This window comes from Streptomyces sp. NPDC049541 (assembly GCF_044465725.1).
GTDB lineage: Bacteria > Actinomycetota > Actinomycetes > Streptomycetales > Streptomycetaceae > Streptomyces.
The window spans coordinates 1-42,138 of record NZ_JBITLY010000023.1; the positions used below are offsets into that span (position 1 = coordinate 1).

Below are 42,138 nucleotides of genomic sequence, written 5' to 3' on the forward strand. Positions count from 1 at the left end.
CGCCCGGCAGCCGTTCACCGGGCGGGACGGTGCCGTCGCGCAACTCGCCGAGCAGCTTTGTCGCGACGCGCCAGTACAGCGGGTCCCCTCGGCGAGGGGGGGGGGGGGGGGGGGGGGGGGGGGGGGGGGGGGGGGGGCGGGCGCGCCCCCCCCCCCCCCCCCCCCCCCCCCCCCCCCCCCCGCCCGTACCGGCCTGTGCCGGAGCTGGCTCGTCGTATGTGCGAGGTATCAGCGCTCTTCTTCGGAGGCGGATGCCGGAACGGACGTCAGCCGCTCCGTCTCGTCCTGTATCTCAGCGGCGATCTTCTTGAGTTCCGGCTCGAACTTGCGGCCGTGGTGGGCGCAGAAGAGCAGTTCTCCGCCGCTGAGCAGGACAACGCGCACGTAGGCCTGCGCGCCACAGCGGTCGCAGCGATCGGCGGCCGTCAGTGGGCTCGCGGGGGTCAGAACAGTAGTCACGTCGCCTCTTCTCTAGCTCGACGAGCTGTCGTACCAGGGTCAACATCCAACCAGCCCTAAAACGTTCCCGCCCCGGGCTTTTCCTCGAAAAAATCTTTCGAGGCCGGCTGTCTGCTGCCGGTTGGCGGCGAATGTGCCGTATTGCGTGTCTGTGTGTCGTACGGGTTCGCGCAGTCTGTCAATGTCAGGTCCTCCCGGCTGGCTTGCCGGTTGTTCATGAGGACGTGCCCGGAGCCTAAATGGTTCATGCCTCGAAGGGAACGTGATATGTACTTCACTCCATCGAGGGATCGAACATGTATGCGACTCTGGACTAGTCTTAACTCCAGACGAGGGTGGCGTTACAACGGCTCTACCAGGCCTCGGTACCCTCTTGACGGCGACCGAAGCCGGGTCCTTACCCACCAGGACCCCACCTGAAATTCAGCGAGGAGCGAACCGCGTGACCGCCGAGACGTCCGTGCCGTCCACAGCGCTGCTGGCAGGAGCAGACCGGGACGGTTCCAACTACACCGCGCGGCACCTGCTCGTCCTTGAGGGGCTCGAGGCCGTGCGCAAGCGCCCGGGCATGTACATCGGGTCCACCGACAGCCGCGGTCTGATGCACTGCCTGTGGGAGATCATCGACAACTCCGTCGACGAGGCCCTCGGGGGCTACTGCGACCACATCGAGGTGATCCTCCACGACGACGGTTCGGTGGAGGTCCGGGACAACGGCCGGGGCATCCCGGTCGACGTCGAGCCCAAGACCGGTCTTTCCGGCGTCGAGGTCGTCATGACCAAGCTGCACGCCGGCGGCAAGTTCGGCGGTGGCTCCTACGCGGCCTCCGGCGGTCTGCACGGTGTGGGCGCCTCCGTGGTGAACGCCCTGTCGGCGCGTCTGGACGTCGAGGTGGACCGCGGCGGCCACACCCACGCGATCAGCTTCCGCCGTGGCGTGCCGGGTGCCTTCGGCGCGAACGGCCCCGATGCCAAGTTCGAGGCCACCAGTGGGCTGCGCAAGGCCAAGCGGATCCCCAAGACCCGCAGCGGAACGCGCGTGCGGTACTGGGCCGACCGCCAGATCTTCCTCAAGGACGCCAAGCTCTCCCTGGAGAACCTGCACCAGCGCGCCCGTCAGACGGCGTTCCTGGTGCCCGGCCTGAGCATCGTCGTCCGGGACGAGTTCGGGCTCGGCGAGGGCGGCAGCAAGGGTGAGGAGTCCTTCCGCTTCGACGGCGGCATCAGTGAGTTCTGCGAGTACCTGGCGAGCGACAAGCCGGTCAACGACGTCCTCCGCTTCTCCGGCCAGGGCACCTTCAAGGAGACGGTCCCGGTCCTGGACGACCACGGCCAGATGACGCCCACCGAGGTCACCCGTGAACTCGGCGTCGACGTCGCGATGCGCTGGGGCACCGGCTACGACACGACCCTGAAGTCGTTCGTCAACATCATCGCCACCCCCAAGGGAGGCACCCACGTCGCCGGCTTCGAGCAGGCGGTCACCAAGACGATGAACGAGGTGCTGCGCGCGAAGAAGCTGCTGCGCGTCGCCGAGGACGACATCGTCAAGGACGACGCCCTCGAGGGCCTCACCGCGGTGGTCACCGTCCGCCTTGCCGAGCCCCAGTTCGAGGGCCAGACCAAGGAGGTCCTCGGCACCTCGGCGGCCCGGCGCATCGTGAACACCGTGATCTCCAAGGAACTCAAGGCGTTCCTGACCTCCACGAAGCGGGATGCCGCAGCGCAGGCCCGTGTGGTCATGGAGAAGGCCGTTGCCGCCGCCCGGACGCGCATCGCGGCCCGCCAGCACAAGGACGCCCAGCGCCGGAAGACGGCCCTGGAGTCCTCGTCGCTGCCCGCGAAGCTCGCCGACTGCCGCAGTGACGACGTGGACCGCAGCGAGCTGTTCATCGTCGAGGGGGACTCCGCGCTCGGCACCGCCAAGCTCGCGCGGAACTCCGAGTTCCAGGCGCTGCTGCCGATCCGCGGCAAGATCCTCAACGTCCAGAAGTCGTCCGTGACCGACATGCTCAAGAACGCCGAGTGCGGCGCGATCATCCAGGTCATAGGAGCCGGCTCGGGCCGGACGTTCGACATCGACGCGGCCCGCTACGGCAAGATCATCATGATGACCGACGCCGATGTGGACGGCTCGCACATCCGCACCCTGCTGCTGACGCTCTTCCACCGGTACATGCGGCCCATGGTCGAGGCGGGCCGGGTCTTCGCCGCCGTGCCGCCGCTGCACCGCATCGAGATCGTCCAGCCGAAGAAGGGCCAGGACAAGTACGTCTACACGTACTCGGACCGTGAATTGCGCGACAAGCTGCTGGAGTTCCAGAGCAAGGGCATCCGCTACAAGGACTCCATCCAGCGGTACAAGGGCCTCGGCGAGATGGACGCCGACCAACTGGCCGAGACCACCATGGACCCGCGGCACCGCACCCTGCGCCGGATCAACCTCTCCGACCTGGACTCCGCGGAGACGGTCTTCGATCTGCTGATGGGCAACGACGTGGCACCGCGCAAGGAGTTCATCTCCAGCTCGGCGGCGACGCTGGACCGGTCGCGCATCGACGCATAGCCGTTGGGCCCGGGCCGAAGGGCTTGGCCGGGTCGACCATGGTCGTCGTACGTCGGCTCCACCCGTGGGTGGAGCCGACAGCCGTTTGCGGATCCACCCACGATCCACCCCTGCTCCGATCTGCTGACCTGCGGACTTCCGTAGCGTCGAAGGAGCCGACAGCACTCGCTGCCGACTCCCCTCTTCGCTCACGGAGGCTCTGATGTCCGGGCTCGTCAACGCGCTGGCGATCGCGGCTGTCGTCGTGCTCGTCGTCGTGCGCCAGTTCCGCGCGCAGCAGATCGGGACGGGCAGGCGTTGGTGGCTGTTGCCTGTGATCCTCGCCGTCGTGGCGCTCCGCGAGCCCGGCATCCTCGACGCCCACCACCGCACGGAGTCGGTCGTCCTGCTGGGCGCCGAACTGCTGGTCGGCCTTGCCACCGGGGCGGGATGGGCCTGGACGACCCGAATATGGGCGGAGCCGGACGGCACCGTGTGGAGCAAGAGCACCAAGGCGAGCGTGACGGTCTGGATCGTCGGTATCGCCCTGCGCGTCGGCCTCTTCGCGCTCGGTGCGGCCTTCGGCGTCCGTCAGGACAGCTCGGCCCTGCTCGTCGCCCTCGCGGCCACCCTGCTGGTCCGCTCCGGGATCCTGGTCTGGCGGGCGCAGTCCGTGGCTCCCGCGGACGGTGGGGGCACGGCGTACGGTGACTTCATGGTCCGCCCCGCGCGGAAGGAGCGCGTGTGACGCAGAACGCCTGGATGCGCTGGCCCTCGCGGGAGGCGCTCGGGCGGGCAGGTATCTCGCGACCTCGGCGCATGCTCGCCTGGGTCGTGAGGTTGTTCGCCCTCGCCATCCTGCTGTGGGGCGCCTTCAACAGCAGCCGGGTCCACGGCTGGGTGACGGTCGTGGGTGGCCTCGGTGTGGTCGTGGCCGGGGTACTCGCCTGGGCCCTTTACCGGACCACGTTCGAGCACAGGCTGTGGCCCTCCCTCGGCATCATGCTTGCGCTTCTGGGACTGGCCGTCGGCGCCCAGGCCGTGGGCTTCCGGGCACCGGCGCTCGTCCTGTGGTGCGGGTGCGCCGTCACCGCACTGGAACGGCTGCCGCTGGCGGTCGCCTGGCCGACGGCCTCCGTGGCCCTCGCGTCCTACGCCGCGGTCAACAACGACGTGTGGCTGACCACGGCGGCCACGACGGCGGGCCTGGCCCTGGCCGGCTACGTCCTGCGCCTCGACGCCGAAGCCCGCGGCAGCGCCCAGCGCCTGCTCGCCCAGGAGCGTGCCGCCCGGGCCGCTGAGGCGGAGTCGGCGGCGCTCGCGGAGCGGGCCCGGATCGCACGGGAGATCCATGACGTGCTGGCGCACAGCCTCTCGGCCCAGCTCGTACACCTCGAGGCAGCCCGGCTGCTCATCGAGCGGGGCGCCGGCCGGGACCAGATCCTGGAGCGGGTGGTGGCGGCCAGGGGGATGGCCCGTGACGGTCTCGACGAGACGCGGCAGGCGCTCTCGGCGCTGCGCGGGGAGCTGACTCCGCTGGAGGACTTCCTCTCGCAGCTCGTCGGTACGTCGGCCGGTGCCGAGGTCACCATTACGGGTGAGCGCAGACAACTGCCCGCGGAGGCGTCGCAGGCCGTGCGCAGGGTCGCGCAGGAAGCCCTGACGAACGTGCGCAAGCACGCGCCAGGGGCCAAGGTGCGGGTGCGGCTGGACTACAGCGACCATCAAGTGACGCTGGATGTACGGGACTCCGGCGGTACGCCAGGCGAACTCGCGGGGGCCGGCGCCGGGTACGGTCTGCTGGGCATGCGCGAGCGTGCCGAGCTGTTGGGTGGCTCGCTGGAGGCCGGGCCGGACGAGGAGGGGTTCGCGGTGACGCTGAAGGTGCCCGTATGACGGAAGGGGCGGAGCAGCGGCCCGCGCGCGTGGTGGTCGCGGACGACCAGACCGTGGTGCGTGAGGGCATCGTGATGCTGCTGGGCCTGTTGCCCGGGGTCGAGGTCGTCGGGGCCGCGGGGGACGGGGACGAGGCCGTGCAACTCGTCGCGGAACTCGCCCCGGACGTGGTGCTGATGGACCTGCGCATGCCGCGCTGCGACGGTGTGGAGGCGACCCGGCGCATTCGCGCGGAGTACCCCGGGACGCAGGTCGTGGTGCTCACGACGTACGCGGATGACGAGTCGCTGTTCCCGGCGTTGCGGGCGGGGGCACGGGGCTATCTCACCAAGGACGCGGGCGGGGACGAGATCGTACGGGCCGTGCACAGCGTGCTGTCCGGGGACGCCGGGCTGTCGCCGAGCATCCAGCGGCGGCTGCTGGAACGGCTGTCCGGCCCGGAGCCGCAGCCGCCGGCTGTGTCGGAAGCGCCGGACGGGCTCACCGCGCGCGAGACCGAGGTGCTGCTGCTGATCGCCGACGGCCTCAGCAACCAGGAGATCGCCCGCAAGCTGCATGTCTCCACCGCGACCGTGAAGACTCACATCAACAACCTCTTCGCCAAGACGGGGCTCAAGGACCGTGCCCAGGCGGTGCGTTACGCCTATGCGAAGGGGCTCGCACGGCCACCGGCGGGATGAGTCACCTGATGGGGTGAAGAGCGCGGAGAAGCAGAGTCCGGGATCCATCCGTTCTGTCCATCCTTGGGCATGCAGTCAAGCAATGGCCGTCCCTGCGGAGGCGGGGGTGGCGCCGATGGTTCGGCCGGGCACCGCGATCACGACTCGTCCCCTGCAGAGGCTTCCGGAGGTGCGAGGTACGACGACCCGTGGTACGACGCACTTGCCTCCGGATGGGGCGAGGCGGACGGCGTCGGAGGTGCCGTAGCCGAGGCCGGGCCCGCAAGCCGGCCGAACGAGGACGAGACGGCCGCTGCGGCCGACGTGTATCTCGAGGTGCAGCGCAGCGCGGAGTTCCAGGAGGTGCGCAGCAGATACCTCAGGTTCGCCGTGCCGGGAGTCGCTGTCTTCCTCGTCTGGTACGTGGCCTACCTCGTGACCGCCACCGCCGCGCCCGCTCTGATGGCGCATCGCGTGGCCGGCGCCATGAACGTGGCGATGCTCGCCGGGCTCGGGCAGTTCCTCAGCACCTTCCTGTTCGCGTGGGCCTACGCCCGGCATGCGCGGCTGCGCCGCGACCGGGCCGCGCTCGAACTGCGATGGAACACACAGGAGTTGACCCGCGGAGTCGGGGGTGGTGCGCTGTGACGGGCGGCCATCAGACGCTTGCGCTGCTTCTGTTCAGCGTGTTCGTCGCCATCACCCTGGCGATCACGACGTGGGTGAGCCGCAACCGGCAGGGCTCGGCGGAGGAGTTCTACGCGGGCGGGCGACTTTTCTCTCCCATGGAGAATGGTTTTGCCATCGCGGGCGACTACATGTCGGCCGCTTCCTTCCTGGGCGTCACAGGGCTCATCGCGCTGTTCGGATACGACGGACTGCTGTACGTGGTCGGCTTCCTCGTCGCCTGGCTGGTGGTGCTCTTCCTCGTCGCCGAACTCGTGCGCAACTGCGGGCGGTTCACGCTCGCCGACGTGGTCGCGGCACGCATGAGCGAGCGGCCCGTGCGGATCGCGGCGGGAACGTCCTCGATCACCGTGTCCGTCCTGTATCTGGTGGCGCAGATGGTGGGGGCGGGCAGCCTGGTCGCGCTGCTGCTCGGGGATACGAGCACGGCTGCGCGGGCCTGGACTGTCATCGGTGTCGGTGCGCTCATGGTGATCTATGTGTCGCTGGGGGGGATGCGGGCCACCACCTGGATCCAGATCGTCAAGGCGGTGCTGCTGCTCGCCGGTACGGTCGCGTTGACCGTGCTCGTCCTGCTGCGGTTCCACGGCGACTTCGACCGGCTGCTGCTGACGGCGGCCGCGCGCAGTGGGCACGGCGACGCGTTCCTGGCCCCGGGGCTGAAGTACGGCGGGGACTGGACCGCCCGCCTGGACTTCATCAGCCTGGGGCTGGCCCTGGTGCTGGGCACCGCAGGGCTGCCGCACATTCTGTCCCGCTTCTACACGGTGCCCACCGCCCGGGCGGCGCGGTGCTCGGTGCTCTGGTCGATCGGGCTCATCGGCGGCTTCTACCTGATGACGATCGTCCTCGGCTTCGGGGCGGCCGCGATCGTGGGGCCGGATGCGGTACGCGAGTCGAGCGCGGCCGGGAACACAGCCGTCCCGCTCCTGGCGCTCGCTCTGGGCGGTGGCGCGAACTCCACCGCAGGAACGGTTCTCTTCGCGATCGTCGCCGCCGTCGCCTTCGCCACGATCCTTGCGGTGGTCGCCGGACTCACACTCGCCTCCTCGGCGTCCGTGGCCCACGACCTGTACGCGTCACTGCGGCGCGGCCGCGCCGAGCCGCGCAGCGAAGTGGCCGTGGCGCGCGTCGCCTCGGTCGGCATCGGCGCGGTCGCGATCGCCCTCGGCCTGCTGGCCCGTGACCTCAATATCGCCTTCCTGGTGGGCCTCGCCTTCGCGGTCGCCGCGTCCGCGAACCTCCCGGTACTGCTCTACTCACTGTTCTGGCGCGGCTTCACCACCCGCGGTGCCGTGTGGGCCGTGTACGGCGGGCTGGTCCCGGCCCTGGCCCTGGTCGTGCTGTCGCCGGTGGTCTCGGGCAGTCCGGAATCGCTGTTCCCGGCCGTCGACTTCCAGTACTTCCCGCTGCAGAACCCCGGTCTCGTGTCGATCCCGATGGGCTTCCTCGCGGGCTGGCTCGGCACGGTCACCTCCGACGAGGTCCCCGACGAGGCCAAGCACGCGGAGACCGAGGTGCGGGCGCTGACGGGGGCGGGGGCCGCCTAGGGAACTCCGCCGCCCTCATCGTCGTAGGACACACGCCTGATCGTGGTCGTACACCTGCTGCGGTTTCGTATGCGTACGGCGCCGGCTTCGGGCTACGGCGTCACCCATGCGTACCGGTGTTCCGGGCGTCCCGTGTCGCCGTACTTGAGGGAGAGGCGGAGGCGGCCGGCCTGTTCGAGGTGGCGGAGGTAGCGCTGGGCGGTGGAACGGCTCAGGCCGGTCTCCGCGGCCACCTCGTGGGCCGAGAGCGGGTGTTCGGCGTGGTACAGGACCCGGCAGATCAGGTCGGTCGTCGGTTCCGAGTGGCCGCTCGGCAGGCCTGGTGACGACTGCGCCGGCGTGGTGCGCAGGGCGCCGAAGATCCGGTCCACCTGTTCCTGGCCTGTGATGCCGCGGCCGCCGACGCGGTCGACGGTGCGGCGCAGCGCGGCGTAGGAGTCGAGGCGGGTGCGCAGGGCGGCGAAGGTGAACGGCTTGACCAGATAGTGCAGCGCGCCGAGGCGCATCGCGGCCTGCACGGTCGCCACGTCGCCAGCCGCGGTGATCATGATGACATCCGTGCCGAGGCCCTGTTCCCGCATGCGGTGGACGAGTTCGAGGCCCGTCTGGTCGGGCAGGTAGTGGTCGAGCAGGACCAGGTCGATGGTCCCGCGCTGCACACCGGCCAGGGCCTGGGCAGCACTGTGTGCGCGGGCGGCGACCCGGAAGCCGGGAACCTTTCCCACGTACTTGGCGTTGATCTCGGCGACGCGGAAGTCGTCGTCCACGACCAGGACGTCAATCATCGGGCCTCTTTCTGTCAAGGCCTGGCGAGCGTTAAGCCCGTGTTTCGGCTCCGCTGTTGTAGCGCGCGCAAAACGAGCACAACAGGCTGTTGCAAGCAAAAGAACGGCATGCGCTCACAAGGCTGCTGCTGTGGCCCGGGCCACATCTACCGTCCCCGGCCATGAGCGCAGACACCAGCCCCGCCATCCAGCTGCGGGGCGCGAGCAAGATCTTCAGGACCCCGTCGGGGGGTCTGCACACGGCCGTCAGGGAGCTGGACCTCACGGTCGGGCGTGGCGAGTTCGTGGCGGTCGTCGGCCCCACGGGGTGCGGCAAGTCGACCACGTTGACGCTGGTCAGCGGGTTGGAGGAGCCCACCGAGGGCGAGGTTCTGGTTGCCGGGGAGCCGGTTCGCGGCGTCGGCGACAAGGTCGGTTTCGTCTTCCAGCAGGACGCCACCTTCCCCTGGCGCACCGTGCTGTCGAATGTCATGGCGGGCCCGCGTTTTCGCGGTGTGCCCAAGGCGGAGGCGAAGGAGAAGGCGCGTGAGTGGCTGGCCCGGGTCGGGCTCGCCGCCTTCGAGGACCGCTACCCGCACCAGCTCTCCGGCGGCCAGCGCAAGCGTGTCGCGCTCGCCGCGACCTTCGTCAACGACCCCGAGATCCTGCTGATGGACGAGCCGTTCTCGGCGCTCGACGTGCAGACCAGGGCGCTCATGTCGGACGAGTTGCTCGAGCTGTGGGAGGGCACGGGTGCCTCCGTGGTCTTCGTCACACACGACTTGGAGGAGTCGATCGCGCTGGCCGACAAGGTCGTCGTCATGACGGCAGGCCCGGCCACTGTGAAGCAGGTCTTCGACATCGACCTGCCGCGGCCGCGCAAGGTCGAGTCGGTGCGTCTGGAGTCGCGGTTCATCGAGATCTACCGCGAGATCTGGGAGTCCCTCGGCGAAGAGGTCCGCATCACCCGTGAGAGGGGTGCCGCCCATGTCGCCTGACGTCATGCCCGAGGCACAGGTCGCGCTGACCATGGCCGAGCCCGGAAACAAGACGGACCGGGCGCAGTCACGCGCGCGTGCCGCCCGTAGACGCAAGATCGTCGTCACGGTCACCCGCGTACTGCTCCTGGTCGCCGTGCTCGGCCTGTGGGAGCTGCTCGCCCGGACCGAGGTCATCGACCCGTTCAACTTCTCAATGCCCTCGAGGGTCTGGGACCAGATCTACACCTGGGTGACGCACGGGACCGCCATCGGGTCCCTGGGCGAGCAGATCTGGTACACGCTGTACGAGGCGCTGCTCGGCTGGGTCCTCGGTGTGATCGCCGGTGTGCTGTTCGGCATCACCCTGGGGCGGATCACCTTCCTCGCCGACGTTCTTGGTCCATACATCAAGGTGCTCAACTCGATACCCAGGATCGTCCTTGCTCCGATCTTCATGATCTGGTTCGGGCTCGGTCCCGCCTCCAAGGTCGCGTCGGCGGTCGTCCTGGTCTTCTTCCCGGTCTTCTTCAACGCGTTCCAGGGCGCCCGCGAGGTCGACCGCAACCTTGTCTCCAACGCCCGGATCCTCGGCGCGAGTGACCGCAGGGTGACGCTTCAGGTGGTCGTCCCGTCCGCCACCTCGTGGATCTTCACCAGCCTCCATGTCAGCTTCGGGTTCGCCCTCATCGGCGCCATCGTCGGCGAGTACATCGGCGCGACCAAGGGCGTCGGCCTGCTCATCTCGCAGTCGCAGGGGACCTTCAACACCGCGGGTGTCTACGCGGCCATGGTCATCCTCGCCGTCGTCGCACTCGCCGCCGAGGGGCTGCTGACCTTCGCCGAGCGCCGCATCTTCCGGTGGAAGCCGTCGGGTTCCGACAGCTGACCACCCTCACAAGCCACCCCCCGTCTTTCCCGCACCGCCCTCTCACAAGGACGTGAACCCTCCATGCGCAAGTCCGCCAGATACACCACCCTGGCCGCCGCCGGCCTGCTCACCCTCTCCGCCCTCACCGCCTGTGCGAACGAGGCGGCCAGTACCGCCACCACCAGCAAGGGCGACGGCAAGGGCACGAAGGTCAAGATCATGGTCGGTGGCCTCGACAAGGTCATCTACCTGCCCGCGATGCTCACCCAGCGCCTCGGCTACTTCGACGCGGAGGGCCTCGATGTGGAGATGCTGAGCGAGCCCGCCGGTGTCCAGGCCGAGACCGCGCTCGTCTCCGGGCAGGTCCAGGGGGCCGTCGGCTTCTACGACCACACCCTCGACCTGCAGACCAAGGGCAAGTCGGTGGAGTCCGTGGTGCAGTTCTCGCACGCGCCCGGCGAGGTCGAGATCGTCTCCAGCAAGGCGGCGGGAGACATCAAGACGCCCAAGGACTTCAAGGGGAAGAAGCTCGGGATCACCGGTCTCGGCTCGTCGACCGACTTCCTCACCAAGTACCTCGCCGTCAAGAACGGAGTGAACGTCAGCGACTTCACGCCGGTCGCCGTCGGCGCGGGACCGACCTTCATCTCTGCGCTCCAGAAGGGGGCCATCGACGGTGGCATGACAACCGACCCGACCGTCGCCACCATCCTCGACAAGAAGGCGGGCAAGGTCCTCCTCGACATGCGGACACCGGAGGGCTCCCAGGAGGCGCTCGGCGGCCCGTACCCGTCGTCAAGCCTGTACATGCAGACGGACTGGGTCAACAGTCACAAGGACACCGTCCAGAAGTTGGCCAATGCATTCGTCAAGACGCTCAAGTGGATGTCCACCCACAGCTCGACGCAGATCGCCGACAAGATGCCCGCCGACTACTCGCAGGGCAACAAGGTCCTCTACGCGGCGGCCATCAAGAGCACGCTGCCGATGTTTACCAAGGACGGCGTCATGCCCAAGGACGGCCCCGAGACCGTCGAGAAGGTCCTCAAGGCGTTCAACCCCAACATCAAGAACGCCAAGGTGGATCTGGGCAAGACGTTCACCACCGAGTTCGTGGAGAAGGCCACGGGCTGAATCCGTATGTAGGGAAAGGGCACGGCCCCTTCCCCCGCCCCCACCGGCCGTGCCCTCAGGCGCGGGTCGCCCACACGTAACGGTGTTCAGGGCGGCCCGCGTCGCCGTATTTCAGGGTGAGCCGGGCCCGTCCCGTGCGCTCCAGGAGCTTCAGATAGCGCTGGGCGGTCTGCCGGCTCACTCCCGTACGGTCGGCGATCTCCTGGGCCGACAGCGGCCCTTCGGCGCTCATCAGGGACTGACGTACGAGCTCCGCGGTGGTCGGGGAGTGGCCCTTGGGCAGCCCCGGCTCCGCAGAGGCCGACAGGGCACCGAAGATGCGGTCCACCTCGGCCTGCTCCGCCTCGCCGCCGCCGTCGAGCGTGCGGCGCAGCTCCGCGTACGCCTCCAGCTTGGCGCGAAGTCCCGCGAAGGCGAACGGCTTGACCAGGTACTGCAGCGCGCCGTGCCGCATCGCGGCCTGCACGGTCGACACGTCACGGGCCGCCGTCACCATGATCACGTCGGTCTGGTGGCCGCGACGGCGCATCTCCTGGACGACCGCGAGACCCGTGTCGTCGGGCAGGTAGTGGTCCATGAGGACCAGGTCGAGACGGGGCAGCGTCTCCAGTTGACGCAGCGCCTCGGCGGCGCTGTGCGCCTCGCCTGCCACGTGGAAACCCGGCACCTTCCCGACGTAGGCGGCGTTGACCTGGGCGACCCTGGTGTCGTCGTCCACGACCAGGACCTCGATCATCGCGACTCCTCCTTGGCGGTCGTGTCCGCGGTCGCCGTGAGGGCAGGCTCCGGCGCCGGCTCGGTCAGCGCCTCCGGCAGGACGACGGTGAACTCCGCGCCGCCACCGCCCGCTTCGCCCACCGTCGCGCTGCCGCCCTGCCGCTCCGCGAGCCTGCGCACCATGGACAGGCCGATGCCGCGCTTGCGGTGTGCGGGTGGTTCCTTCGTGGACCACCCGTCAGTGAAGATCAACTCGTGTTGTTCCGCCGGGATTCCGGGCCCGGTGTCGCGCACCCTGAGGACGGCGGTCCGCCCTTCGGTGCGCAACTCGACCTCCACGCGCGCGTGGAGGGTGCCGGCGACCGCGTCGAGCGCGTTGTCCACCAGGTTCCCGACGATCGTGACGAGCCCCCTGGGGTCGATCAGCCGGTCCGGGAGCCGCGTCTGGTCCGAGACCCACAGGGCGACACCGCGCTCGGCCGCGACGGTCGCCTTGCCGACCAGCAGAGCGGCGATCAGCGGGTCCTGGATCTTCTCGGTGACCTGTTCGGCCGTGACCCGGTGGTCTCCGACCACCTCTCCGACGAACTCCACGGCATCGTCGTACATCTCCAGTTCGAGCAGCCCCAGGAGGGTGTGCATACGGTTGGCGTGCTCGTGGTCCTGGGCGCGCAGGGCGTCGATCAGGCCGCGTGTCGAGTCGAGTTCCCGGCCGAGTTGCTCGAGTTCGGTGCGGTCGCGCAGGGTGGCCACCGCGCCGCCGTCGTCGGTGGGCATGCGGTTGGCGACCAGGACGCGCTGGCCGCGCACGGTGAGCAGGTCGGTGCCCGTCACCCGGCCGGCCAGGATGTCGGCCGTGCGCCCTTCGCCGAGCGCCTCGTCGGGGGACCGTCCGACGGCATCTGCCTCGATGCTCAGCAGCCGGTGTGCCTCGTCGTTCAGGAGGCGTATCCGACCGGCCCGGTCGAGGGCGACGACGCCCTCCCGGATGCCGTGCAGCATCGCCTCGCGCTCCGCGAGCAGCGCCGAGATGTCCGAGAAGGCCAGGTCGCGGGTCTGCCGCTGGACCCGCCGTGAGATCAGCCAGGCGGCCAGTGCGCCGACCGCCAGTGCGCCGCCGGCGTAGGCGAGCAGCCCAGGGATCGCGCCGATGAGGTCGGCCCGCACGCTGTCGTACTTGATCCCGACCGAGACCGCCCCGATGATCTTGCCGTGGGAGTCCCGCAGGGGCACCTTGCCCCGGGCCGAGCGGCCCAGGGTGCCCTTGTCGATCTCCATGACCTCGTTGCCGGCCAGAGCTTCCTTCGGGCTGGTGGAGACCTGGTGGCCGATCTCGCTCGGCGTGGGATGCGACCAGCGGATCCAACGGTCGTCCAGCACCACGATGTACTCGGCATGAGTGGCGCGCCGGATCCGCTCGGCTTCCTTCTGCACTGGGCCGTCCCTGGTCGGCGGGGTGTGCAGGACCCCCTCGGCGATCTGCGGGTTCTGCGCCGTGGTCTCGGCGATGGCCAGTGCCCGGCGCATCGCCTCCTCGTCGAGCTGCTTGCTCAGCGGAGCCAGGAACAGTCCGGTCGCGAGCACCGCGACTCCCGCGGCGATCGCCACCTGCATCAACAGCACTTGCGAGAACACCCGCTTCGGCAGACCGAGGCGCAGGCGGCGGGTGGGGGGAGTGGGGCTCATACCCACGACGGTACGTGGGCGCCGCGGAGCTGCCGTAGGGGGTTGTGGCATGCATCTCTTGATCAATGCTGAGCCGAGCGGCCGAAGCATTGATCGGACCGGTCAACTCGCGAGCGCGGTCATGCTGAGCTCGTGCACCGCCAAGACCTCCATCCGCGCAGGTGAACCGAGAATCGACGTCCCACAGCTCTCCGGGCGGGGCGGCAGGGCCGCGCCCTGGGCCACCTCGACGCGCCACCGGCGTCCGTCCACGTGAGCGACGATCACCTGCCAGCGCGGAGCGGCCCCGTCCGTTCGTACGACGCTCAGGGCGTCCGCCGCGTACTCGCGTACGGCCGAGCGCACGGCCAGCTCGGCCGCCTGGCCGGGCCGCTCCCAGGCGGAGCGCCCGCGGCAGCCCGCCACGACGATCCGTCCCTCCCGGACGCCGTGCAGGACCTCCTTGACCGCGTCGGCCTCTGCGCGGCCGTACGCGTACCCGTACGGAAGGACGAGCAGTGTGGGCGAGAAGCGATGGCCACCCAGATGGGTGACCTCCCAGACCCCCTCCAGCTCGGTGGTGGCGAGCTCAGCCGCGAGCGGGCGACCGAGCAGCGCGCAGCAGCGGTCCCGCTTGCCGTTGGTGCAGACGAGGGCGAGCGGAGCACCGGCGTGCGGTCGGGCATCGAGCGCCGTGTCGAAGGTGTGGTGCGCGCCTCTGCCGAGCGCGGTGAAGTCGAGGTCGAGCAGAGCCCGCGGATCGCGGACCGTTGCCGAGTGCAGCCATGCGTTGCCGGGTGCGGTGTGGGCCGCGTACACCTGTCGCATGGTGGGAGTGCCGCAGTCGGCGTGCCGTCCCGGGCGGCGGATCAGCGCGATACGTACGCCCGTGCCCTTGGCGGCCGCCTCCAGGGCGCGGCCGAGCGCCGGATCGAGGTGGCTCGAAGTGAGCGCCTTGGCACCCCAGGGGCCTGGCTGCTCCAGCAGCAGCCAGGTCCTCGCGGTGGCCGCGGTTCCCGAAAGGGGCTCGTCGAGCTCCCGGGAGACGGTTGAGCACGTACTCACAGAGGTGAGCCTAACCTGACTTGGTGCACCGTGACTTCCGGCCGCGTCCATGTCCTGCGCCGACCGGGGTGATCCCGCTACGGCAGCGGCTGGGGCGGCTTCGGGCCGACGTAGTGTCCACTGGGCCGCATGCGCAGCGGGCGTTCCCCGTACTCCTCGAGCGCATGGGCGATCCAGCCCGCCGTGCGCGCCACGGCGAAGACGGTCTCGCCCGCGGTGGAGGGCATCCCCGAGGACGCGGTGAGCACGGCCAGGGCCAGGTCGACATTGGCGTGCAGCGGAGTGTGGCGGGCGGTGGTGGCCACGATGTCGCGGGCCGCGGCCAGGGCGGGCGCCGCGCGGGGGATCTCCTCCAGGAGGCCGAACAGGACCCGCGCGCGTGGGTCCTCGCCGGGATAGAGCCGGTGGCCGAGCCCCGGGATGCGGCGGCCCGCCCGCAGCTCTTCCGCGATGACGGGGGCCGCACTGCCCTCGTCGAGCACGTCGAGCAGCAGCCGGTGGGCGAGGCCGCTGGCCGCTCCGTGCAGGGGGCCTTCCAGCACGCCGAGCCCGGCGGAGACGGCCGCGTAGGCGTGGGCGCGGGCCGAGGCGGCGACGCGCACGGCGAGCGTCGAGGCGGCGAGGTCGTGGTCGACGAGCAGGGCGAGCGCGGTGTCCAGCACGCGCAGCGAGGCCTCGTCGGGGTCGACTCCGGTCAGCCGCGACCACAGGCGGCGGGCCAGCGGGCCCTCGTCACGGTGGCCACGCCGGGCCGGCGGCAGGGCCGCGACCAGGGTGGGGATGAGCGTGCGCGCGGTGCCGAGCACGGCCTCCTCGGAGAGGTCGAAGCGCAGCGGGTCCGCCACCGCGGCGGCGATCGCCGCAACCCGCAGCCGGTCGGTCGGTCCGGTGTGTTCGGGCAGCGCGTCGACGGCACGGCGGGCCAGCGCGACGGGGACCTCGGGTGCGGTGAACACCATGCCGGGGCGCAGCCGGCCGGTCCAGAGCCACTCGGCGACCTCTTCGTAGGAGTGGCGCGTGGCCAGTTCGGTGGCGTCGACGCCGCGGAAGAAGTAGCGGTCCGCCTCGATGAGGGTGATGCGCGTCCGCACGGAGAGTTCCCCGCCCGAGGATGAACTCCCGCTGCTCTCCCGCCTGTTGCGCCGGGCGAGTGCCTCCACCTCCTTGGCGTCGAAGGTGCTGCCCCGGCCGCCGGGGACGCGGCGGCTGCCGAGCTGGCCGCGGCTCACGTACGCGTACACGGTCTCGGGCTTCACGCCCAGCAGTTCGGCGGCTTCCTTGGTGGTCAGCCGGCGTTCGGCGTGACCGGCGGAAGGGTCTTGATCGCGCATGGGGTCACCGTATCCACATCACGACGCATGGATGCAAAGCATTGATTCAATCAATATTGACAGGGAATTAGTCAAGCATCGACAGTTGACTCAAGTCCAGGGAGGAATCAATGTCCGTCAACAGGTCAGCCGCCGCCACCGTCGACGTGCCGCGGGGGCTCGCCGGCGTCGTCGTCACCGACACCGAGATCGGGGACGTCCGGGGGTTCGAGGGCTTCTACCACTACCGCCAGTACTCGGCCGTCGAGCTCGCGCAGACTCGCGGCTTCGAGGACGTCTGGTATCTCCTGGTCCACGGCGAGCTGCCGGACGAGGCACAGCGTGCGGCGTTCATCTCCGAAACGGCCGCCCTGCGGCGGCTGCCCGACGAGGTGCGGGCGGCACTGCCCGCCATAGCGGCGGCGAGCGGGCGGTCGGGCCCGTTGGCCGGTATGCGCACCGCGCTGTCGCTGCTCGGTGCGGCGAAGGGCTTCCGGCCGGTGTACGACGTCGACGCGGCCGCCCGCCGTCAGGACACCCTCGTGGCGGCCTCGGCCGTGCCGACCCTGCTCACGGCGCTGTACCGGCTGGGTCGCGGTCTCGAACCGGTGGAACCCCGGGAGGACCTCTCCTGTGCGGCCAACTACCTCTACATGCTGACGGGTTCGGTGCCGGAGCCGAAGCGGGCCCGGGCGGTCGAGCAGTACTTGATCTCAACCATTGATCACGGCTTCAATGCATCAACCTTCACGGCGCGGGTCATCGCCTCGACGGGAGCGGATGTCGCCGCCTGTCTGGTCGGAGCCGTGGGGGCGCTCTCCGGTCCGCTGCACGGTGGTGCGCCCAGCCGCGCGCTGGACACTCTGGACGCGATCGGCACCCCGGACCGCATCGACCCCTGGATCCGTGAACGCGTCCTCGCCGGTGACCGCATCATGGGCTTCGGCCACCCCGTGTACCGCACCGAGGACCCTCGTTCCCGGATGCTGCGCGAGGTGGCCCAGAGTTTCGGCGGGCCGCGCGTGGAGTTCGCCGTGGAGGTCGAGCGTCACGTCGAGAGCATCCTGGCGGAACTGAAGCCCGGCCGCGAACTCCACACGAACGTCGAGTTCTACGCGGGCGTGGTCATGGAACTGTGCGGCCTGCCCCGAGAGATGTTCACCCCGACGTTCGCGGCGGCGCGGGTGGTGGGCTGGAGCGCGAACATCCTGGAACAGGCGGAGGACTCGAAGATCATCCGGCCGGTGGCGCGGTATGTGGGGCCGGGGGCGCCGGTGGCGGTGCCCAGGGCGGTCTGAGACATACGTGCGGCCCGGTGCTTCTGGCGCCGGGCCTACGCTGAGGACAGAGCAGTGGCCGAGGTGTCGAACTGCTCGGGACGGCCCGTACCGCTCCTCGATGGGGCGCGGCGGGGCGACGGGACGGGCAACGAGGCGAGGGTGGCTCGTCGCCCGAGGGGGTCAGGCGTCAGGGATGTCCGTTTTGGCGCGGACCAGGGTTTCCCTGCTCACAATCACGATCCGCTCATGGTCGGCGCGGGCCGCGTCGGAAGGGAGCAGGTCGTCGAGCTCTGCGGTGGCCTCGGTTCCGATGACCGCGAAGTTGCCGTCGCTCAGCTCGAAGATGTCCGGGCAGGTCTCACCTGACATGCTGCCGCGCTCGCGTGGGGAGGCGCCGATCCGGCGCACGATTTTCAAGGGGGATCAGGTCCTCATGCGTCGGTTGTTACTCACTGTGACTCATGGGGACGGAGAATACAGCAGACGTTACCACTCGGACGGCCGTACCAGTGGGCCAACTGGCCGCATCCGGTAGCGTGTTGACCCTTTGTTTGCACCGCCTTCATTCAGCAGGAGGTTCACCCACCACCCACCATTCGTCCGTGTCGGCCTCATCCAGATTGCGAATGAGGGTGTCCACCATCATGCCGACACGTCCCTCTTCCGAGTCGTTCTGCAGGCTGGCCCGGTGCGGGCGGGTGGCTTCCCAGTACGCGCGGAAGACGGCATTGCGGACCAGTACCCGAAGGTGCCCCCGCAGCTCTTCCAGATCGGCGATGCCGATGCGGTAGCCGAAGACGGCATTGGCGTAGAGGGCGTTCGCGAAGAGGTACTGCCGCCGCTGCGCAGGCGAGTCCGTTTCGACGGTGCTCAGCACGGCGGCCAGTTGAGGATCGTCCATGGCCTTGTCGAGCAAGCGGAGCTGAAGGCGCTGATAGTCGACAAGCCGCGCTCGTTGCGCATCGAGTTGTTCGGTGCGTGAGCGCGGGTCCGCGTACCAGCGCTGGTACGCGGCGACGACGGTGAGGGCTCCCAAGGCGAAGGCGGCCCCCGCGGCTGCGGCGGCACCGAACCCCCGCGTCCCAGATTTCTGTGTGGCCATGTCAACCCCCGAGTCAGGCGGCCGTCCGCCGGTCGTCGGGGTGCGGGTCGACTGATGGGGACCGGCGAGCGGTGGGCGGCGCTTGCCGTCTCCCAGGGTGCCGAGCGGCTCTGGTCGGCAGGGAGGCGGAGAGGAGGCGCACGGAGGGAAGCGAGGGTCGCACGCTCAGGCGCCTTGCCCAACGTCTGCCCCGCAAGTGCTGCTAACAATCGTTCACTTCGCGGGGATTATTCCGGCTCGTATCCTGGTCCGGCATTCAATCCTCGTGCGTGCGCCGGGAGCGCGATCCGGTGCACGCGTCGGTGTCAGAGAGGTCGCACGTTGAGTCAGCCGAGCCACAGCCCCCGGCAGATCCCGGTCGTCGTGCTCGCCGGATTCCTGGGCTCCGGCAAGACCACCCTCCTCAACCACCTCCTCCATCGCAGCGGTGGCAGCCGTATCGGTGCCGTCGTCAATGACTTCGGTGCCATCGAGATCGACGCCATGGCCGTGGCCGGAGCGCTCGGCGACTCCACCGTCTCGCTCGGGAACGGCTGTCTGTGCTGTGCCGTGGACGTCAGCGAGCTCGACCTCTACCTCGAGCGGCTCGCCCGGCCCTCCGCCGGCATCGACGTCATCGTGATCGAGGCCAGCGGCCTCGCCGAGCCCCAGGAACTCGTCCGCATGGTGCTCGCCAGTGAGCAACCGGGGATCGTGTACGGCGGACTCGTCGAGGTCGTCGACGCCGCCGAGTTCGACGACACGCGCGTGAAGCACCCAGAGATCGACCGGCACCTCGCCCTCGCCGACCTCGTCGTCGTCAACAAGCTCGACCGGGCACCGGACGCGGAACGCGTCCTCGGGCTCGTCCGCTCCCTCGTCGACCGTGCAGCGGTCGTCCCGGCCACTTACGGCCGCATCGATCCCGAGTTCCTCTTCGACTGCAGGCCCAGCGAGGAGCGCATCGGGCAGTTGTCCTTCGACGACCTGCATGAACACGGCGAAGAGGGCGAAGGCGGTGCACATGAGGAACACGGCGAGCACGGCCACGCCGGTCATCTGCACACGGCCTACGACAGCCTGTCCTTCAGCTCCGAAGTGCCCCTGGATCCACGCCGGTTGATGGAGTTCCTCGACAGCAGGCCCGAGGGGCTGTACCGGATCAAGGGGTACGTCGACTTCGGGGCGTACGACGTCCACAACCGCTACGCCGTGCACGCGGTGGGGCGCTTCCTCCGGTTCTACCCGCAGCCCTGGGCACCGGGCGATGCCCGCCTCACCCAGCTGGTTCTCATCGGCTCCGGCATCGACGCGCCCGCCCTCGGCAAGGAACTGGAGGCGTGCAAAAGCGACGCCCCGCACACCGCCGATGAGCACGGTATGTGGGGCGTCCTGCGCTACGTACAGGATCCGGAAGCGGATCTCGTGGAGCCGCCGGCCTAGACGGGGCCCGCCACCACCGCCACCGTCTTCGGCAGGGACACGCCCGAGCCGTCGCGGCGCGGGTCGAGCTCCGGGAGCTCGGCCGGGGTGCCGTTCTTCTGGGCCGCCTTGGCCGGGACGGCACCCGCCCAGGCCAGGGACAGACAGTCCTCGCCCTTCAGGAAGCGCTGGCAGCGCACGCCGCCGGTGGCGCGGCCCTTGCGCGGGTACTGGTCGAACGGGGTCAGCTTGGCCGTCGTCTGGACCGAGTCGTCGAGCGTGCCGCGCGAGCCCGCGACCGTGAACACGACCGCGTCCGCCGCCGGGTCCACCGCAGTGAAGGAGATGACCTTCGCGCCCTCGGTGAGCTTGATGCCCGCCATACCGCCCGCCGGCCGGCCCTGGGGCCGGACCTGCGAGGCCTGGTAGCGCAGCAGCTGTGCGTCGTCCGTGATGAAGACCAGGTCTTCCTCACCGGTGCGCAGCTCGACCGCGCCGACGATCCGGTCGCCCTCCTTGAGCGTGATGACCTCCAACTCCTCCTTGTTGGACGGGTAGTCGGGGACCACACGCTTGACGACGCCCTGTTCGGTGCCGAGGGCGAGACCGGGGGAGGACTCGTCCAGCGTGGTGAGGCAGACCACCGTCTCGTCGTCCTCCAGGGAGAGGAACTCCGACAGGGGCGCACCGCCGGAGAGGTTCGGCGCCGACGCCGTCTCCGGCAGCTGGGGAAGGTCGACGACGTTGATCCGCAGGAGGCGGCCCGAGGAGGTCACCGCGCCGATCTCGCCGCGTGCCGTCGCCGGGACCGCCGACACGATCACGTCGTGCTTGGTGCGCCGGGCGTCGGCGTCCTCCGGGAAGGGCTCCCCGTTCGACGTGCGGGCCAGCAGGCCCGTGGAGGAGAGCAGCACCCGGCACGGGTCGTCCGCGACCTGCAGCGGTACGGCGGCCGCCGGGGCGCCGGAGGCCTCCAGCAGGACCGTACGCCGCTCGGTGCCGAACTTCTTGGCCACCGCGGCCAGTTCCGAGGAGACCAGCTTGCGCAGCTCCGCGTCCGACTCCAGGATCCGGGTCAGCTCCGCGATCTCCGCGTTCAGCTTCTCCTTCTCCGACTCCAGCTCGATGCGGTCGTACTTGGTGAGGCGGCGCAGCGGCGTGTCGAGGATGTACTGGGTCTGGATCTCCGAGAGCGAGAAGCGTTCCATCAGGCGTTCCTTCGCCTGCGCGCTGTTCTCGCTGGAGCGGATCAGCCGGATGACCTCGTCGATGTCGACGAGAGCCGTCAGCAGGCCCTCCACCAGGTGCAGCCGGTCGCGGCGCTTGGTGCGTCGGAACTCGCTGCGGCGGCGCACGACCTCGAAGCGGTGGTCGAGGTAGACCTCCAGGAGCTCCTTGAGGCCCAGGGTGAGCGGCTGGCCGTCCACCAGTGCGACGTTGTTGATGCCGAACGACTCCTCCATCGGCGTCAGCTTGTACAGCTGCTCCAGGACGGCCTCCGGCACGAAGCCGTTCTTGATCTCGATGACCAGGCGCAGACCGTGCTCGCGGTCGGTGAGGTCCTTGACGTCGGCGATGCCCTGGATCTTCTTCGAACCGACCAGGTCCTTGATCTTGGCGATCACCTTCTCCGGGCCGACCGCGAAGGGCAGTTCGGTGACGACCAGGCCCTTGCGGCGGGCGGTGACGGTCTCGATCTCGACCGTGGCACGGATCCTGAAGGTACCGCGGCCCGTCTCGTACGCGTCCCGGATGCCGGAGAGGCCGACGATGCGGCCGCCGGTGGGCAGGTCCGGGCCGGGAACGTGCTTCATCAGGGCGTCGAGGTCCGCGCCCGGGTAGCGGATCAGATGCCGGGCGGCCGCGATGACCTCGGCGAGGTTGTGCGGCGGCATGTTCGTCGCCATGCCGACCGCGATGCCCGACGAGCCGTTCACCAGCAGGTTCGGGAACGCCGCGGGCAGGGCGACCGGCTCCTGCTCCTGGCCGTCGTAATTGGGCGCGAAGTCGACCGTGTCCTCGTCGATCGACTCCGTCATCAGGCTCGTCGCCTGCGCCTGGCGGCACTCGGTGTACCGCATGGCGGCCGGCGGGTCGTCGTTGCCCAGCGAGCCGAAGTTGCCGTGGCCGTCGACGAGCGGCACGCGCATGGAGAAGGGCTGGGCCATGCGCACCAGGGCGTCGTAGATCGACGCGTCGCCGTGCGGGTGCAGCTTGCCCATCACCTCGCCGACCACGCGCGCGCACTTCACATAGCCGCGGTCCGGGCGCAGTCCCATCTCGTTCATCTGGTAGACGATGCGGCGGTGGACCGGCTTGAGGCCGTCGCGGGCGTCGGGCAGGGCTCGGGAGTAGATGACCGAGTACGCGTACTCGAGGAAGGAGCCCTGCATCTCGTCGACGACGTCGATGTCGAGGATGCGCTCCTCGAACGAGTCGTCGGGCGGCGGGGTCTTCGTGCTGCGGCGGGCCATCGCTGCCGGCTCCTCTTTTCTGGCTGCTCGCGCTGAAGCGTGAACGGGTTCTGACGCGACCATTGTGGACCGCGGCACTGACAACGCGGACGAGGACCTGGCGTCGACGTAGGTTCCCGGCGTGGCGGAAGGCTACGCGATCCGCTGTGGGCGTACGTCGCCCGGGAACTTCGCCGACGATCTGCACGCTTGCATACAGTGGCAGGACCGGCAGGAAAACCGCGGTTCGAACCACCGCATCCGCGAGGCGAAGGGACGTACATGCCCATGGGTCACACGGCCACAGACCAGGCAGGCACCGGGGGCCTGACAGCGACCGAGCACCGCCTGGCCAACGGCCTGCGCGTGGTGCTCTCGGAGGATCACCTGACCCCGGTCGCGGCGGTGTGCCTCTGGTACGACGTCGGCTCGCGCCACGAAGTCAAGGGACGTACCGGCCTGGCTCACCTTTTCGAGCACCTGATGTTCCAGGGCTCCGGTCAGGTCAAGGGCAACGGGCACTTCGAGCTGGTGCAGGGCGCCGGCGGCTCGCTGAACGGCACCACCAGCTTCGAGCGCACCAACTACTTCGAGACCATGCCCGCCCACCAGTTGGAGCTCGCCCTCTGGCTGGAGGCCGACCGGATGGGCTCCCTGCTCGCCGCCCTCGACGACGAGTCCATGGAAAACCAGCGGGACGTCGTAAAGAACGAGCGCAGGCAGCGCTACGACAACGTGCCGTACGGCACGGCGTTCGAGAGGCTGACCGCTCTCGTCTACCCGGAGGGCCACCCCTACCACCACACGCCGATCGGCTCGATGGCCGACCTGGACGCGGCGACCCTGGAGGACGCGCGCGCGTTCTTCCGCACCTACTACGCGCCCAACAACGCCGTCCTCTCGGTCGTCGGCGACATCGACCCGGAACAGACGCTCGCCTGGATCGAGAAGTACTTCGGGTCCATCGCCCCGCACGACGGGAAGCCGGAGCCGCGTGACGGCTCGCTACCCGAGATCATCGGTGAGCAGCTGCGCGAGGTCATCGAGGAGGAGGTCCCGGCGCGCGCCCTGATGGCGGCCTACCGGCTGCCGCAGGACGGCACGCGCGAGGCCGACGCCGCCGACCTGGCGCTCACCGTCCTCGGCGGCGGCGAGTCCTCCCGCCTCTACAACCGGCTGGTGCGGCGCGACCGCACGGCCGTCGCGGCCGGATTCGGGCTGCTGCGGCTGGCCGGGGCGCCCTCCCTCGGCTGGCTGGACGTGAAGACCTCCGGTGACGTCGAGGTGCCGGTCATCGAGGCCGCCATCGACGAGGAACTCGCCCGGTTCGCCGCGGAGGGCCCCACGGCCGAGGAAATGGAGCGCGCCCAGGCCCAGTTGGAGCGCGAGTGGCTGGACCGGCTCGGCACGGTCGCGGGCCGCGCCGACGAACTGTGCCGGTACGCCGTCCTCTTCGGCGACCCGCAGCTCGCCCTCACCGCCGTCCAGCGCGTCCTGGAGGTGACGGCCGAGGAGGTCCAAGAGGTCGCCAAGGCCCGTCTGCGCCCCGACAACCGCGCGGTGCTCGTCTACGAGCCGCTCTCGCCCGAGTCCGCGGAGCACACCCAGGACGAGGACTTCCCCGAAGACCCCGAGTCCGAAGCCACGGTGGAAGCCACCGACCAGAACGAGGAGGCGGCCAAGTGACCGAGCTCGCCACGATGCAGTTCCACCCGCAGCCCCGGGCGGGCGAGGCCAGGCCGTGGGCGTTCCCGTCCCCCGAGCGCGGCGCGCTCGACAACGGCCTGACCGTCCTGCGCTGCCACCGCCCCGGCCAGCAGGTCGTCGCCGTCGAGGTGCTCCTGGACGCACCCCTGGAGGCCGAGCCGGCCGGATTCGAAGGCGTCGCCACGATCATGGCGCGGGCCTTCTCGGAGGGCACCGACAAGCACTCCGCGGAGGACTTCGCCGCCGAGCTGGAGCGCTGCGGCGCCACCCTCGACTCGCACGCCGACCACCCGGGCGTACGTCTGAGCCTCGAGGTCCCGGCCTCCCGTCTCGCCAAGGCCCTCGGTCTGCTCGCCGACGCCCTCAGGGCGCCCGCGTTCGCCGACAGCGAGGTCGAGCGGCTGGTACGCAACCGCCTGGACGAGATCCCGCACGAGCTGGCCAACCCCTCGCGCCGTGCCGCGAAGGAGCTCTCCAAGGAGCTGTTCCCGGCGACCTCGCGCATGTCGCGCCCGCGCCAGGGCACCGAGGAGACTGTCGAGAAGATCGACGCGGCGGCCGTACGCGCCTTCTACGACCGCCATGTCCGGCCCGCCACCGCCACCGCCGTCATCGTCGGCGACCTCACCGGCATCGACCTGGACGCGCTGCTCGGCGACACCCTGGGCGCCTGGACCGGCTCCAAGGCCGAACCCCGCCCCGTGCCCCCGGTGACCGCGGACGACACCGGGCGCGTGATCATCGTCGACCGTCCCGGCGCCGTCCAGACGCAGCTGCTCATCGGCCGCGTCGGCGCCGACCGGCACGACCGCGTGTGGCCCGCGCAGGTGCTCGGCACGTACTGCCTCGGCGGCACCCTGACCTCGCGCCTGGACCGCGTCCTGCGCGAGGAGAAGGGCTACACCTACGGTGTGCGCGCGTTCGGCCAGGTCCTCAGGTCCGCCCCGGACGGCTCCGGTGCCGCGATGCTCGCCATCAGCGGCTCCGTCGACACCCCGAACACCGGCCCGGCGCTCGACGACCTCTGGAAGGTGCTCCGGACCCTCGCCGAGGGCGGCCTCACCGACGCCGAGCGCGATGTCGCCGTACAGAACCTCGTCGGTGTGGCGCCGCTGAAGTACGAGACCGCGGCGGCCGTGGCGAGCACTCTGGCCGACCAGGTCGAGCAGCACCTGCCCGACGACTACCAGGCCACGCTGTACCAGCAGCTCGCCGCGACCGGCACCGTGGAGGCCACCGCGGCGGTCGTGAGCGCCTTCCCGGTGGACCGTCTGGTGACGGTTCTCGTCGGCGACGCGGCGCAGATCAAGGAGCCCGTCGAGGCGCTCGGGATCGGTGAAGTCACGGTGGTGTCGGCCGAGTAGCGGCACGCGCGCGTGACGCGGCCCTGGTGACGGATGCGTCACCAGGGCCCTCTTATGTCCGAATTAGCGGAGAATCGAAGGAGAGTTGCCTGTCTGCCCTGTGGGATGCGCTACAAACACCGTGATCCGTTTGGGGATTGAAAGCGGCCCCGCTTAGCGTCTTTCGGGCTGTCCGTCAGGCACCGCGCCGCATCCGCGGCACCGGACAGCCATCGCCGAGTCCCCGTACGGCGCGAGCCAGGGGAGCCGGGGACCCACCGCAGTCCCTGGGGTGAATCGGACGCCCGCGCATACAGCGAGGGGGTCCGTAGGAGACCTTCCTGCTCCGAACCCGTCAGCTAACCCGGTAGGCGAGAGGGAAGGAAAGGATCAGCCACCACATGGCGTTCACGCGCGCCACCGGGAAGCACCGTCGTCCCACGCGGATGCACCGCACCACCACCCGCGCCGCCGGGGTCGCGGCCCTCGCCGCCACCGGCGTCATCGGCACCCTCGCGGCGCCCGCGCTGGCCGCCGACACCGCCGTCGAGCAGACCGGCCTCACCCCCGTCATCACCATCGGCGACACCATCGCCGACAAGATCGACGCCCAGGCCGACGCCCAGAAGCAGGCCGCCGAGGAGGCCGCGCTCAAGAAGGCCGCCCTGGAGGCGGCACGCGAGAAGGCCGCCGCCCAGGCCAAGCAGGAGCGCGAGGCCAAGGAGCGCGCCGCCCGCGAGGCCGAGCGCAAGCGCCTCAACACGTTCGTGGCGCCGATATCGGACTCGTACGTCTCCACCGGCTACCGGGCCAGCAGCTCCCTGTGGTCCTCCGGCAGTCACACCGGCATCGACTTCCACGCCGCGAGCGGCACGACCGTCCACGCGGTCGGCGCCGGCACCGTCGTCCAGACCGGCTGGGGCGGCGCCTACGGCAACCAGATCGTGATCAAGATGAACGACGGCACGTACACCCAGTACGGCCATCTGTCGTCCATCGGCGTCTCGGTGGGCCAGACGGTCACCCCGGGCCAGCCGATAGGCCTCTCCGGCGCGACCGGCAACACCACCGGACCGCATCTGCACTTCGAGGCCCGTACGACCCCCGAGTACGGCTCGGACATCGACCCCGTCGCCTACCTGCGCTCGCACGGCGTGAACGTCTGACGACGGATCGCAGGATCTGCTGAAGCCCCGGCTCCCGAGCCGGGGCTTTCGGTGTTTCTGCCACCCTGCTGTCCAAAAAATATCCATGGATTCCGGCCCGCCGTCGGAAATTCCGGCCCGGTGCAATAGAGTCACCGATACACGTCAATCATCGACGTTTCACGGGGATTAAGTCGGAGGTCGGTCATGCGTATTCCGGCGCACTCGGTGTGCACGGCGATCCGGGACGACATCGTCGCCGGTGTCTACGAGCGTGGCAGCCGGCTCACCGAGGAACTCCTCGCGCGCCGCTACGGCGTCTCACGCGTCCCCGTGCGCGAGGCCCTGCGCACCCTGGAGGCCGAGGGCTTCGTGGTGACGCGGCGGCACGCGGGCGCGTGCGTCGCGGAACCGACCGAGCAGGAGGCCGCCGACCTGCTGGAGATGCGCATGCTGCTGGAACCGCTCGGCGCCTCCCGGGCCGCCCAGCGGCGCACCGACGCCCATCTCAAGGTGCTGCGCGGCCTGGTCAGACTGGGCCAGGAGCGGGCCAGGCGGGGCAACAGCGAGGATCTGCGCTCCCTGGGGGGCTGGTTCCACGAGACGCTCGCCCAGGCCTCCGGCAGCCCCGCGCTGACCTCGATGCTGACCCAGCTGCGCCACAAGATCGCCTGGATGTACGCCGTGGAGGCGCCCGCCAACCCCGTGGAGTCCTGGGCGGAGCACGGCGCGATCGTCGACGCTGTGGCCCGCGGCGACAGCGAGCGCGCGCGGGCGGTCACCACGCTGCACACCGAGCGTTCGAGCGCGGCGCACCGGCTGCGGTTCGGCGGCCCGGAGCGGGCGAACGGTGTGAGGAACTCGCAACATGCCGTAAACATGTCGGGCCTGCGGCATTAACACGGGCGCCGTATACAAAGAGGGAACAATTCGCGGGGCATTATTTCTGCTGCCCGCGACCGGTAATTCAGTCGCCCCTGCGCGGGAAAAGCAAAGGGCTCGCCCGGCAATTCGGACGAGCCCTTCTGTGGTGCCGTGATCAGACGGTCTCGGGAAGCTCCTCGAGCCCCTCGGAGACCAGCTTCGCCAGCCGGTCGAGGGCGACGTCCGCACCCTCTGCCTCGGAGGCGAGCACGATCTCCTCGCCGCCCTGGGCGCCCAGGCCGAGAACGGCCAGCATGGAGGCCGCGTTGACGGGGTTGCCGTCGGCCTTGGCGATCGTCACCGGGATACCTGCGGCCGTGGCGGCCCGGACGAAGATGGAAGCGGGGCGGGCGTGGAGGCCCTCGGCCCAGCCGACGTTGACGCGGCGCTCAGCCATGTGATGCTGCCCTTCAGTGTCTCAGGGTTGTCTAGACCAGTTTCCCACACGTGAAACGTCTCCGGAGCGGTCCTGTGCCCGTCCGGGGTGGGCAGTCGGACCGCGGCCTCGGCCCGACTTCCGTCCTTGTTCTCTTCTCAACGGACTGCCGTGTTCTCCACAGACTGCCTCGCGCCGTTGTCGGACGCGAGCCGTACTCTGGGGCCCATGCAGACCTCGCCGGACCGGCACGAGTACCCCGCCCACTGGGAGGCCGACGTGGTGCTGCGCGACGGCGGCACCGCGCGCATCCGCCCCATCACCGTTGATGACGCCGAGCGCCTGGTCAGCTTCTACGAGCAGGTTTCGGACGAGTCGAAGTACTACCGCTTCTTCGCGCCCTACCCTCGTCTGTCCGCCAAGGACGTCCACCGCTTCACGCACCACGACTTTGTGGACCGGGTGGGACTCGCGGCCACGGTCGGCGGCGAGTTCATCGCCACCGTACGCTATGACCGCATCGGCGCCGACGGCATGCCCGCGTCAGCTCCGGCCGACGAGGCCGAGGTCGCCTTCCTCGTGCAGGACGCCCACCAGGGGCGCGGCGTCGCCTCCGCCCTCCTCGAACACATCGGTGCGGTCGCCCGGGAGCGCGGCATCCGCCGCTTCGCCGCCGAGGTGCTGCCGGCCAACAACAAGATGATCAAGGTGTTCACGGACGCCGGGTACACCCAGCAGCGCAGCTTCGAGGACGGCGTCGTACGCCTGGAGTTCGACCTCGAACCCACCGACCGCTCCCTCGCCGTCCAGCGCGCGCGTGAGCAGCGCGCCGAGGCCCGGTCCGTACGACGGCTGCTGGTGCCCGGCTCGGTCGCCGTCGTCGGCGCCGGCCGCACCCCCGGAGGGGTGGGCCGCAGCATCCTCGACAACATCCGTGACTCGGGCTTCACCGGGGCGCTGTACGCCGTGAACAAGGCGCTCCCCGAAGACGTCAAGGAGCTCGCCGGCGTCCCCGCGCACCGCTCCGTCCGGGACATCGACGGCCCCGTCGACCTCGCGGTCGTCGCCGTGCCGGCCGAACACGTCCCCGAGGCCGTCACCGAGTGCGGAGAGCACGGCGTGCAGGGACTCGTCGTCGTCTCCGCCGGGTACGCCGAGAGCGGGCCCGAGGGGCGCGAGCGCCAGCGCGAACTCGTACGGCACGCGCGCACGTACGGCATGCGGATCATCGGGCCGAACGCCTTCGGGATCATCAACACGTCCTCCGAGGTACGGCTGAACGCCTCACTCGCCCCCGAGATGCCCCGCCCCGGCCGGATCGGCCTGTTCGCCCAGTCCGGCGCCATCGGCATCGCGCTGCTGTCCCGGCTGCAGCGCCGCGGCGGCGGTGTCACCGGAGTCACGGGCGTGTCCACCTTCGTGTCGTCCGGCAACCGCGCGGACGTGTCCGGCAACGACCTGATCCAGTACTGGTACGACGACCCGGACACCGATGTCGTCCTCATGTACCTGGAGTCCATCGGCAACCCGCGCAAGTTCACCCGCCTCGCCCGTCGCACGGCCGCCGCCAAGCCCCTGGTCGTGGTCCAGGGCGCCGGATCCGCCCCCCAGGGACACGCCGTACGGGCCACCCGGTTGCCGCACGCGACGGTGTCCGCGCTGCTCGGGCAGGCCGGCCTGATCCGCGTGGACACGATCACCGAGCTGGTCGACGCGGGCCTGCTGCTCGCGCGGCAGCCTCTGCCGGCCGGCCCACGGGTGGCGATCCTGGGGAACTCCGAGTCCCTCGGGCTGCTCACGTACGACGCCTGCCTCTCCGAGGGGCTCAGGCCCCTCAGGCCGCTGGACCTGACCACCGGGGCCTCGGCGGAGGACTTCCACCAGGCGCTGCTGCGGGCTCTCGGGGACGACTCGTGCGATGCGGTGGTGGTGACCGCGATCCCGGCGATCGGCGAGGGGTCGCCGGGGGATGCCGAGCTGGCGGAGGCGCTGCGATCGGCCGCCGAGTCCGTTCCGGGCAAGCCGGTACTCGTGGTGCACGTGGAGCTCGGCGGCCTCGCGGAGGCCCTGTCGGCCGCGACCAGCACCGCACCGCAGCCGGACACCACGGCGACCGCCACCCGCCGACTGCGCCCCTCACAGCAACTGCCCCCTACGGCACGCGCACAGGAGCCCGCGGCCCCCGCCGGCTGCTCCCGCCTCATCCCCGCCTACCCCGCCGCCGAGCGCGCCGTCCGTGCCCTCGGTGAGGCCGTGAAGTACGCGCAATGGCGCCGCGACAGCGCCGACCCCGGCAAGGTGCCCGAGTACGAGGACATCGACGAGAAGGGCGCCGCCCGGCTCATCGGCCGGATGCTCGCGCGCGGGCAGGGGCTCACGCTCGGCACCGAGGACACCTGCGAACTGCTCGGCCAGTACGGCATCCCCGTGCGCAGGGCGGTTCCCGCCTTCACCCCGGACGACGCCGTCCGGGCCGCCGAGACCCTCGGCTACCCCGTCGCCCTGAAGGCCACCGCCCCGCACCTGCGCCACCGCGCCGACCTCGGCGGCGTACGCCTGGATCTCGCGGACGAGGAGCAACTGCGGCGCGCATACGCCGAGTTGAGCGAGCTGTTCGGGAAGCCGGAGGAGCTCCGGCCGGTGGTGCAGGGGATGGCGCCACGCGGCGTGGACACGGTGGTTCGGGCCGTCATCGACCCGGCGGCCGGGGCCGTCCTGTCCTTCGGGCTCGCCGGAGCCGCCTCCCAGCTGCTCGGCGACATGGCGCACCGGCTGGTCCCGGTCACCGACCGGGAGGCCACCTCCCTGGTCCGGTCGATCCGGACGGCCCCGCTCCTGTTCGGCTGGCGCGGCTCCACCCCGGTCGACACCCCCGCACTGGAAGAGCTGCTGCTGAGGGTGTCCAGACTGGTCGACGACCACCCCGAGGTCGTCGCGGTGACCCTGGAGCCGGTCGTCGTCGCACCCCGAGGTCTGACCGTCCTCGGCGCCTCCGTCCGCCTCGCGCCGCCACCGGCCCGCGACGACCTCGGGCCGCGCACCCTTCCCGTCTACTGAGACGTGCGCCGGGACAGCGCTGACCGGTGCCTCGCAGTCAGTGCACCCCCGTAGGATGGACGTCATGGCCAAGACCAGTACGACGACCCAGGGGCTGCGCGCGGCGATCGAGCGCAGCGGCTACTACCCGGCCCTCGTGGCCGAGGCGGTGGAGGCCGCCGTGGGCGGCGAGCCCATCCGGTCGTACCTGGTCCACCAGGAGACCACGTTCGACGCGAACGAGGTGCGGCGGCACGTCACGGTGCTCGTCCTCACCGGCAACCGCTTCATCGTCAGCCACACCGACGAGCAGGCCGCGGACACCACCTCCCCGACGCCCTACGCCACGACCTCCACGGAGTCCGTGAAGCTCGGCCGGATCTCCTCGGTCGTGGTCAGCCGCGTGGTCGCCAACCCGGAGCAGTACCAGCCGGGCACCCTGCCCCGCGAGGTCGTCCTCACCATCGGCTGGGGCGCCGTCTCGCGCATCGACCTCGAGCCGGCCGCCTGCGGCGACCCCAACTGCGAGGCCGACCACGGATACACGGGCAACTCGACGGCGGACGACCTCAGCCTGCGCGTCAGCGAGGCCGGTGACGGACCGGAGACCGTCCGCCAGGCACTCGCCTTCGCCCAGTCGCTCTCCGAGGCCACCGCGGACACCACCCGCTGATGTCGCAGTCCGCTCCCTGGGACACCCACCCGGAACCGCTCGCCGTCGACTCCGCGCCACAGCCCGAGTACGGCAGCGGCTCCCTCGCCGACCTGCTGCCCACACTGGCCGCCGGCATGGCCGTACCGGACATGACCGCCGCGATCACCGAGCTGACCCCCGCCGACCGGAACTGCGTGTTCCTGATCGACGGGCTCGGCTGGGAGCAGCTGAAGGCACACCCGGACGAGGCGCCCTTCATGACCTCGCTCCTCGGCACCTCGCGCGGCGGCACCGGCCGCCCGCTGACCACCGGCTACCCGGCGACCACCGCGACCTCCCTCGCCTCCGTCGGCACCGGTCTGCCGCCCGGCGCGCACGGCCTGCCCGGCTACACCGTGCGCAACCCCGAGACCGGCGAGCTGATGAACCAGCTGCGCTGGCGGCCGTGGACGTCGCCGCGCGCCTGGCAGCCGTACCCCACGGTCTTCCAGCTGGCCGAACAGGCCGGGGTGCACGCGGCCCAGGTGACGTCGCCGACCTTCGAGAACACCCCGCTGACCCAGGTGGCCCTCAGCGGCGGAACGTTCCACGGCCGGCTGTCCGGCGAGGACCGCATGGACCTCACGGCCGCGCAACTGGCCGCAGGCGACCGCTCCTTGGTCTACACGTACTACGCCGAACTGGACGGCGCCGGCCATCGCTACGGCGTCGCGTCGGACACCTGGCGCGGCCAGCTCATGCACGTCGACCGCCTCGTCCAGCGCCTCGCCGAGCAACTCCCGCCGCGCACCGCGCTGTACGTCACCGCCGACCACGGCATGGTCGACATCCCCTTCGACGAAGAGCACCGCATCGACTTCGACGAGGACTGGGAACTGCGCGCCGGCGTCGCCCTGCTGGGCGGCGAGGGCCGCGCCCGGCACGTGTACGCGGTGCCGGGCGCCGAGAACGACGTACTCACCGTCTGGCGCGAGGTGCTCGGCGAGCAGTTCTGGGTGGCCTCGCGGGACGAGGCGATCGCGGCGGGCTGGTTCGGACCGCACATCGACGAGCGTGTGTACGCCCGCATCGGCGACGTCGTCGCGGCCGCCCGCGACGACGTCCTGATCATCGCCTCCGAGCGGGAGCCCAAGGAGTCGGTGATGGTCGGCAACCACGGCTCGATGACCCCTTCCGAACAACTGGTCCCCCTGCTCGAAGTACGCTCCTGACGCCCACCCCTCCGATCCCCTCCACCGAAAGGTGCTCAACTCCCCATGCCCGAGCTGGTGTTCTTCTCCGGAACCATGGACTGCGGGAAGTCGACGCTGGCTCTGCAGATCGAGCACAACCGTTCGGCACGCGGTCTGGCAGGGATGATCTTCACCCGTGACGACCGCGCGGGCGAGGGCAAGCTCTCCTCCCGCCTCGGCCTCGTCACGGACGCGGTGGAGGTCGAGGACGGACAGGACCTGTACGCCTACCTCGTCGACCACCTCTCGAAGGGCGGCCGCGCGGACTATGTCATCGCGGACGAGGCGCAGTTCCTGGCACCGGAGCAGATAGACCAACTCGCGCGCGTGGTCGACGACCTGGGCCTGGACGTCTACGCCTTCGGCATCACGACCGACTTCCGCACCAAGCTGTTCCCCGGTTCCCAGCGGCTGGTCGAGCTGGCCGACCGCGTCGAGGTCCTCCAGGTGGAGGCCCTGTGCTGGTGCGGTGCCCGCGCCACGCACAACGCCCGCACGGTGGGCGGCGCCATGGTCGTCGAGGGCGCCCAGGTCGTCGTCGGCGACGTCAACCAGCCGGAGGCCGTCGGCTACGAGGTGCTGTGCCGCCGCCACCACCGCCGCCGCATGACGGCGGCGACGTCGGGCTCGGCGGCCCTGTCCCCGGACGTGCTGCCGGTGTCGCAGAGCTAGAAGGACTGCCCGCCCTGCTGCGGGCTCTGGATCAGTGAGAAGCGGGCGCCCTCCGGGTCGGCGACCGTGGCCACGCGCCCGTGGGCGCTGTCCCTCGGGGGCTTGAGGACGTGGCCGCCCAGATCCACGAGGCGGACCACGGCCTCGTCCGTGTCGGCGACTTCGAAGTACGTGATCCAGTGCGGGCCCCGGTCGCGCGGCAGGGCGGTGCCCACGCCGTGGATGCCGGCGACCGGGCGGCCCTCGATGTGCAGGCCCACGTAGTCGAAGTCGGCGGAGACGACGGGCTCCTCCTCGTAGCCGAAGACCGTCTCGTAGAACTTGGCCACGCTCGCCGACTCGAAGGTCAGCAGCTCGTTCCAGGCCGGGGTGCCGGGTACGCCCGTGAGCGCCGTGCCGAGGTGCTCGGCCGCCTGCCAGATGCCGAAGACGGCGCCGACGGGGTCCGAACCGATCGCGAGCCGGCCGGCCTCGCCGGCGTCCAGGGGCCCCACCCCGATGGTGCCGCCGCACAGCCGTACCGTCTCCGCGGTCAGGTCCACGTCGTCCGAGGCGAGGTAGGGCGTCCAGGCGATCGGCAGATGGCGGTCCGGCGGCAGCTGGCCGATGCCGGCCACCTCGTAGCCGTCGAGCAGGGCGCGCGCGTACGGGCCGAGCTGCTGGGGGCCCGGCTGGAACTCCCAGCCGAACAGCGCACCGTAGAAGTCCTGGGTCGCGGCCAGACCGTGCACCATCAGGCTCACCCAGCAGGGCGTGCCGGGCGCGTGCCTACTGTGCGTCTCGCTGTTCGGGCCGGCCGACCCCCGTGCCTGAGTCATCGTCAACTCTCTCCTCGACCCCTCGCGGTCGCCGTGTCGCTTCCGCACTCCGGATCTCCGTGCAGATGCTCGCACCACAGATGCGACCGCGCGCTCCGGGCGCGCCGCATGCCAGGAGGATGCCCGGTGTGCGGTTTTGTGTCCGTTTCTGTGCGATTGCCGACGGGTGTCGATCAGCTGTACAGCATGTGCCCGAACCCGTACGCCTCGTGATCGGGCCTGTCCGGCCGAGCAGAGTAGCCGGACATGGATGGTGCGGCCACCCCGTGCGCAAGGATGGGGGCCATGAACGCCATCATCTCCGCTTCCGAACTCGCGAGCGCTCTCGCGGGGCCGCGCCCGCCCGTGCTGCTCGACGTCCGCTGGCAGCTCAGTGTGGCCCGGGCAGCCGGCGAGCCGCCCTTCGACGGCCGGGCCGAGTACGCGGCCGGCCACATCCCCGGTGCCGTCTACGTCGACCTGGACTCGGAGCTCGCCTCCGCACCCGGCGAACGCGGCCGCCACCCGCTGCCCGATCTCGGGGTCTTCGGCGCCGCGATGCGCCGCGCGGGCGTCTCGGCCGGGACGCCGGTGATCGTGTACGACGGCGGACAGGGCTGGGCGGCGGCCCGTGCCTGGTGGCTGCTGCGCTGGACGGGTCACCCGGACGTGCGGGTCCTCGACGGCGGGTTGCCGTCCTGGGAGGGGCTCCTGGAGACGTCGGCACCCGCGCCGGCGGAGGGCGACTTCGAGCCGGTCGCGGGCGCGGCGGGGCTGCTGGACGCCGACGGCGCCGCTGCGCTGGCGCGGGCCGGGGTGCTGTTCGACGCGCGGGCGGGGGAGCGGTACCGCGGCGAGGTGGAGCCGATCGACCGGGTCGGCGGGCACATTCCCGGGGCGGTGTCGGCGCCCACGAACGAGAACGTGGGAGCGGACGGCCGCTTCCTGCCGGCAGAGGAACTCGCCGAGCGTTTCAAGGCGCTTGGCGCGGCCGACGGTACGCCGGTCGGCGTGTACTGCGGCTCGGGTGTCTCCGGGGCGCACGAGGTGCTGGCGCTGGCGGTCGCGGGGATCGATGCGGCGCTGTACGTGGGCTCGTGGTCGGAGTGGTCATCGGATCCGACTCGCCCTGTTGCTGTGGGCGCTGATCCTCAGTAGCCCTTGGGTGCGGCGCGGGGTGGGGGAGCTTGCCGACCCCGGCGGCCGCCGGCTGCGCCCACCCGTGCCGCCCTGGGCGGCACGCATGCCCGCAGGCCACGCAGGGTTGGATGTCGCCCGAGGCGGTACGACTGCGCGCAGGCCTCGTCGGGAGCCGCCCCAGGCGGCACCCATGGCGGCAGGCTACGTAGAGGGTGCATGAGTGAGGGCCGCGCGCTGTCGGCGCGGCCCCCATGCACGTACGGCCGTCTGCACGGCCGTACGACCGACTACTCCTGCTTCTTGCGGCGCGTCCCGAACACGATCTCGTCCCAGCTGGGGACCGCCGCGCGGCGGCCCGGGCGGACGCCGTCGGCCTCGGCCTGGCGGTCCGTGGCGCCGACGAGGCGGTCGCGGTGGCTGGTGACGGAGCGGGGCATGAGGACGTCCGCGTAGGCGGAACCGGCAGAGGCGGCGGGAGCCGGGGGCTCCTCCTCCTCGGCTTCGGCGGCGGCGGGCTCCTCCGGCGGTGGCGGCGGAGGAGACGCTTCTGCGGGGCGCTCCGGGACCACCAGGTCGCCGCGGAAGCTCGGCACCGCCTCCAGCAGGCTGGTCAGCGAGTCCCGTTCACCCGTGCTCTCCTCCGCGGGTTCGGAGGCCTGCGCCGGCAGGCTCGGCCGGTCGAGGGCACGGTCCAGCGGACGGTCGCGCGGCAGCCGTGCGATGCGCGGCACGAACGGAAAGCTGGGCTCCGGCGCGGCGAGGTCCTCGGACTCGCCGATCAGCGAGCGCGCCTCCTCGTCGACGGCCTGGACGAGCCGCCGGGGCGGGTCGTACGTCCAGCTCGCCGAGTGCGGTTCGCCCGCGACCCGGTAGACCAGCAGGACCTCCCAGGTGCCGTCGTCGCGGCGCCACGAGTCCCACTGCACGGTGTCCTTCTCGGCACCGCGCAGCAGCAGCCGCTCCTGGACGGCCTCGCCGAGCTGCGGTCCGGCGTTCTCACCGGGCCGGCGGACGGGCGTCTTGCGGGCCCGCTCCGCCATGAACGCCCGCTCCGCGAGCACCGGGCCCTCGAAGCGCCGTACGCGGTCGACGGGGATGCCGGCGAGCTGGGCGACTTCTTCCGCGGAGGCACCGGCGCGTATACGCGCCTGGATGTCACGGGGGCGGAGATGGCTCTCCACCTCGATCTCGATCTGGCCGAGGCGGGGCCGGTCGCCGCGGACGGCGGCGCGCAGCCGTTCGTCGATCGGAAGCGTGTACTCCGTTGCGTCGGCAGCCTTCAGCACCAGCCGTGTGCCGTCATTCGAGACGGCCACGACACGCAGTTCGGGCATGGGGACCTCCCGGGTGGTGCCTGCCGACGTCACGTGCGTCGCTGCTTCCGCTAGTCGAGTGTGGCCTGCCCGGGTGCAGCCTGCCACAACCTTGCCGAGTTGCCCGGCGTGTCGGGCCAGGGCCCTGGATCGCCGTTATGGCACGGTTACCTATTCGCAACGCTAAGTGACCAACTCCGTCACCCTGTGCAACTAGCCCCCTCCCGGCGGTCCTTGAAGGTCACGGACGCCCTGGCGGGAGACCGGACCCAGGGCTCGCAACAGTACTCCATTCGGGCCACGTGCGTGGATCGGCGCGCCGCCCAACTTCTGGCAACGGACCGGACCCGGCCACCCGTTGCGGGGTTTTGGGATCTTGAACGTGGCGTACTTCACGGAATCGGCAGAAACGGAACCAATGGCTACGGCCCCAACACCCGCCGCAGGTAGTCGTTCTGGAAGCGCCGGTCCGGATCGAGCCGGTCCCGCAGCGCGGTGAACTCGCCGAAGCGCGGATAGACGCCGGAGAAGTACTCGGCGTCCCGGGTGTGCACCTTGCCCCAGTGCGGCCGGCCCTCGTGCGCGGTGAAGATGCGCTCGGCGGCGGTGAAGTACGCCTGATAGGGCGTCCCCCGGAACATGTGCACGGCGACGTACGCGCTGTCGCGGCCCGATGCCGTGGACAGGGTGATGTCGTCGGCGGGCGCCGTGCGCACCTCGACGGGGAAGCTGATCCGCAGACCGGAGCGGTCCACCGTCGTCTTCAGTTCGCGCAGCGTCTCGCCGAGGGCCTCGCGCGGGACGGCGTACTCCATCTCCACGAAGCGCACCCGGCGCGGTGACGTGAAGACCTTGTACGGAATGTCGGTGTAAGTGCGCGCGGACAGGGCCTTGCTGGATATCCGGGCGATCGTCGGGACGGTCGCGGGCGCCGCCCGGCCGACCCACTGGGCGACCTGGAAGACGCCGTTGGAGAGGAACTCGTCCTCGAACCAGCCCGCGATCCGGCTCACCGGCTTCTCGGGGCCCGCGCTGCGGTTGTTGCGCTTGGTGTTGGTGGATCCGGTGTGCGGGAACCAGTAGAACTCGAAGTGCTCGTTCTCGGCCCACAGTTGGTCGAACTCGGCGAGCACCCTGTCGAACGGCATCGGTTCCTCGCGCGCGGTGAGCAGGAAGATCGGCTCCACGGCGAAGGTGATCGCGGTGACGATGCCGAGGGCGCCGAGGCCGATCCGGGCGGCCGCGAAGACGTCCGCATTCTCCTTCTCGGAGCAGGTGAGCACCGAACCGTCGGCCGTGACCAGCTCAAGTCCCTTGATCTGGGCGGCTATCGAGGCCGACTCGCGGCCGGTGCCGTGGGTGCCGGTGCTGGTGGCGCCGGAGACCGTCTGCTCCATGATGTCGCCCATGTTGGTCAGCGACAGACCCTCGCGGGCCAGCGCCATGTTGAGCCTCTTGAGCGGGGTGCCGGCCTCCACCGTGACCGTCATGGCGTCGCGATCAATCTTGCGGATGCCGGTCAACAGTTGAGGGCGGATCAACACACCGTCGGTGGCGGCGATGGACGTGAAGGAGTGTCCGGTGCCGACGGCCTTCACCGTCAGCCCGTCCTCGGCGGCCTGCCGAACGGCCGCCGACAGTTCCTCCACGGAAGCCGGCTCGACCTCCCGGGCGGGCCGGGCCGTGACGTTGCCGCCCCAGTTACGCCACGTGCCGTTCTTCCCGCTCGCTGTGCTGCTCAACGGTGCCTCCCCGACGCGGAGCCGGCCTGCTGAGCCGGCGGTACCCCAGGAAACCGACCGTGACCGCGACGGCCCCGGACACCGCCGGAACCCCGTACCCGGCACGTGCGCCCGCCGCGTCGATGACCCAGCCGGCGACCGAGGAGCCGAGCGCGACGCCGACCGCGAGGCCGGTGCTCACCCAGGTCATGCCCTCGGTCAACTGTGCGCGTGGTACGTGCTCTTCGATGAGGGACATCGTCGTGATCATCGTGGGAGCGATGGACAGACCCGCAACGAACAGCGCCACGGCCAGAAACGGCAAGTTTCCGACCAGTAGGAGGGGGATCATACTCACGGCCGTCGCGCATATGCCCAGCAGCCAGCGGCGTGCGGGCGCCCCCTTGAAGTGCAGCAGCCCGAACACGACCCCCGCCACGCAGGAACCCGCCGCATACAGCGCGAGCACAAGGCTCGCGGCGGCCTTGTGTCCCCGCTCGTCGGCGAAGGCCACGGTGACCACGTCGACGGAACCGAAGATCGTCCCGGTCGCCACGAAGGTGGCCACCAGTACTTGCAGGCCACGCGCGCGTAGTGCCGTACCGCCGCCGTGCTTCTCCCGGGGATGCGGTTCGGGCTCAGTGGCACGCTGCGAGGTCAGCCAGAAGACGCCGGTCGCCAGGAAGCAGGCGGCGAGCAGCGGCCCCGCCTCCGGGAACCAGGCCGTGGACAGACCGATGGAGATGATCGGCCCGAAGATGAAGCACACCTCGTCCACCACCGACTCGAAGGAGTACGCGGTGTGCAGTTGCGGGGTGCCCCGGTACAGGGCGGCCCAGCGGGCGCGGACCATCGCGCCGAGGCTCGGCACCGAGCCGATGCCGGCGGCGCACACGAACAGCACCCAGTCCGGCCACCGCAAGTGCGCGGCGAGCAGCAGCCCGGCCGCCGAGGTGAGCGCGACGAGCGTCGCGGGCCGCAGCACCCTGCGCTGCCCGTACTGGTCCACCAGCCGCGAGATCTGCGGCCCGATCGCCGCGGCCGCGAGCGCGATGGTCGCCGACAGGCCGCCGGCGAGCCCGTAGCGCCCGGTGAGCTGGGAGATCATCGTGACCACACCGATGCCCATCATCGACAGCGGCATCCGGCCGAGAAGGCCCGCGGCGGAGAAGCCCTTGGTGCCGGGGGCGGCGAACAGGGCGCGGTAGGGGCTGGGCACGGGGTCTCCGATGGCTACGGCTCAAAAGGTGCTGGCGACGGTGCTGACGACGGAAAGGTGCTGTCTGGAGCTCAGTAAGGTGCGAATACAGCTGATACAGCTTACGAGCGGGGTCACCCTAATGCACCCGGTAATTCGGCGGGTGAACTCGTCCGGAATGCGGCCCGCCCCCGCTCGTCACCCCGCCGTTTCCCGGCTGTCAGTGCCGGGTGGCAGGATCGACCCATGTCAGACGCGCTCGATGCCACCCCCTACGACGCCCTGCTCCTGCTCTCGTTCGGCGGCCCGGAGGGCCCGGACGACGTGGTCCCGTTCCTGGAGAACGTGACGCGCGGGCGAGGCATCCCCAAGGAACGCCTGAAGGAAGTCGGGCAGCACTACTTCCTGTTCGGCGGGGTCAGCCCCATCAACGACCAGAACCGCGCCCTGCTGGACGCCCTCCGCAAGGACTTCGCGGACCACGGCCTGGACCTTCCGATCCACTGGGGCAACCGCAACTGGGCGCCCTATCTGACGGACACCCTGCGCGAGATGGTCTCCGCCGGCCACCGCCGCATCCTGGTCCTCACCACCAGCGCCTACGCCTCGTACTCGGGCTGCCGCCAGTACCGCGAGAACCTCGCCGACTCGCTCGCCGAGCTGGCGGCCGAGGGCCTGGAGCTGCCGAAGATCGACAAGCTCCGGCACTACTTCAACCACGAGGGCTTCCTGGAGCCCATGATCGAGGGCGTCCTGCAGTCCCTGGCCGACCTGCCCGAGGACGTCCGGGACGGCGCGCACCTCGCGTTCTCGACGCACTCGATCCCCACCGCGTCCGCGGACACCTCCGGCCCGGTCGAGGACCACGGCGACGGCGGCGCGTACGTCGAGCAGCACCTGGAGGTCGCCCAGCTGATCGCCGACGCGGTCCGCGAGCGCACCGGCATCGACCACCCCTGGCAGCTCGTCTACCAGTCGCGTTCCGGCGCCCCGCACATCCCGTGGCTCGAGCCCGACATCTGCGACCACCTGGAGGAGCGGCACGCGGCCGGCGTCCCGGCGGTCGTCATCGCCCCTGTCGGCTTCGTCTCCGACCACATGGAGGTCCTCTACGACCTCGACACGGAGGCCAAGGCGAAGGCCGAGGAGCTGGGGCTGCCGATGCGCCGCTCGGCCACCGTCGGCGCCGACCCCCGCTTCGCCGCCGCGATCCGCGACCTCGTCCTGGAGCGGGCGTCCGTGGAGCGCGGCGAGGAGGTCACGCCCTGCGCCCTGGGCACGCTGGGTGCGAGCCACAACGTCTGCCCGGTCGGCTGCTGCCCGGCCCGTGCCCCGCGCCCGGCCGCCGCGGGCGTCGACAGCCCCTACGCGTGAGGAGCCCCGTGACCGACCCCCTGCACCAGGAACTGCTCGCACTGGCCCAGGAGGCCGCCCGCCGCGCCGGGGCGCTGCTGCGGGACGGCCGCCCGGCCGACCTCGCGGTCGCCGCGACCAAGTCGAGCCCGATCGACGTGGTCACCGAGATGGACATCGCGGCGGAGAAGCTGATCACGGACCTGATCTCCGAGCACCGCCCGCACGACGGCTTCCTCGGCGAGGAGGGCGCCTCCACCGAGGGCACCAGCGGGATCCGCTGGGTGATCGACCCGCTCGACGGCACGGTCAACTACCTCTACGGACTGCCCACTTGGGCCGTCTCCATCGCGGCCGAGCAGGACGGCGAGACCGTCGTCGGGGTCGTCGCCGTCCCGATGCGCGGCGAGACGTTCCACGCGGTCCGCGGCGGCGGAGCCCGCGCCACGGGCGCCTGGGAGGGGGAGCGCGAGCTGGCCTGCCGCCCCGCGCCGCCCCTCGACCAGGCCCTGGTCTCCACGGGCTTCAACTACGTCACCGCGGTCCGCACCCACCAGGCGGAGGTCGCGCAGAAGCTGATCCCGCTGCTGCGCGACATCCGGCGCGGCGGCTCGGCCGCCGTCGACCTGTGTGACCTCGCGGCGGGCCGCCTCGACGGCTACTACGAGCGCGGCCTGCACCCGTGGGACCTCGCGGCCGGCGACCTCATCGCCCGGGAGGCGGGCGCCCTGACCGGTGGACGCCCAGGAGAGCGCCCCGCACACGCCCTGACGATCGCCGGCACCCCGGGCGTCTTCGAGCCCCTCCAGCGCCTCCTGGAGGACTTCGGCGCCTGGCACGACTGACGGCACGGGCCCCTGGCGCCCACCGCACCGCCGGACACCGGCCGGGAGGGAGCCGTAGGGGGCGCGGCGGGGGGGGGGGGGGGGGGGGGGCGGCGGGGGGGGGGGGGGGGGCGCGGGGGGGGGGGGGGGCCGCGGGGGGGGGGGCG

At 70.7% G+C, this 42,138-nt stretch carries 36 protein-coding genes, 1 pseudogene and 1 riboswitch; of the genes and pseudogenes, 22 read left to right on the forward strand and 15 right to left on the reverse strand.

Features of this window, described 5'->3' with window-relative positions:
* Together ACIBW9_RS42040 and ACIBW9_RS42045 are read right to left on the reverse strand one after the other, a co-directional pair.
* Positions 1–85 (reverse strand): annotated as a pseudogene (locus tag ACIBW9_RS42040) (GntR family transcriptional regulator); the annotation flags it as partial.
* Between the two features lie 143 nt (positions 86–228).
* Complete coding sequence (locus ACIBW9_RS42045; protein ID WP_030945102.1) at positions 229–459, reverse strand: hypothetical protein; 231 nt, start codon at positions 457–459, stop codon at positions 229–231.
* 442 nt (positions 460–901) lie between these two features.
* Between ACIBW9_RS42045 and ACIBW9_RS42050 the strand changes: the two genes are divergently transcribed.
* From ACIBW9_RS42050 to ACIBW9_RS42075, 6 genes are all read left to right on the forward strand, one after another.
* On the forward strand, positions 902–3,025 hold the full coding sequence (locus ACIBW9_RS42050; RefSeq protein WP_398964010.1) for a type IIA DNA topoisomerase subunit B: 2,124 nt from the start codon (positions 902–904) through the stop codon (positions 3,023–3,025).
* A 202-nt stretch (positions 3,026–3,227) separates the two neighbouring features.
* Entirely contained in the window at positions 3,228–3,752 is a 525-nt protein-coding gene (locus ACIBW9_RS42055) for a DUF1453 domain-containing protein (protein WP_398964012.1), read from the forward strand.
* On the forward strand, positions 3,749–4,900 hold the full coding sequence (locus ACIBW9_RS42060; protein WP_398964015.1) for a sensor histidine kinase: 1,152 nt from the start codon (positions 3,749–3,751) through the stop codon (positions 4,898–4,900). Before ACIBW9_RS42055 ends, ACIBW9_RS42060 begins: the two co-directional genes overlap by 4 nt.
* Positions 4,897–5,580: a response regulator gene (locus tag ACIBW9_RS42065; RefSeq protein ID WP_398964018.1), complete on the forward strand. Its 684-nt coding sequence runs from the start codon at positions 4,897–4,899 to the stop codon at positions 5,578–5,580. The genes ACIBW9_RS42060 and ACIBW9_RS42065 overlap by 4 nt, the downstream gene beginning before the upstream one ends.
* A gap of 69 nt (positions 5,581–5,649) precedes the next feature.
* Complete coding sequence (locus ACIBW9_RS42070) at positions 5,650–6,207, forward strand: DUF485 domain-containing protein (protein ID WP_398964021.1); 558 nt, start codon at positions 5,650–5,652, stop codon at positions 6,205–6,207.
* Complete coding sequence (locus tag ACIBW9_RS42075) at positions 6,204–7,796, forward strand: cation acetate symporter (protein ID WP_398964024.1); 1,593 nt, start codon at positions 6,204–6,206, stop codon at positions 7,794–7,796. Before ACIBW9_RS42070 ends, ACIBW9_RS42075 begins: the two co-directional genes overlap by 4 nt.
* Before the next feature lie 92 nt (positions 7,797–7,888).
* Here the strand turns inward: ACIBW9_RS42075 and ACIBW9_RS42080 are convergent, their stop codons facing one another.
* Entirely contained in the window at positions 7,889–8,581 is a 693-nt protein-coding gene (locus tag ACIBW9_RS42080) for a response regulator (RefSeq protein WP_398964027.1), read from the reverse strand.
* A gap of 161 nt (positions 8,582–8,742) precedes the next feature.
* On the opposite strand from ACIBW9_RS42080, the gene ACIBW9_RS42085 reads away from it, so the two are divergent.
* The 3 genes from ACIBW9_RS42085 (at position 8,743) to ACIBW9_RS42095 (ending at position 11,542) form a co-directional block, all read left to right on the forward strand.
* Complete coding sequence (locus ACIBW9_RS42085) at positions 8,743–9,558, forward strand: ABC transporter ATP-binding protein (RefSeq protein ID WP_398964030.1); 816 nt, start codon at positions 8,743–8,745, stop codon at positions 9,556–9,558.
* Positions 9,548–10,426 carry an ABC transporter permease gene (locus ACIBW9_RS42090; protein WP_398964033.1) on the forward strand — a complete coding sequence of 293 codons (879 nt, stop codon included), beginning with the start codon at positions 9,548–9,550 and terminating at the stop codon, positions 10,424–10,426. Before ACIBW9_RS42085 ends, ACIBW9_RS42090 begins: the two co-directional genes overlap by 11 nt.
* A gap of 63 nt (positions 10,427–10,489) precedes the next feature.
* Positions 10,490–11,542 carry an ABC transporter substrate-binding protein gene (locus ACIBW9_RS42095; RefSeq protein WP_398964035.1) on the forward strand — a complete coding sequence of 351 codons (1,053 nt, stop codon included), beginning with the start codon at positions 10,490–10,492 and terminating at the stop codon, positions 11,540–11,542.
* Between the two features lie 55 nt (positions 11,543–11,597).
* Here the strand turns inward: ACIBW9_RS42095 and ACIBW9_RS42100 are convergent, their stop codons facing one another.
* The 4 genes from ACIBW9_RS42100 to ACIBW9_RS42115 form a co-directional block, all read right to left on the reverse strand.
* A complete protein-coding gene (locus ACIBW9_RS42100; protein ID WP_398964038.1) occupies positions 11,598–12,278 on the reverse strand; it encodes a response regulator in 681 nt (226 codons plus the stop codon).
* A complete protein-coding gene (locus ACIBW9_RS42105; RefSeq protein WP_398964041.1) occupies positions 12,275–13,945 on the reverse strand; it encodes an ATP-binding protein in 1,671 nt (556 codons plus the stop codon). The genes ACIBW9_RS42100 and ACIBW9_RS42105 overlap by 4 nt, the downstream gene beginning before the upstream one ends.
* Positions 13,946–14,047: 102 nt before the next feature.
* Complete coding sequence (locus tag ACIBW9_RS42110) at positions 14,048–14,989, reverse strand: sucrase ferredoxin (protein ID WP_398964044.1); 942 nt, start codon at positions 14,987–14,989, stop codon at positions 14,048–14,050.
* Between the two features lie 77 nt (positions 14,990–15,066).
* A complete protein-coding gene (locus tag ACIBW9_RS42115; protein WP_398964047.1) occupies positions 15,067–16,320 on the reverse strand; it encodes a citrate synthase in 1,254 nt (417 codons plus the stop codon).
* Positions 16,321–16,430: 110 nt separating this feature from the next.
* Between ACIBW9_RS42115 and ACIBW9_RS42120 the strand changes: the two genes are divergently transcribed.
* Positions 16,431–17,597, forward strand: a complete 1,167-nt coding sequence (locus ACIBW9_RS42120) for a citrate synthase/methylcitrate synthase (protein ID WP_398964050.1) — start codon at positions 16,431–16,433, stop codon at positions 17,595–17,597.
* Positions 17,598–17,759: 162 nt separating this feature from the next.
* On the opposite strand, the gene ACIBW9_RS42125 is transcribed toward ACIBW9_RS42120, so the two are convergent.
* On the reverse strand, positions 17,760–17,996 hold the full coding sequence (locus tag ACIBW9_RS42125) for a hypothetical protein (RefSeq protein ID WP_398964052.1): 237 nt from the start codon (positions 17,994–17,996) through the stop codon (positions 17,760–17,762).
* A 145-nt stretch (positions 17,997–18,141) separates the two neighbouring features.
* Positions 18,142–18,681: a DUF6082 family protein gene (locus tag ACIBW9_RS42130; protein WP_398964055.1), complete on the reverse strand. Its 540-nt coding sequence runs from the start codon at positions 18,679–18,681 to the stop codon at positions 18,142–18,144.
* A 321-nt stretch (positions 18,682–19,002) separates the two neighbouring features.
* Between ACIBW9_RS42130 and ACIBW9_RS42135 the strand changes: the two genes are divergently transcribed.
* The gene (locus ACIBW9_RS42135; RefSeq protein ID WP_398964057.1) at positions 19,003–20,103 is read left to right on the forward strand and encodes a CobW family GTP-binding protein; all 1,101 of its coding nucleotides are present in this window, start codon (positions 19,003–19,005) and stop codon (positions 20,101–20,103) included.
* Here ACIBW9_RS42135 and ACIBW9_RS42140 read toward each other — a convergent pair.
* Positions 20,100–22,556 (reverse strand): DNA topoisomerase (ATP-hydrolyzing) subunit A, encoded by a 2,457-nt coding sequence (locus tag ACIBW9_RS42140; RefSeq protein WP_398964060.1) that lies wholly within the window; start codon positions 22,554–22,556, stop codon positions 20,100–20,102. The two genes, ACIBW9_RS42135 and ACIBW9_RS42140, sit on opposite strands and share 4 nt — an antisense overlap.
* A gap of 261 nt (positions 22,557–22,817) precedes the next feature.
* On the opposite strand from ACIBW9_RS42140, the gene ACIBW9_RS42145 reads away from it, so the two are divergent.
* From ACIBW9_RS42145 to ACIBW9_RS42160, 4 genes are all read left to right on the forward strand, one after another.
* The gene (locus tag ACIBW9_RS42145; RefSeq protein ID WP_398964063.1) at positions 22,818–24,221 is read left to right on the forward strand and encodes a M16 family metallopeptidase; all 1,404 of its coding nucleotides are present in this window, start codon (positions 22,818–22,820) and stop codon (positions 24,219–24,221) included.
* Positions 24,218–25,606, forward strand: coding sequence for a M16 family metallopeptidase (locus ACIBW9_RS42150; RefSeq protein WP_398964066.1), 1,389 nt, complete (start codon positions 24,218–24,220; stop codon positions 25,604–25,606). Before ACIBW9_RS42145 ends, ACIBW9_RS42150 begins: the two co-directional genes overlap by 4 nt.
* Positions 25,607–25,809: 203 nt before the next feature.
* Positions 25,810–25,974, forward strand: a riboswitch (cyclic di-AMP (ydaO/yuaA leader).
* Positions 25,975–25,986: 12 nt separating this feature from the next.
* Positions 25,987–26,751 carry a M23 family metallopeptidase gene (locus tag ACIBW9_RS42155; protein ID WP_398964069.1) on the forward strand — a complete coding sequence of 255 codons (765 nt, stop codon included), beginning with the start codon at positions 25,987–25,989 and terminating at the stop codon, positions 26,749–26,751.
* A gap of 186 nt (positions 26,752–26,937) precedes the next feature.
* On the forward strand, positions 26,938–27,630 hold the full coding sequence (locus ACIBW9_RS42160) for a GntR family transcriptional regulator (protein ID WP_398964072.1): 693 nt from the start codon (positions 26,938–26,940) through the stop codon (positions 27,628–27,630).
* Between the two features lie 139 nt (positions 27,631–27,769).
* Here ACIBW9_RS42160 and ACIBW9_RS42165 read toward each other — a convergent pair whose 3' ends face one another.
* Positions 27,770–28,051, reverse strand: a complete 282-nt coding sequence (locus tag ACIBW9_RS42165) for an HPr family phosphocarrier protein (protein WP_030605519.1) — start codon at positions 28,049–28,051, stop codon at positions 27,770–27,772.
* Positions 28,052–28,258: 207 nt separating this feature from the next.
* On the opposite strand from ACIBW9_RS42165, the gene ACIBW9_RS42170 reads away from it, so the two are divergent.
* Genes ACIBW9_RS42170 through ACIBW9_RS42185 form a run of 4 tightly spaced genes read left to right on the forward strand, consistent with a single transcriptional unit; the run spans position 28,259 to position 33,625 of the window.
* Positions 28,259–31,087, forward strand: a complete 2,829-nt coding sequence (locus ACIBW9_RS42170) for a GNAT family N-acetyltransferase (RefSeq protein ID WP_398964075.1) — start codon at positions 28,259–28,261, stop codon at positions 31,085–31,087.
* Positions 31,088–31,142: 55 nt separating this feature from the next.
* On the forward strand, positions 31,143–31,739 hold the full coding sequence (locus ACIBW9_RS42175; RefSeq protein ID WP_344401760.1) for a DUF5998 family protein: 597 nt from the start codon (positions 31,143–31,145) through the stop codon (positions 31,737–31,739).
* Entirely contained in the window at positions 31,739–32,932 is a 1,194-nt protein-coding gene (locus ACIBW9_RS42180; protein ID WP_398964079.1) for an alkaline phosphatase family protein, read from the forward strand. The genes ACIBW9_RS42175 and ACIBW9_RS42180 overlap by 1 nt, the downstream gene beginning before the upstream one ends.
* A 45-nt stretch (positions 32,933–32,977) precedes the next feature.
* On the forward strand, positions 32,978–33,625 hold the full coding sequence (locus ACIBW9_RS42185) for a thymidine kinase (RefSeq protein ID WP_398964081.1): 648 nt from the start codon (positions 32,978–32,980) through the stop codon (positions 33,623–33,625).
* On the opposite strand, the gene ACIBW9_RS42190 is transcribed toward ACIBW9_RS42185, so the two are convergent.
* The gene (locus ACIBW9_RS42190) at positions 33,622–34,443 is read right to left on the reverse strand and encodes a VOC family protein (RefSeq protein ID WP_398964084.1); all 822 of its coding nucleotides are present in this window, start codon (positions 34,441–34,443) and stop codon (positions 33,622–33,624) included. The two genes, ACIBW9_RS42185 and ACIBW9_RS42190, sit on opposite strands and share 4 nt — an antisense overlap.
* A 276-nt stretch (positions 34,444–34,719) precedes the next feature.
* Here ACIBW9_RS42190 and ACIBW9_RS42195 point away from each other — a divergent pair, with 276 nt between their 5' ends.
* Complete coding sequence (locus tag ACIBW9_RS42195) at positions 34,720–35,580, forward strand: sulfurtransferase (RefSeq protein WP_398964087.1); 861 nt, start codon at positions 34,720–34,722, stop codon at positions 35,578–35,580.
* Positions 35,581–35,849: 269 nt separating this feature from the next.
* On the opposite strand, the gene sepH is transcribed toward ACIBW9_RS42195, so the two are convergent.
* From sepH to ACIBW9_RS42210, 3 genes are all read right to left on the reverse strand, one after another.
* Positions 35,850–36,896: a septation protein SepH gene (gene sepH / locus ACIBW9_RS42200; protein ID WP_398964090.1), complete on the reverse strand. Its 1,047-nt coding sequence runs from the start codon at positions 36,894–36,896 to the stop codon at positions 35,850–35,852.
* A 401-nt stretch (positions 36,897–37,297) separates the two neighbouring features.
* The gene (locus tag ACIBW9_RS42205; RefSeq protein WP_398964094.1) at positions 37,298–38,617 is read right to left on the reverse strand and encodes a D-arabinono-1,4-lactone oxidase; all 1,320 of its coding nucleotides are present in this window, start codon (positions 38,615–38,617) and stop codon (positions 37,298–37,300) included.
* On the reverse strand, positions 38,577–39,815 hold the full coding sequence (locus ACIBW9_RS42210; protein ID WP_398964096.1) for an MFS transporter: 1,239 nt from the start codon (positions 39,813–39,815) through the stop codon (positions 38,577–38,579). Before ACIBW9_RS42210 ends, ACIBW9_RS42205 begins: the two co-directional genes overlap by 41 nt.
* Positions 39,816–40,040: 225 nt before the next feature.
* On the opposite strand from ACIBW9_RS42210, the gene ACIBW9_RS42215 reads away from it, so the two are divergent.
* Both ACIBW9_RS42215 and ACIBW9_RS42220 read left to right on the forward strand, forming a co-directional pair.
* Positions 40,041–41,168 (forward strand): ferrochelatase, encoded by a 1,128-nt coding sequence (locus tag ACIBW9_RS42215; RefSeq protein ID WP_398964099.1) that lies wholly within the window; start codon positions 40,041–40,043, stop codon positions 41,166–41,168.
* An 8-nt stretch (positions 41,169–41,176) separates the two neighbouring features.
* Positions 41,177–41,992: an inositol monophosphatase family protein gene (locus ACIBW9_RS42220; protein ID WP_398964102.1), complete on the forward strand. Its 816-nt coding sequence runs from the start codon at positions 41,177–41,179 to the stop codon at positions 41,990–41,992.
* Positions 41,993–42,138: the final 146 nt, after the last annotated feature.

Coding starts and splice junctions, on each gene's coding strand:
- ACIBW9_RS42055 (WP_398964012.1), top strand. CDS start 3,228: ATGTCCGGGCTCGTCAACGCGCTGGCGATCGCGGCTGTCGTCGTGCTC.
- ACIBW9_RS42065 (WP_398964018.1), top strand. CDS start 4,897: ATGACGGAAGGGGCGGAGCAGCGGCCCGCGCGCGTGGTGGTCGCGGAC.
- ACIBW9_RS42070 (WP_398964021.1), top strand. CDS start 5,650: ATGCAGTCAAGCAATGGCCGTCCCTGCGGAGGCGGGGGTGGCGCCGAT.
- ACIBW9_RS42080 (WP_398964027.1), bottom strand. CDS start 8,581: ATGATTGACGTCCTGGTCGTGGACGACGACTTCCGCGTCGCCGAGATC.
- ACIBW9_RS42085 (WP_398964030.1), top strand. CDS start 8,743: ATGAGCGCAGACACCAGCCCCGCCATCCAGCTGCGGGGCGCGAGCAAG.
- ACIBW9_RS42090 (WP_398964033.1), top strand. CDS start 9,548: ATGTCGCCTGACGTCATGCCCGAGGCACAGGTCGCGCTGACCATGGCC.
- ACIBW9_RS42095 (WP_398964035.1), top strand. CDS start 10,490: ATGCGCAAGTCCGCCAGATACACCACCCTGGCCGCCGCCGGCCTGCTC.
- ACIBW9_RS42100 (WP_398964038.1), bottom strand. CDS start 12,278: ATGATCGAGGTCCTGGTCGTGGACGACGACACCAGGGTCGCCCAGGTC.
- ACIBW9_RS42105 (WP_398964041.1), bottom strand. CDS start 13,945: ATGAGCCCCACTCCCCCCACCCGCCGCCTGCGCCTCGGTCTGCCGAAG.
- ACIBW9_RS42115 (WP_398964047.1), bottom strand. CDS start 16,320: ATGCGCGATCAAGACCCTTCCGCCGGTCACGCCGAACGCCGGCTGACC.
- ACIBW9_RS42120 (WP_398964050.1), top strand. CDS start 16,431: ATGTCCGTCAACAGGTCAGCCGCCGCCACCGTCGACGTGCCGCGGGGG.
- ACIBW9_RS42130 (WP_398964055.1), bottom strand. CDS start 18,681: ATGGCCACACAGAAATCTGGGACGCGGGGGTTCGGTGCCGCCGCAGCC.
- ACIBW9_RS42140 (WP_398964060.1), bottom strand. CDS start 22,556: ATGGCCCGCCGCAGCACGAAGACCCCGCCGCCCGACGACTCGTTCGAG.
- ACIBW9_RS42145 (WP_398964063.1), top strand. CDS start 22,818: ATGCCCATGGGTCACACGGCCACAGACCAGGCAGGCACCGGGGGCCTG.
- ACIBW9_RS42155 (WP_398964069.1), top strand. CDS start 25,987: ATGGCGTTCACGCGCGCCACCGGGAAGCACCGTCGTCCCACGCGGATG.
- ACIBW9_RS42160 (WP_398964072.1), top strand. CDS start 26,938: ATGCGTATTCCGGCGCACTCGGTGTGCACGGCGATCCGGGACGACATC.
- ACIBW9_RS42165 (WP_030605519.1), bottom strand. CDS start 28,051: ATGGCTGAGCGCCGCGTCAACGTCGGCTGGGCCGAGGGCCTCCACGCC.
- ACIBW9_RS42170 (WP_398964075.1), top strand. CDS start 28,259: ATGCAGACCTCGCCGGACCGGCACGAGTACCCCGCCCACTGGGAGGCC.
- ACIBW9_RS42175 (WP_344401760.1), top strand. CDS start 31,143: ATGGACGTCATGGCCAAGACCAGTACGACGACCCAGGGGCTGCGCGCG.
- ACIBW9_RS42180 (WP_398964079.1), top strand. CDS start 31,739: ATGTCGCAGTCCGCTCCCTGGGACACCCACCCGGAACCGCTCGCCGTC.
- ACIBW9_RS42185 (WP_398964081.1), top strand. CDS start 32,978: ATGCCCGAGCTGGTGTTCTTCTCCGGAACCATGGACTGCGGGAAGTCG.
- ACIBW9_RS42190 (WP_398964084.1), bottom strand. CDS start 34,443: ATGACTCAGGCACGGGGGTCGGCCGGCCCGAACAGCGAGACGCACAGT.
- ACIBW9_RS42195 (WP_398964087.1), top strand. CDS start 34,720: ATGGGGGCCATGAACGCCATCATCTCCGCTTCCGAACTCGCGAGCGCT.
- sepH (WP_398964090.1), bottom strand. CDS start 36,896: ATGCCCGAACTGCGTGTCGTGGCCGTCTCGAATGACGGCACACGGCTG.
- ACIBW9_RS42215 (WP_398964099.1), top strand. CDS start 40,041: ATGTCAGACGCGCTCGATGCCACCCCCTACGACGCCCTGCTCCTGCTC.